This is a genomic window from uncultured Campylobacter sp. (assembly GCF_938039205.1).
GTDB lineage: Bacteria > Campylobacterota > Campylobacteria > Campylobacterales > Campylobacteraceae > Campylobacter_A.
In genome coordinates this window covers 57,672-114,652 of sequence record NZ_CALHVM010000067.1, presented here as the reverse complement: position 1 = coordinate 114,652, position 56,981 = coordinate 57,672, and the positions used below count along the sequence as shown (strand labels likewise).

Here is a 56,981-nt window from a genome sequence, read left to right as displayed (position 1 = left end):
GGTTATAATGCTTTTCAAATTTTTATAAATTTAAGGAAAATATCTTGAAATACGCTCTTGATTGCAAGGATAGTTTTGAAAACTCGTTTATATTTTGGCTGACTCGTTATGTCAAATTTAAGCTTAGCTCGCTCTCAAACAAAGAGCTTCGCGACCCAAAGGCGCTAGCAAGCGTAAATTTTGCTTTAAGCCGCGAGATAAAAAATATCGACCAGCTAGACGGCCTCGTAAAATCAGCTAGAAACGCGGGGCTAACGGGTATAAATACCTACTTTAATCCGCTTAAAAAAATTTACGAGACGCTCAAATTTTACGAGCTAGAGAGCCTAAAACAGATCGACGAAGAGCTGCTAAGCGAGGTGCTAGCTAGCGTCACGGGCGGGCTAAGCGACGCGAGCAAGAAAAACTACCGTATAAGCGCGATAAATTTTTTCGCATTTTTGGATAAACAAAACGAAGAGGACGGCAAGGCGCACGTCTTTGACATCGGGCTAAAAAACTGGGGCGGCGTGGGCGGAGCGCGCGGGCAAAAACTGCCTGAATTTATGAGCGAGGATGAGGTCAAGAGATTTTTGGAAGCGATCGAAAACGCGGAGTTTAAAAGCAACGCCAATCGCAACAAGCTCATCATCAAAATTATCATTTTCACCGGCATCCGCGTGAGCGAGGCGCTAAATCTAAAGCGCAAAGATATAGCCGAGGACGGCGAGCTCTACGTCATAAGAATCCACGGCAAAGGAAACAAATACCGCGTCGTCATGATAAAGCGCCGCCTTATCGAAGCCCATCTGGACGCGATCGCGATAAACTATATAAATAAAGAAGGCTATCTTTTTATCAATAAAAAAGGCACGCGCCTAACGCAGGCCTACGTGAGCCGCATCGTCGAGCAGATCCTCTTTAAAGCGGGCATCCGTAAGGAAAAAAACGGCGCTCACATGCTGCGTCATACCTTTGCCACGATGCTTTATAAAAAGCAAAAGGATCTCGTTTTAGTGCAGGAAGCGCTCGGGCATGCGAGCTTAAACACCTCGCGAATTTACACGCATTTTGATAGCGAAAAGCTAAAGCTCGCCGCGCAGGTAGCCGAGGAGCTAAGCGGAGAATAGGCGCTAAATTTGAGCGGTTTCAAATTTGACTCGGGCGGCTAACGGCACGCGAGCTTGCTAAATTTGCGAGTCAATATGCTGTTTTCAAATTTGAGCAGTCTATATAATATAAGATAATTGCGCGGTTAAATTTAAGAAATTTGACGAGAGATGAAAACGGCCGCGCTAAAAACGCGACCGTAAATTTGGTTTAAATTTTAGAGATCGTTATTTTTTCTTTATCGCTTCCGACTACGATCTCATCTCCGCTTTCAAGCTCGTCGCGTAGGATCATATCGGCTAGCGGATCTTCGACTAGCTCATAGAGTGCGCGGCGAAGCGGTCTAGCGCCGTAAACGATGTCAAAGCCCGCACCTGCGATAAATTTCTTTGCCTCCTCGCTTAGGCTTGCCTTTATACCGCGATTTTGCAGCGTTTTTTCAAGCTCTTTAAACATTATATCTACGATTTTTATTAGCCCGTCTTCATCAAGCGGGTTAAAGATTATCGTGTCGTCGAGGCGGTTTAAAAACTCGGGTTTAAAGTAGTTTTTAAGCTCGTTTTTAACCGCTTGCTCGCGCTCCTCGCCTTTTAGATCCATGATGAAATTTGACGCGATATTTGACGTGAGGATGATGATCGTGTTTTTAAAATCGACCGTCACGCCCTTATTATCAGTCGCCCGCCCGTCGTCTAGGATGCCTAAAAGCACGTTAAACACGTCCTTGTGAGCCTTTTCGATCTCGTCAAAAAGTATGACGCTATACGGGCGTCTGCGCACGGCTTCGGTTAGCTGTCCGCCTTCGTCGTAACCCACGTATCCAGGAGGCGCTCCGAGCAGGCGAGAGACGCTGTGCTTTTCCATGTATTCGCTCATATCAAAGCGTATGAGCGCGCGCTCGTCGTCAAATAAAAATTTAGCCAAAGCCTTCGCCGACTGCGTTTTACCCACGCCCGTAGGCCCCAAAAACAAAAACGATCCGATCGGACGCGCGCCCTCGTTTAGGCCGGCCTTGTTTCGCTTGATAGCTCTTGCTAGCGCGTGCAGCGCGGCATCCTGACCGACGACGCTTTCTCGCAAATGCTCCTCGATCATCAGGTATTTTTGTTTTTCGCTAGTTAGCATTTTGCTGACCGAAATTCCCGTCCATTTGCTTAGTATTTCGGCCACCAGCTCCTCATCAACCTGATTTTTTAGTAGCACGCCGCTTTTTTTCATCTCGTCCCATTTTTTTTCAAGTTCTTTTTGGCGATTGACTGCTTCTAAAATTTTGCCGTATTCTATCTCGGCCGCGCGCTGCAGATCGCCGTTTCTACGCGCTATCTCGGCCTCGCTTTTTAGGCTATCTATCTCTTTTTTTGCTTTTGATATGCCGCCAAAAACCGCCTTTTCGTTTTCAAATTTACCGTCAAGGGCGTGTTTTTGCTCGTTTAGATCGGCGATTTGCTTTTCTATCTCGGCTAGACGCGCCGCGTTTTTGGCCTCGTCTTCCATTTTTAGCGCCTCTTTTTCGACCTGCAGCGTCACGATCTCGCGTTTGATGCGAGCTAGCTCGTAGGGTTCGCTTTCTATCTGCATTTTTAGCTCGGCTGCGGCCTCGTCGATGAGATCGATCGCTTTATCGGGCAAAAAGCGGTTTGAGATATAGCGGTCGCTTAGCTTTGCCGCCGCAACCAGCGCGCTATCGGTGATCGTCACGCCGTGATGCACCTCGAGGCGCTCTTTTATCCCGCGTAAAATTTGAAGCGCTTCGTTTACGCTAGGTTCTTTGACGTCGATAGGCTGAAAGCGGCGTTGCAACGCGGCGTCTTTTTCGAAATACTTGCGGTACTCTTTTAGCGTCGTTGCGCCCACGGCGTGCAGCTCGCCTCTAGCAAGCGCGGGTTTTAGGATATTTGCCGCATCCATGCTGCCTTCGCTAGCTCCCGCGCCCACGATAGTATGGATCTCATCGATAAAAAGGATGATATTTCCGGCGCTTTTTACCTCGTTTATGACGGCTTTTAGCCTGTCTTCAAATTCGCCGCGGTACTTCGCGCCCGCGATCAGCGCACTCATATCAAGCGCGATCACTCGTTTGTTTGCTAGGCTAGTCGGCACGTCTTTTGCCACGATTTTTTGCGCTAGACCCTCGACGATAGCGGTTTTACCCACGCCAGGCTCGCCTAATAAAATAGGATTATTCTTGCTCTTTCTTATTAAAATTTGCATCATGCGCGTGATCTCTTCATCGCGCCCGATGACAGGATCGAGCTCCTTATTTAGCGCCTTTGCAGTTAGATCGATGCCGTATTTCTCCAAACTATCTAGCGTCTCGTCGCCGGTTTGGCTGTCTATCTTGCGCCCTGCTCTAATGCTTTCCAAATTTTTGCGGATTTCTAAAACATCTGTAAATTTGCCTAAAATTTGTTTAATTTCAGGCAGCTCAAGCGCCGAGATAATCCACGTGTCTACCGCGATATAGCTATCCCCTAGGCTCACCATCAGAGCTTTTGCGCTTTCAAGAGAGTTTATGAGCTCTCTTGAAATTTGCACGTTTTCCTTGCTGACGTTTGAGCTTGTAGGTAGCTGTGCAGCTTTGCTTTTTACTTCAAGTTCCACCGCTTCCTTGCTGACGTTCATTTTGTTAAAGACTTGGTTTAGTAGCGAGCTACTATCTGCGGCTAGCGCCCAAAGCAAATGAAGCGGAAAGGTTTGCGGATTTTTCGCGTGTATCGCTAGCGCGACTCCCTTTTCTACCAGCTCTTGCATTTGTGCGGTTAAATTTTCGCCTAAATTCGCCATTTTTTCTCCTTTAGTTTATAATGGGCGTATTATATAACTTTAGTCGATTATTGTCAAGTTATCTAAGTGATATAATATAAATACTTACGAAATAAAATTAAATTTTATTAAATCTTTTATCCTATTTTTAGGCAAATTTAACTAAAATACCCCCACTCAAAAGGCAGGAGATTAACTTTGAATAAAAAAAAGACGTTTTTGTTTTCAAGCGTTGCGGGCGCGATGATATTCGGAGCGGTTTTTAGCGCAAATTTAAATGCTAAAGCCACCGAGGACGGATCGAATTCCAAACTGCAATCGCTCTCTAAACTTACAAAAACCATTTCTACTATCGAGAAATATTATGTTGATGATTTACAGTTTAAAGAGATCGTGGATAAGGCCATAGAGGGGCTTTTAAACAACCTTGACGCGCATTCGGGATTTTTAAACGAAAAGGCGTTTAAAGATATGCAGGTGCAAACAAACGGCGAATTTGGCGGTCTTGGTATAACCGTCGGCATGAAAGACGGCGCCCTAACGGTCATCTCGCCTATCGAAAATACGCCTGCGGATAAAGCCGGTATAAAAAGCGGCGACATCATCCTGCGCATCGACGGCAACGCGACTCTAGGCACTACTATAGACGAAGCTGTTAATAAAATGCGCGGCAAACCAAAGACGCCTATCACGATAACCATCGTGAGAAAAGGCGAGCAAAAGCCGTTTGACGTCAAGCTAGTGCGCGACATCATCTCAGTCGAGTCCGTTTACGCAAAGATGATCGAAAAAGACAACATCCTATATCTTCGCGTGACAAATTTTGACAAGCACGTAACCGAAAAGGCCGAGGAATTTATCAAAAAATATCCAAAAGCAGAAGGCATCATCCTTGATCTTCGAAACAACCCGGGCGGACTTTTAAACCAAGCGGTCGGACTGACGAATTTGTTTATAGATAGCGGCGTGATCGTATCTCAAAAGGGTAGAAACGAGAGCGAAAATAGCGAATTTAAAGCCGCAAGAGCAAATAAAATCACAAATTTACCACTTGCAGTACTAGTTAACGGCGGAAGCGCGAGCGCGAGCGAGATCGTGAGCGGATCGCTACAAGATCACAAACGAGCCGTCGTTATCGGCGAAAAGACGTTCGGTAAAGGCAGCGTGCAGATCATCCTACCCGTAGACGACAAAGAGGCCATCCGCCTAACTATAGCGCGCTACTACCTACCTAGCGGCCGCACTATACAAGCAACGGGCGTGGAACCTGATATCGTCGTATTTCCGGGTAAAGTGCCTCAGCATGACGAAAATGCCTTTTCTATAAAAGAGAGCGAACTAAAAAAACACCTAACCAACGAACTGAGTAAAATAGACGCAAATAGCGACAAAAATACTACGAAAATCACAGATAATAAAACCATAATAACCGAGGCTAACGTAAACGACGATATACAACTAAAATCGGCGATTGACGCGATCAAAATTTTACAGCTAAAATAAGGAGTGCAAAAATGCAAAAAAAAGAGCTGATCTACGAAGGCAAGGGAAAAAAGATGTTCGCAACGGACGATGCGAACTTGCTAATAGCGGAATTTAAAGACGACTTAACCGCCTTTGATGCGCAAAAAAGAGGCAATGAAGCGGGCAAAGGCGCGTTAAATAATAAAATTTCGACGCAGCTTTTTCATCTTTTAAAAGAAAAAGGTATCCCGACCCACCTGGTCGAAACCCTAAGCGACACCGAACAGCTCGTGAAAAAATGTGAAATCATCCCGCTTGAAGTGGTCGTGAGAAATATCGCAACCGGTTCGCTAACAAAGCGCCTTGCGATAAAAGAAGGCACGGTTTTGTCGTTTCCATTGGTAGAGTTTTACTACAAAAACGATGACCTACACGATCCGCTCGTAAATGACGAACACTGTCTAATCATGGGCTTAGTTAAGAGCGAAAACGACCTTGATAGGCTAAAACATATGGGTCGCGAGATAAACGCTATCTTGTTTAAATTTTTCGCAGACAGAAACTTAAAATTAGTCGATTTTAAAGTCGAATTTGGCGTCGATAAAGACGGAAATATCCTGCTAGCAGACGAAATTAGCCCCGATAGCTGCCGCTTTTGGGACGCTACTACGAACGAAAAGCTCGATAAAGACAGATTCCGTCAGGATCTTGGCAGCGTAAAAGTCGCCTACGAAGAAGTTTTAAAAAGAATTTTATCTAAGGTTTAAAATGAAAGCTATCATCAACGTATCCCTAAAAAATGGCGTTTTAGACCCGCAAGGAAAGGCAGTCGAGCACGCGCTCGGCTCGCTTGGATTTAATAACGTAAGCGGCGTACGAATAGGCAAACAAATCGTGCTGGATATAAGTGCCGCAAGCAAAGACGAAGCGCGCAAGGAGCTCACCAAAATGTGCGAAGAACTGCTCGCAAACACCGTCATTGAGGACTACGAGATAAATTTGAACGATAAATGCGAGAGCGCAAAATGAAAGTCGCCATCGTTTTGTTTCCAGGCACGAACTGCGAGCAAGATACAAAGTACGCTTTTGAGCTTTTGGGTTGCCAGACGCAGATAATCTGGCACAAAGAAAGCGAGATAAATGCCGATCTTATCGTACTTCCGGGCGGATTTAGCTACGGCGACTACCTACGCACGGCGGCTATCGCTAAATTTAGCCCGGCGATGAGTGCAGTCGTAAAACATGCGCAAAAAGGCGGATACGTGCTTGGCATTTGCAACGGCTTTCAGATGCTGTGCGAGCTAAAACTACTCGCGGGCGCGATGAGACGAAACGAAAATTTAAGCTTCATCTCAAAATACCACTATCTAAAAGTGGTTTCAAACGCAAATAAATTTCTATCAAATTTGAGCGTCGGCGAGATCGTAAACATCCCGATCGCTCACGGCGAGGGAAACTTTTACGCCGACGAGGCGACGCTAAAAGGCCTCTACGACAACGATCAGGTACTGCTAAAATACTGCGACGCAAACGGCGCAGAGCTAAATCCAAACGGCTCGGTCGACGAGGTAGCCGGAATTTGCGATAAAAATAAAAAGATATTCGGCCTCATGCCTCACCCCGAGCGCGCCTGCGAGAAATTTTTAGGTACGGATGATGGACTAAAGATGCTAAAAGGGCTAGTTTGCTAAAGCCCTTTTTAGCCTTTTTTACTATATTTGTTTTAGCTTGCACGGCGACCGAGCCTAGTGTGTTTGACATGATGGGCGACGAGCAAAGTCAAAAAGTAATCAAGTCTGCTCCCCAAACGCCCGCGCAAAAGCCAAATTTACAAAACAAAGCACCAAGTGCACAAAATAGAACTCCAAGCCAGACGCAAAGTACGGCTACGCAAAATAGAGCTCCCGTAGCGCAAAGCCAAGCCTCAAGCAACCAAGGCGGTACGCATCTACGTCAACCTATCCCGCAAAATATCGCACCCACCAACGAGCCAGAGCTAAATTTAAAAGACAGCCAGCTCTACGAGCGCGTGCAGCCAAACGACATCATCATCAAGGCTTTAAACGCGCCAAAGCAAGTCTACGTCGGGCAAATTTTTAGCTTTACGCTCTCGGTCGATATCCAGGATAACATCGCCGTTGATCTGCAAACTATCTTGCCAGAAACCGAAAACCTAAAATGGCTAAGCTCAAATTTGCGCTGGGATAACGATGGCAAAGGGGTTTACAAGGCTCAAATTTACGCCGAGGCCTCCGCCGAGGCCGTGCAAAATCCCAAAATCACTGTAAATTTAAAGCGTAACGGCGAGTTTTTCCAGACGGCAAATTTGACGCTTTCGCTGCCAAAAATCGTAGCGCTAAAAAGCGGCGAGAAATACAACCACGTCGTTGCTCAAAATCTCGAAGTCAAAAAATATAAAACCAATAAATTCGACGATAAAAATCTCATCATGATCGTCGAAGTAAACGCGCAAAAAGGCAATATCGCGGACTTTTTCATCGAGGATAAGGACATCATCAAACAAGGCGTAGACTCCACGAGCGGCGAATTTGACGCGCAAAGCGGATATTATTTCGCGATATTTTCGCCTGAAAAAACCTCGATAGATTTTAACTACTTTAGCCTGGCTAAAAAAGATTTCGTGAGCTTTTCGCTCCCGGTAGTCGTCGAGGATGACGAGATCAGCACGCAAATCGGGCTAAATCCAAAGCAAAGTAAATTTGAAATTTACAAAAATATCGGAGCTTACGCGCTTTTTGGTATATTTTTGATTACGTTTTTGTTTAAGCGCGACGCAATATTTCTCGTCGTCGTGGTCGGCCTTGGAGCCTATATCCTTTATAGCTACAACCCGTTTGGCGGCGCGACGCTAAGGCAAAACATAAACGTAAAAATTTTGCCTACGCAAAACTCGAGCGTATTTTATACCTCAAAAGCGGAGGAAAAGATCGAGATCCTCGGCGAGCGCGAGGACTATGTCAAAATTTTGCTAGACGACGGCAAGATAGGTTGGGTGAAAAAAGATGATATTTTCTAGGATAAAGGCCGCGTATTTCGCGGTCGAGTTTCTCATCAGTATACTTTTGGTCGTATTTTTTATGTGGCTTTTTAAAAAGCACATTCACGGCGTGAGAAAAATTTGGGGTAGGAGCCAGCGGCTTTTTGGATTTTATTCGCTCGAAGTCGTCGGTAACTTCGACGAGTGCGCGAATATGATCATCATGAACCACCAAAGCATGCTAGATATCGTCGTTTTAGAGGAAGTCTATCCTAAAAATCTCTGCTGGATCGCCAAAAAAGAGATAGCCGATCTACCAGTGATCGGCCAGATCATCCACATACCGCAAATGATCTCGGTCGAGCGCGAAAATAAACGCTCGCTCATCAAGCTCGTAAAAGACGCGCAAGACCGCGTCGAAAAGGGGCGCGTACTGGCGATTTTCCCCGAGGGAACGCGCTCGCACTCAAGGGAGCTTTTGCCGTTTAAAGGCGGTGCGAAAATCATCGCCGACAAGCTAAATCTAAAAATCCAGCCCATCGTGATCACGGGTTCGGACATCTTGGATGTGAAAAATTTTAGCTTTAAAAACGGCAAAATCAAAATCATCTGCCTAGATCTCGTCGACACCGCCGACCCTGAGTGGCTAGAAAACGCAAGAGCTAAAATGCAAGAAACGCTAGATAACGAGAGGCAAAAAGTGGCGATTTAAACGCCTGTTTTTACCGCAAATTTGCCTCGCGCGTAAATTTAACCTGAAATTTAGTCAAATTTACCGCGAGCAAATTTAGCCCTTAAATCCGCTAGCCAAATTTGACTGCCTCGTAAAAACTGTAAATTTAGGAGGATTTATGAAAAAACTCGCAGTTATCTTTATGGTTTTAACTCAAATTTTATTCGCTTCAAATTTGCCTGAGCCAGACCTTGAGATCTTTTTTGATGAAAACGCTACGAACAAACAAATAGACGCTGGGCTCGATCAAATTTTAGATTTTTTATCGCAAAACCCGCACCGCGTAAATGATGAGTTTGGCGAATTTAACGACCGCCTTTTTTCGCCGTTTATCTACAACGTAAAAATCATAAAAACGGGCAAATTCGACTTTGAACGCATAAAAAAAGTACTCAAATTTAAGCCGGATCTAAACTACAAATTTATGATTTTCACCCCTCTTGACGCGGTTATTGCGCTTGGCATAGATCCTAATGGCGGATATAAATTTGATCAAAAAGAAACGATACGCCTCATCGACCTACTCTTAGCAAACGGTGCAGATATCGGCTCGCCCGAACTTTTGCACATGGCTTGCAATACCGAAGCGTTCGAGATTTTTAGCCACCTTCTTAGCAAAGGCGCGCGAGACGACAAAGATGTGATGCTTTGCGTGGCTGGTGGGATAGCTATCTTTATGGGGCAAAACGGCGCTTCGCCGATCGCAAACGCTCCTCTTGATCCAAAAATAAGGCAGTTTGCGAAAACCTCCAAATTTACAGAGTTTTACCGCGATAAAATGCGCTATCTCGAGGAGCTGCTAAAATTTAAGCCGCTTAGCGAATTTGAGGCTAAAGAGCTGGAAATTTTTACGAAACTAGCCGCGATCCTAGATAGCGAGGATATGGTTAAATTTCTGCTAAAAAACGGCGTTTGCAAGCAAGAAAATTTACAAATATCTTGCGAAAATCTTAAAAAGTACGCAACTCACTATGACGCAAAAGAGAGTCTAAAGCTAATAAACGAAGTCAAATAGCATAATGCGGCGAGCGAGCGACATGAAGTTAGATTTAAGGGCAAATTTAAACAAGACGACCCTAGTTAAATTTGCCGCTTCAAATTTAGACTGCTGGATTTAAACTCAAATTTTACCAAAGCGTATGTAAATTTAAGGATGGATGATGAAAATTTCTTTACTATTTTTGCCACTCGCTCTACTCTTTTTATTTGTGCCGCTTTTTGCGCTAGAGTAAGATGAAGTGGTCGAGGTTTGCGAGCAGCTAAAATCCGTGCCTGATTTTAGGGTTTTCTACGACGAAAACGCTACGAGTGAGCAGATAGATTTCGGGCTTGATCAAATTTTAGATTTTTTGCGGCAAAATCCGCACCGTGTAAACGATGAAACGGGCGAGTATTGCACCGCCTTTTTACGCCTTTTATCTTTAATGCCAAGATGCACAATGCCGGCGAAATCGACTTTGAGCGGATAAAAAAGCACTAGAATTTAAGCCCGATCTAAACTACAAAACTGCCGTTACTAGCCCTATTTTCAACTCCGCTTTGCTACTGATGCCGCTTCCCTCAGTAAAAAAGTCCAAGCTTAGCGAAGCGGACGTCATCCGCCTCGTAAAGCTCCTGGTTAGGCACGGAGCGGACGCGAACGATAAATTTGTTTTAATCTGCATTTACGGCACGGACGGCTTTGAGATTTTTAAAGAGCTACTTAGCTTAAACGCCGATATGAGCGAAATAGCGCTGCAAATCGTGGTCGATATGCGCTCTTTTGTCCATAAAAACAGCGTTACTTTAAAGCTCGGCGAGGCTGTGAATTGAAAAGCCTAAAAGAGATTAACAAAAGCGGGCTTAGATTTTTTTATAGAGACGAATTTAGCGCTTGATAACGCTATGGCGATAGAGTTTTTACTAGAAAACGGACTTTGTGAGCTGGCGGATGAGTGTGAATTTTTAAGAAAAAAGGCGAAAATTTACGAAGCGACGGAGGTTTTGAAGCTTAAATTTTAGCCGCTTTTAAAAAATCAAAATCCAAAATTTGCCGGCTGCGTTTAAAATCAAATTTTAAACTTACTGCCAAAGTTTTTTAAGCTCAAATTTAGTACCCAAATTTAAAAACCCAAAAATCCAAATCCTAAATTTGACTAATTTTAACCTTTTACCGCGAGTCAAATTTGAGAAACAAATTTTAGATTAGTTGATAGTATTCGTATCAAGTTTAAAGATATTCTTAGCACCTTGTGCTATAATCTGCTAAAAATTTTAAAAACAAAGGACGAAAAAATGAGCGAAAAATTTGAATTTCAGACCGAGGTAAACGAGCTGTTAAATTTGATGATACACTCGCTTTACTCAAACAAAGAGATATTTTTGCGCGAGCTTATCTCAAACGCAAGCGACGCGCTGGATAAACTAAACTACCTCTGCCTCACGGACGACGCATACAAAAGTCTAAGCTACTCTCCGCGAATCGATATCAAAATAGATAAAGAAAAAAAGACGCTAACAATCAGCGATAACGGCATCGGCATGGACAAAGAGGGTCTAATAAATAACCTCGGTACCATCGCTAGAAGCGGTACGAAAGGCTTTTTAGACAAACTAAGCGGCCAAGCTAAAAAAGATAGCGCGCTTATCGGGCAGTTTGGCGTCGGGTTTTATTCGGCGTTTATGGTTGCGGATAAGATCGAAGTTGTTAGCAAAAAAGCGCTTGGCGAAGAGGCCTTCATGTGGAGCTCGGATGCCAAAACCTACGAGATCTCGCCTGCGCAAAAAGATAGCCACGGCACCTCGATCACGCTTTATCTAAAAGATGATGAGTTTTCCGAGTCCTACCGCATAGAAAACATCGTCAAAAAATACTCCAACCACATCCCGTATCCGATATTTGCGGATAAAGAAGAGTACGTGCCGCCTAAAGAGGGCGAAAAAGAGGGCTCGTACGAGACCAAAAACGTGCAGATAAATAAGGCCTCGGCGCTCTGGAAAATGAGTAAAAGCGCGCTAAAAGACGCCGACTACAACGACTTTTACAAGCAAATCTCGCACGATAGCGAAGATCCGCTGCTCTACGTGCATACCAAAGCCGAGGGTAAGATTGAGTACACTACCCTATTTTTCGTGCCTGCGTCAGAGCCCTTTGATCTATTTCGCGTGGACTATCAAAGCGGCGTGAAACTTTACGTCAAAAGCGTATTTATCAGCGACGACGCCAAAGAGATGCTTCCGCCGTATCTTAGATTCGTCCGCGGCATCATCGACGTGGAGGATCTACCGCTAAACGTCAGCCGCGAGATCCTGCAAGAAAACAGCATAATGCGCAGCGTAAGGGAGCAAAGCGTCAAGAAAATCCTGGGCGAACTAGCCAAGCTAAAAGAAAAAGACAGGGAAAAGTACGTCAAATTTTATAAAATATTCGGCAAGGTTATCAAAGAGGGGCTTTACGGATTTAGCAGCGAAAAGGAGCAAATTTTAGACCTTTGCCTCTTTAAATCAAGCAAACGCGAGGGACTAGTCAGCCTAAAAGAGTACAAAGACGTGATGAAAGACGGTCAAAAATCAATCTACTACATCAGCGGAAATAACGAAACGATGCTAAGAAATTCGCCACTTTTAGAGAGCTTTAAGGCTGAAGGGATAGAAGTGCTCATCATGGACGAGGAGATAGACTCTATCGTCATGCCGATGGTGCAAGACTACGATAAAACACCGATAAAAGCGGTAAATCATACCGATATCGACGCCGAGATCAAGCCGGAAAAAAGCGAAGCCGACGAGGGCAAATTCGCCGCGCTGCTAGCCAAGATGAAAGAGATACTAAAAGACGAGGTCAAGGACGTGAAGCTAAGCTCGCGCCTAAGCGAAAGCGCCGCCGTCATCGTCTACGATAAAAACGATCCCGACTACGCTACGCAGATGATGCTAAAGCAGATGGGGCATAGTGCGGGTAAAATTTTACCAATACTAGAGATAAATCCAAAGCACGAGCTCTTTGAAAAACTATCTCAAAACGAAGCAATGATCTATGACGCGGCGGAGCTACTTTTAGATATGGCTAAGTTAAACGAAGGCGTCGCGATCGACGATCCGTCGGCGTTTAGCAAAAAGCTAACTAAAATTTTGCTAAAAGCGATCTAAATTTAAGCCTTTTTGGGCTTAAATTTTACTTCGATTCGGCGGCGGAGTTAAATTTGTCGCCGAGCTTTTTCAAAATCTCACTCAAATCTACATAGCAAAATCCGCTCGCCCTACCCTTAAATTTACGGCGTCAAATTTGATTTAATAGGCATTTGCCGCGCCCGCCGAATGCTAAATTTAAAAAGGCCAGTAAGCTATATTTGCGTAATATTTGGTTATAATTGCCGAAAAATTTAAGGTATGAAGTGAACGAGAATAAAGAATATTTCGTAAAAGAAGAAGATTTTATCGTATCAAAAACCGACGTAAAAGGCAGGATAACCTACTGCAATCAGCCGTTTTTAAAGATCGTCGGCGCAACGCAAGAGCAGCTTTTACATAAACCGCACAACATCATCAGACACCCAGATATGCCGCGCATCGTGTTTAAGCTGCTGTGGGAGCGCATAAAGGCAAAGCAGGAGATTTTTGCGTTCGTTAAAAACAAGAGCTTTGACGGCGGCTTTTACTGGGTATTTGCCAATATTACGGCCTCGCTAGATGCTAACGGCGAGATCATCGGTTACTACTCCGTCCGCCGCAAGCCAAACCCGGATGGGGTCAAATTTATCGAGGGCGTATATAGACGGTTGCTTGAGGCCGAAAAAAGCGGCGGCATGGAGGCCTCAAGCAAGTTACTGAGGCAAATTTTAGCCGGCGCCGGCGCCAGCTACGACGAGTTGGTACATAAACTTCAGCGAGGACAGATATAAGATACTCTCGTCTCTGGCGATATAAATACCAAAAAACAAGCCTAACGAACTTGAAAAATGGATATCAAGCCGCAAGAAGCGATCATAAGCGTCGTGCAGTTTAGCGCTCTGACAAGCTCAGTCAAAGAGTAAAAGATAAAGTCTATCGGATACTTTTTCGGCTGTTTTCGACAACGAGGAGTACTATGCCAACATCAGCGCCTATCTCTCGCATAATGGCAAATCGCAAACTCAAAGTCGCCGCAAAAAATATCAAAGATATAACCGAGCTCCTGCAAGTTCAAAGCGCCATCATGCAAAAATACAAAAGGCGAAGCCTTTTTAATAATGACACGACTCGTCCGCGCGCCGTAAAGACGCAACTGGCCGAGAGCACAATCGCGACTTGATAAACTACTAAAAATGCAGGCCGGTATCGTCTCAAACGTAATTTTGGGCGAGTTTAAGATGGCGTATAAGTTTTTACTCTACTCGGTTTTTTAGCAAAAAGCAGAGGCGATCAGCTCCTTTTAGCCGAGATAATCAGCGTTTGTGATAAGATTGCGGCGATGATAGAACCGGTTTTTAGCGGTCAAAGTCTGCAAACCGGCGAGCTCGTGTATCACTATCTGATTTACGAGCTGCGAGAGTTGAAAGCGAATTTTATAAACTAATTTTCAAATTTGAAAAATAAAGATATTTAAATTTAACGCTCTGCCGTAATTTTAAATATCTTTTAAAATTTCATCCACTATTTTTCGTGCACCGCCATTATCTATCTGCCTAGAAAGCTTGCTTGAAATTCGCGATATATCCATCTCATTTATCAAATTTAGCATCTCGTCTGCATCGATATCGCCGCCTTTTTGAAAGCAAAATTTGGCCAAATTTTGATCCACTAGAAATTTAGCATTAAAGACCTGATGGTTATTTGCGGCGTGAGGGTAAGGTACGAATACGCTAGGCAGCGCGTTTGCCGTGAGCTCCCATAGCGTGCCCGCCCCTGCGCGGCTTATCGCCAGATCGGCGCGGCTTATTTTGAGCTCTATTTTAGGATCAAAGTCAAAAAGATCGAGTTCCTCGCCAGCAAGGCCTAGTTTTTTGTACTCCTCTTGCAAACTCTCAAGCGAGTTTTTGCCGCATTGATGGATGATTTTTACGCCTTTTTCTTTAAAAATCGGAGCCAGCTTTAAGGCTAGCGAATTTATCGCCGCCGCGCCCTGCGAACCGCCTAAAAATATCACCGTTTTTAGCTCGCTGCGAAGCCTAGCCGAGCTAAAAAATCTCTCCGCTACGGGATAGCTAAACACAGGCTTAAAATACGAGCTAAAAAAGCCCTTTGCGAGCGGTTTTAAGAGCTTGTTTAGGTTGCCGATCACGGCGTTTTGCTCATGGATAAAAAGCGGCGTGCGCGATATAATCGCCGCAAATGCTGCAGGCGCTGCGCTGTATCCGCCCACGCTAACGACGGCTTTTACGGCATAAGTCTTAAAAATTTTTCGGCATTTAAAGGCTAACTTTAGGATATTAAAAAGCGAAAAAAGTTTGCCGAGCCCCTTTTTGTTTACGACTCCGCTGCTAGGCAGAAAAAATTTCTCGCTAAATGCGGCGCCGTTTTCAAACCACATCTTATCCTGGCCGCTACTAGAGCCCACAAATATCGTCCTGCATCCGCGCAAAACTAGCTCCTCGTTTAGAGCTTTTGCGACGGCTAGATGTCCGCCCGTGCCTCCGCCGCAGATAACGATAGTGCCGTTTTGCAGACTGCCTAAAGCTTTGTTTTGGGTTTCGTCGCTAGTCAAATTTGACGGCGAAATTTCAGCCGAAATTTGTTTGTCTCTTAAATTTTCAGACGTCAAATTTTACTCCTTGCCTTTTAAATTTGAAGTGCTTAAATTTTCCTTACCATGCCGCAAGTCAAATTTAAGCTCAATCTTTTACTTTTTTACTCACCATCAGCACCATGCCGACCCCTATGCAAAGCGCTAGGATCGAGCTGCCGCCGTAACTTAGAAACGGCACGGCGATGCCTTTGATAGGCGTGATCGAGGTGATGCCGTATGAGTTCATGATAAACGAAAACGAGATGAGAAGCCCGACGCCGAGCGTAAAGAGGTGATAGACTTTATTTTCGCTCCTTGAGGAGACGCGAAAGATACGGAAAAGCAAAATCAAAAGAAGCGACGTGATGATAAGTATCCCGAGCACCCCGACCTCCTCGGCGATACCGGCAAGTACGAAGTCCGTGTGCACTTCGCTCAAAAATCCGAGCTTAAACACGCCAGCTCCCAGCCCTTCGCCGAAAAATCCGCCGTGCTTTATGGCGTTTAGCGAGTGCGATATCTGATAGGGCTCGGGCACGCCCTCGACGCGAAACATATTTGCCATATTTTCCGGCATAAGTGAAAGGACCATGTTTTGCACCGTGCCCCACCATGATTTTATACGTAAAATTCGGTGTTCAGACGTGAAAATAGCCACAAAAGCAAGCACTGAAGCTCCCGCCATACCGATGACGAAAAGCCGCTTGCTAGTACCGGCAAAAAGCATCATAACTATAAGCGTAAGCGCTAAAACTACGACCTGGCCAAGGTCATTTTGAAGGATGGCGATAAGATAAACGGCGATCAAAAACAAAAATATATAAGGCAAAATGAGCTTAAATTCCTGCTTTAAGCTTTTTTTTCTCTCATCTATCTTGCGCGCAAAGCTCCATGCCAAAAAGTAAACGAAACCGATCTTAAAAAACTCCACCGGCGCTAGAGAAAAGCCCGGCAAGCGTATCCAGCGCTTGGCTCCGCCCGCATCGGTGACTAGCGAGCTAGGCAGCGCATGCATGGCTCCCATAGCGATAGCGCAAAAGCCGAATAGACAAAAGCCGATCCAGACCATGGATTTGTCAGGGTCAAGCCGCGAGATGCCCCACATCAAAAATATACCGATCGCCCCAACGACAAGCTGTCTGATGAAAAAATGGTAAGGCTCGTAGTTAAAGAAAAGCACGGTAAAAACGGGCAAGGAGAGCGAAAAAACTATGCCGATAGTAATGAGCGCGACGCAAGAGTAAAATATCCACTTATCCGCCTGCATTTTTCCCTTTCCCGAGTTAAATTTAAGGGGTGATTCTACTTAAATATGGCTTACAAAGATGTTAATCGGATGTTTAAAAATTTTAATTTTATCTCAAAAAACAGTCCTGAAAAAATCAAAAATATACTAATATAAATTATATAAATATAAAATTTTAATTTGGTATTAAGTAAATAATTTGTAACATACACGCATTATGCAAATTTAGCATAAAACCAATAAGGAGTCTAAATGAGAGTGAAATTTTCAGTTGCCGCATGTGCGGTTTTGGCGCTATTTGCAGCGCAAGCAAATGCCGCAGATACGGTTAAGCTAGAAGGCGTCGAGATAAACAGCGTCGGCGACAACATCAGCGAGAGCGGTATTAGCGAAGGCATCCTAACCAAAAACGTACAAAACGGTATCCTAGCCGGCAAAAAGGTGCTAGATACCCCGTATCAGATAAGCACGATCACAAAAGAAACGATGAATCACCAAGGCGTGACCGGCTTTGAGGAGGCGGTGAAATACTTCCCGTCCGCGCAGGTTCAGATGAGAGGCGGCACCACGGTCGGTCGTCCGCAAACTCGCGGCTTTGAGGGTAGCGTCGTGGGTAATGTTTTTTGGGACGGTTTTTACGCTATTTCGACTACCGCGATCCCGATGGCGATGTTTGAGAGCTTGCAGATACAAAACGGTCTTGCCGGCTCGCTCTACGGCCCGCAAAATCCTGTCGGCGTCTTTAACTACACTAGAAAACGCCCGGTAGATAACGAGCACAGCATCTGGGCGGACTACGCTTCGCGAGAGCACTTTGGCGTGGGCGTGGATAGCTCGATGAAATTTGACAAGGTGGGCTATCGCGCGGTCGTATACGGCTCAGACGGCGCAAAACAAGTAAAAGACAGCAACTACCAGCGCCGTCTAACCAGTCTCACGCTCGAGTTTTATCCGACCGAGTCGCTTACGTTTGAGACTGCGGCTAGCTACTACGAGCACAACACTCACGGATTTGCGGGACTTTTTGCGCTTTACGTAAAAGACGGCATGATCAGAAACGACCTAAAGCTACCTGATCCCGTAGATAACAAAACTCCCGGACTTGGTCAGCCATACGGCGGTATGAATCTAAAAACGACGACGGCTAGCGCTAAATTTAAATACGCTCCTAGCGAGGATTGGTATTTCGAGGGCGGATATCAGTTCCAGCGAGCCGATCGCCATATACACAGCGTCGTAAACAGAATCACCGATAAAAACGGCAACTACGATACCTATCACAGCGGCGGAGCGACCGCGGCGTATAGATTTGATCTACCTAGCGGCTATCTAAAGGCGGTCACGGACTTTGATACTTGGGGGCTAAACCATAACTTTAGCGTGCAGGCAAACGGATATAGATATGTGCAATATCGCTACTCAAATTTAAGCACGACTACAAAAGCGGGCTCGGCAAACATCAACGATCCTAAAGTTTTCCCGCATCCAAACTCTAAAAAAGGCTCAAATTTATATAAACTCAGTACGACCGATATGAAAAATATCTCCGTGCTAGATGATATCACGATAAATGATAACTTTAGCTTGCTACTAAGCCTCTCAAACAGCTGGATCAAAGAGCGCACTCGCCCGGCCATAACCGCTACGCAAAGACAGCTAAAACCTATCGTGACCAAATACGACGAATCAGGCCTTAGCTACGGCGCGAGCTTGGTTTATAAACCGGTTGAAAACGTGAGCACCTATATTACCTTTGCCGATAGCTTGCAACAAGGCGGCAGCGGCACGAACGCCGACGGCACGACCAGCGTACTAAAACCGTATCGCTCGAAACAATACGAAATAGGCGCCAAAGCTCGCATAAACGAAATCGACTTTAGCACGGCGGTGTTTAGGATACAGCGCCCTATCGCCTATGTCGGCGGTAACGGCAGATACGACGTCCAAGGCGAGCAGGTAAATACGGGCTTTGAGTTTATGAGCGGCGGCAAAATCACGTCAAATTTAAGCGTTCTAGGCGGATTTACGCTGATAAACTCTAAATTTAAAGATCCGCTACTAAAAGGCGCAAACGGCAAAGTCGTAAACGGCGTACCTAAACTAAACTCGAATTTGCTATTTGACTACGTAGTGCCAAATACCGAAAAGCTCGCGTTTAGCGCAAATTTCCACTACACGAGCAAGATGTACATCGACGATCTAAACACGCAGGCTACGCCTAGCTTTTTCGTCACGGATCTTGGCGTGAGATACGTTAGCCGCGCTATGCTGGGCAAACAAACCACTTTGCGCTTTAACGTAAATAACGTATTTAACAAAAAATACTGGGCGGGCATGTATCCTGCAAGCGCCGACGGCGCAGGCACCAGCGCTAGCGTTCTTGGCGTAGCTAACGGACTAAGCCTGGGCGAAAGCAGGATGTTTATGCTTTCGGCCGAAGTCAAATTTTAGTTTGATTTAGAGCTTGCCTCGCGAGCGTCTTTAAGGGAGCCAGAAATTTTCTCCATCGATAAACTACGCGTTCTATCTTCGGTAGAAAATTTCTTCACGCCTTAAAGCCGTCTCGCGATACTTTACTTTATTGCTTTACATTCAAATTTGCAACGCTTCTTGATATAAAATTATCTCGCAATAACGCTTTCAAATTTAGCGCCTTCGTATGTATTTATCCGCTCAATTTTGACTAAAACAAAAACTTAACCTAAGATGCCCATAAAGTAAACATAAATTTATTAAATTTAAAAAATATATTATAGATAAATTGCATATTAAGGCAATAAGATGTAATATCGGCTTATTTAAATATAAAAATAAATATTTTAATACACTTTACAAAGGGGTATAGATGAAAATTAAAATTTCAGTCGCCGCGTGCGCGGTTTTAGCACTATTTGCAGTACAAGCAAATGCGGCCGAGACGGTCAAGCTTCAGGGGGTCGAAGTAAATAGCGTCGGCGATAATATCAGCGAGAGCGGTATTAGCGAAGGCATACTAAACAAGGGCGCCGCCAGCGGTCCGCTAGCGGGCAAAAAGGTGCTTGATATGCCTTATCAAGTAAACACGATGTCGATCGAGGCGATGAATCACCAAGGTGTAGCCGGTTTTGAGGATACGGTGAAGTACTTCCCTTCAGCGCAAATCCAAACCAGGGGCGGCATCGAGGTCGGCCGTCCGCAGACTCGCGGCTTTCAGGGCTCAGTCGTCGGTAACGTACTTTGGGACGGCTTTTACTCGGTTTCTACTACGGCTATACCTATGTATATGTTTGAGGGTCTTCAGATACAAAACGGCCTTGCAGGTTCGCTTTATGGTGGACAAGACCCTGCGGGCATCTTTAACTACACTAGAAAGCGCCCGATACCGTTTTCAAATACGTTTTGGGCTGATTATACGAGTAGGTCAAATTTCGGTATAGGCTGGGATACTTCGGATAGATTTCAGTACGTCGGCTACCGAGGCGTGTTTTACAAGAGCGACGGCGCAAAGCAAGCTAAAAATAGCGACTACGAAAGAAATTTAGCTAGCCTTGGCCTTGATTTTTATCTAACCGAAAATTTTACCATCGAGACGAATTTTAGCTACTACAAACACAAAATGCTTGGAATACCCAGCGGCTTTTCAGTGCCTGGCAGAAACGGCGCTTTAAACTTCGCCGTTCCGGATGCTGCTAAAAACACGAAAGCGGGCCTAGAGCAAGAGTGGGCGGGAAGCAACCTAAAAACAACGACCGCTAGCGTTAAATTTAAATACGCGCCGACTGAGAGTTGGTATTTTGAGGGCGGCTATCAGTGGCAAAAAGCTATCCGCGATATGTACGGTACGAGCAAAACATTTACGAATCAAAACGGCGATTTTAGCGTAGCGGCTAGCGGCGGAAATGGTGCTGTCAGCAGGTTTGATGTGCAAAGCTGGTTTGCTAAAGCTACGACAGAGTTTGAAACATTTGGCGTAGAGCACAACTTCGGCGTGCAGGCAAACGGATATATATATGGACGATATACGGCGCAAAAATCGCCGGCGGAAGAGCAAATTTGAGCAACTCAAATTTGTATAATCCAAAAACATTTTCAAATCCGCACGTAACAAAAGGTAGCGGAGCTTATAAAAATAGCCAAGACTCTATGAAAAACCTAACCATCGCCGACGATATCAAGCTAAACGACTACTTTAGCGTCATTTTAAGCGCGGCTAGAAGCAACTTTGAGAACAAAAACAAGCAAACGGGCGTAAAAACGTACGACGAGAGCGGCACTAGCTATGCTGCGAGCTTTATTTATCGCCCTATCGAAAACGTAAGCTTATACTTCACTTACGCAGATAGCTTGCAAGCAGGCTCAAGCTACACCTACGAAAGAACCAATCCAAGATACGGCGAAACGGTCGTTTTAAAGCCGTTTAGAAGCAAACAATACGAAATCGGCGCAAAAGCTAGGATAGAGGATATCAACCTATCTACGGCGCTTTATGAGATAAGACGGCCTATAGCCTATCTAGGCGACAACAACGAATATAGTATCCAAGGCGAGCAGGTAAATAGAGGCATGGAATTTACCGCAGGAGGCAAGATAACGAGCGATCTTAGCGTAATGGGCGGCGTCGCGCTAATACAGCCTAAGCTAAAAAAAGCAAAACAAGCTTATGCGCAGGGCAAAATCGCAGTCGGCGAACCCAAAGTTCAGTCAAATTTACTCTTTGACTACGTCGTGCCAAATACAAACAAGCTAGCCCTAAGCGCAAATTTACACTACACGGGCAAACGCTACGCCGATCAGCGCAACGTAAACGCGGTGCCTGCATACTTTACCGCAGATCTTGGCATCCGCTACGTAACAAAAGAGTGGCTAGGCAAGCAAACTACGCTAAGATTTAACGTAAATAACGTCTTTGATAAAAAGTACTGGGTCGGAATGTTCCCATCAAATATCGACGGAACTACGACGGGCGCGGGTACAAGTATCTTTTTGGGACAGAGCAGGACGTTTATGCTCTCGGCCGAAGTTAAATTTTAGAGGCTCATTTCCCAATACTTTACTTTTAAATTTAGCGGCGGTTAGCATCTAGCCGCCGTTTAAATTTTACTTTTAAATTTAAGGTCAAATTTTGCTTTGGCTTCAAATTTAAAAACTTATTTTTTGGAGAAAAAATGCAAGGACTACTAAACTGGCAGGCGATTAGGGAGCTTAAATTTGCACCTATGACTAGAGATGGAGCCGGCGGAAGTGCGGTTGATTGGGATAAAGTAGCCCAGATGTATAACGGCATGGCCGAGCTTGAAAAGCGTAGCGCGCAAATTTTAGCTGGTGCCTTGCCTATCACGGATAAAGATAGCGTGCTAGACGTCGGCTGCGGACCGGGACGCCTCAGTATACCGATGGCTATGCGATCTAAAAGCCTAACCGCGCTTGATGCGTTTGGAGAGATGCTTAAATTTTGCAAGCAAAACGCCAAAAACGCCGGCATAAAAAATATAAATTTTATGAAAAAAAGCTGGCTAGATAGCGACGCCTTGGACGTGATCGGCAAGCACGATATCGTCGTCGCCTCGCGTTCGGTCGGTCTTGGCGATATAAAAAAACTAAACGACGCAGCAAAAAAATACGTATGCATAACTAGCTTTTTGGAGGACTATCCAAGCCTTAGAGAAATTTGGATGGATTTGCTTGCGGGCATCGACGAAAGAGCTTCAAAACGTCCGCCTTTTATAAACGAAAACCCGAGGATGTTTGGCTACAACGTTACTTTCAATATGCTTTACGATCTGGGCGCAAACGTAAACGTACGGATATTTGACACCGTTTACGAAAAGAGCTTTACGAGTAAAGACGAGGCTTACGAATTTTTAAAATTCGTCGGCGATATCCCAAAAGAAAAAGAGAAAATTTATAGAAAAAACGTAGATAAATGGCTAGTAAAAGATGGTAGCGGGGTTAAATTTTACCGAGCGACGAAAAGCTACGCCATGTGGTACGACGTAAGTGAGGTAAGATTTGAATAATAAAGCCCTTTTTGCTGTTTTAACGATCGTGCTAATAGTTTGTGTTTTTGCTTCTCTGACTCTTGGCAGATACGGTTTGGGTGCGGCTGAAATTTTTTCTAGCTTAAAATCATTGTTGTTTGGCTCGCCTCCGTCAAACGAGCAAGCTCACGCCGTAATAACGCAAATCAGACTTCCTCGCATTGCCTTTGCAGTGCTGGTGGGAGCCTCTCTTTCTGCAGCCGGCGCCGTCTATCAGGGGCTTTTTAAAAAATCCCTAGTCTCTCCCGATATCTTAGGCGTCTCTAGCGGCGCGGCGGTGGGCGCCAGTATCGCTATCATCCTTTCCCTGCCCGTGCTTTACGTTTCGCTAATGGCTTTTGGCTTTGGACTAGCCGCCGTTTTTGCGGTGGTTTTTTTAAGCCAACTTATAGCTAGAGGCAAGCTAAACGTCATCATAATGGTGCTCTCAGGCGTCGTCATATCTTCGCTTTTCGGCGCTTTTAGCTCGCTTTTAAAATTTCTAGCAGATAGCGAAAACAAACTACCCGAGATTACATTTTGGCTGATGGGTAGTCTAGCTCGCACCGGAGGATATCAAAACGTCCTTTATATGCTAGGCGTCACGGCGTTTTGCTCGGTGCCTCTGTTTTTACTTAGATTTAGGCTAAATATCTTGGCGTTTGGCGAAGAAGAAGCAAAGGCCATGGGCGTAAACGTCAAATTTTACAGCTTTATCATCATATGCGCCTCTACTTTGCTGACGGCTTCTAGCGTGGCTTTTTGCGGTATCATAGGCTGGGTCGGACTCATTATGCCTCACATCGCCCGCTCTATCGTGGGGGCAAATTTTAACGCCCTCTTGCCGGCTTCAATGCTAATCGGCGCGCTATTTTTGCTGATAGTAGATACGATCGCAAGGTGTGCTATGGCTAGCGAGATACCCCTTGGCATCATCACCTCGCTCATCGGCGCACCCGTTTTTATCTACTTGCTTTATAAAAGCAAAAAGGGCTGGCTGTGAAATTTGAGATAAAAAATTTAAGCTGCGGATACGGCAAAAAGCTAGTCGTAAAGGATTTTAGCGCAGGGCTAAAAGACGGAGAAATTTTATGCTTGTTAGGACCAAATGGAGTTGGAAAAACAACCGTTTTTAAGACGATTTTGGGATTTTTAAAGCCATTTGGTGGAGAAATTTTAGCAGACGGGCGAGATTTTTTCGCTTTAAGCGATAGAGAGCGAGCAAAGATCATTAGCTACGTGCCTCAGGCTCACACGCCGCCCTTTGCTTTTAAAGTTTTAGACGTCGTTTTGATGGGGCGCTCGCCATATATCGGAGCCTTTGAAAATCCAAGCGCAAAGGACGTAAAGATGGCCCTGCAAAAGCTTGAGATGCTAGTAATGAGCGAATTTGCGGATAAAATTTACACCGATATCAGCGGCGGCGAGAGGCAAATGGTTTTGATCGCAAGAGCTTTAGCGCAAGAAGCAAACGCCGTTATGCTCGACGAGCCCGCTTCAAATTTGGACTTTGGCAATCAGATAAAAATCCTAAAAGCAGTAAAAGATCTAGCGGCAAACGGACATAAGATCATCATGACTTCGCACTTTGCCGAGCATGCTTTTTATATTGACGCCAAGGTCGTGCTTTTAAAAAGAGAGCAAAATATCATCTACGGCAGCGCGAGCGAAGCGATAACGGATGAAAATTTAAGGCTCGCATATGGCGCCGATATAAGAGTAGTAAAAAACGAGATCGAGGGTAGGAGCGTTTATTCCTGCGTTCCGATCATTTAAGGAGAAAAAATGAGAAAGATTTTGGCGGTTTTGTTTTTGGTGGTTTGTATTTTGCAGGCACGTATCGTCGTGGACGACGGCGGCAAAGAGGTGCAAATCCCTGATAGTGTAGAGCGCGTAACGCCGATGATAGGGGCTTTTACGCAGATGAGCGCGATGCTAACGGGTGAAGATAAAATCATCTCGGGCGCAGTGCGGCTACCAAAAATGATGAGTAAAATTTTTCCTAAAATAAAAACGATGAATAACGTCAGCGGCTCGCTAACAAGCAGTGTTGAGAGCATCATCGCCTCAAATACGCAGGTAGTTTTTGGGCCCGTCGGTATGATATTTGACGAAAATCAAAGAGCCCAGCTAGAAGCCGCCGGCATCGCGGTCGTAAATATAAATAAATTTAGCAACGCTAGCGAGATAAAAGGCGCGGTTAGCAAAATAGCCCAAATTTTAGGCGGCGATGCTATAAAAAAGAGCTAGCGAATTTAACGCATATTTTGACAAAAATATAAAATTTATAAGTGAGAAAGTCCAAAATATCAAGGATAAAAAGAGGGTTTTGGCCTTAAATTTTAACTCTGGAAATTTTAGCACGATCAGCAGCAAAGATATCGGCGCGGAGTATATAAAAATCGCGGGCGGAATAAATTTAAGCTCTCAAGATAACGAAGCGGACTTTAAAATCTCAAAGACGATAAACGAGGAGCAAGTTATTATCTTTAACCCCGATATCATCATAACAAATTCGCACGAAGGCAAGGAAAAAATCCTAAATAATCCCCCGTTTGAAAAACTAAAAGCGGTCAAAGAAGGTGCCGTATTCGTCGTACCTGGCGGCGTGTATTTGTGGAGCGTGCGCAGCGCCGAGGGTGCCTTGCAGCCGCTTTGGCTAGCCAAAATCTTTTATCCAGAAATTTTTACAGAGCTAAATTTAGAAGATGAAGTTAAAAAATTTTACCTCAAATTTTACCGCTACGAACTAAGCGATGAGGAGCTAAAAGAAATACTAAATCCAAAATAAAACCACTAAATTTTCGCCTCGCTTTGTAAACGCGGGGCGAATAAATTTAGCCCTCGTTGCTTTTGCGTTTTTATAAATTTAAGCCCGTTTAGGTATAATCTGGCCTTTTAAAACGCGAGGAAAATATGCCCCTTTCAAAACTAAATCAAGAACAATACGCCGCCGCAACTGCTCCTGCCGGGCACAATCTAGTTATCGCAAGTGCGGGCACCGGCAAAACCAGCACCATCGTCGCGCGCATCGCCCATCTGCTAAATTTAGGCGTAAAGCCAGAGAAAATTTTGCTGCTAACCTTTACAAACAAGGCCGCAGCCGAGATGATCGAGCGCCTAAACCGACATTTTGATAAAAAAATTACCTCGCGCATCACGGCGGGCACGTTTCACTCGGTTTCTTATTCGCTGCTTAAATTTCTAGAAAAACCCGTCACGCTAAAGCAACCAAGCGAGCTAAAAACGCTGCTAAAATCTCTCGTCGAGAGGCGCAAATTTAACCACCTAAGCGACGTCAAGCCATACGGCGGCGCATATCTTTACGACGCGTATTCGCTATTTCAAAATTTAGCCCTAAAGCAGACTTTTGGCGAGTGGCTAAAGGATCGAAGCGACGAACAAGGCGTATATGCCGAGATTTACGAGGACATTTTGCGCGAATTTGAGGAGGAAAAGAGCAAATTCGGCTATGCGGATTTTAACGACTTGCTTATCAAAATGCGTAATGAACTGAGAAAAGGCGCGCCGCTAAAATTTGAGGAAATTTTAGTCGACGAGTATCAGGACACAAACTCGCTACAAGGCTCGCTAATCAGCGCCTTTGAGACGAAAAGCCTCTTTTGCGTCGGGGATTTTGACCAGAGCATTTACGCTTTTAACGGCGCAAACATCGAGATCATCGGCTCGTTTAAGGATCGCTTCGCAGACGCTAAAATTTACGCGCTAAACATCAACTACCGCAGCAGCTCCGCCATCCTAGCCCTTGCTAACAAAGTGATCGCAAACAATCCGCGCCTTTATGAAAAAAAGCTAGTCGTCGGCCGCGAGGGCAAATTTACCTCGCCAAAGCTGCTAGTTTATAACGAGCTTTTCGACCAGTACGCCAATATCGCGCAGATCATCGCCATTTCAAAATATAAAAAAGAAAACATCGCCATCATCTTTCGCAACAACTCGAGCGCCGACGGCCTAGAAGTCGCGCTGCGAGAGCTAGGTATCGGCTCCAAGCGAAAGGGCGGCGTGAGCTTTTTTGAAAGCCGCGAGGTGCGCGCCGCGATGGATCTGCTAGGCATCCTCATAAACCCAAAGGACATCATGGCCTTTATCCACGTATGCGAATACGCAAAAGGCGTCGGCGCAGCGCTTAGCAAGGAGATTTTTGAGGTGCTAAGCAAGGTCGGACACGGCGACGTCGTGCGCGGATTTTTGCAGCCTGATGAGAGCGTGGAGGCCTTTGCCAAAAAGACCAAAAACTACCAGCTGGGGCTTTTTGACGAGCTTGACGAGGTCGGGGAGAAGTCGCGCTTTGCTAAATTTAACTTTTGCGAGGATTTTTTCGCGCACCCGATTTTAAAAATGCAAAAACTAAGCGAGAGCGGCGGGCAGTTTTTGTATGAAATTTACAACTTTTTAAGCGCCGCCAAACGCCACTCGCGCCCGACCTCGCTGATAGACGATCTCAAAAATAGCAAAATTTACGCCCTCATCGCCGACAATCTCGCTACAAAGCGCGCCACGCAAAAAAACGGCAACATCGACGAAGCGCTAAAAAAAGAGGCCCTGGAGCGCATCGCGGGCAAGCTAGAGGTGCTGGGAGAACTAGCCAAAAACTACTCGGAGGCGGAGAAATTTTATAACTTTATCACGCTGGGCAGCAGCGAAATGAGCAGCGGCGAAGGAGTAAATCTGCTAAGCGTGCACGCCTCAAAGGGACTTGAGTTTGACCTCGTTTTCGTAGTCGATCTCGCACAAAATCGCTTCCCAAACCTCAAACTCATGAGCATGGGCGGCTCGCTCGAGGAGGAGCGGCGGCTCTTTTACGTCGCGGTCACTCGCGCGCGCGACGAGCTGATTTTAAGCTACGCCAAATACGACAAAATCAAAAAGATAAACTACCAACCCAGCCAGTTTTTGATCGAGGCTGGGATGGCTAGCGCGGGGATTTAAATTTAATTTCAAATTTGGGGTTAAATTTGAGTCGTTTAAATTTAGCCGTTCTATTTTTTAGCCCGTCGCAGTCGGTGCTTAGCATAACCCGCACCTTGAAAATGCATTTTTTTAAATCAATCTCCGCCGATGTGAGCGGATAAAATCTCAAATCAAATTTGAGCAGCTAGAAGCGGCACCGCTAAATTTGACTGCGCCGCCCAAACCAAATTTACGCCTACATAAAGCTTGGCGCGTCGTTTGAAAAAAGGATCAGATCGCCAGCTTTGGTGTTTTGCGCCAAGGCTTCTTGAAGCTTGGATTTGTCCTTAATGACGATGACTTTTGGCTTACTTAGGTGCTTTAGTAGCGCAACTGCGTTTAGAGAGCTTGTTAACATGACGATGTCAAAGGTCTTGTTGATGATCTTACTTAGCTTTTCGTTCTCTTCGTCGCTGCTCTCCATGATACCGGGCGTCACGAGCACCTTGCGCCCCTCGTAGCTGGCAACCAGTTCGTAGCTCGCGCTCATACCGTTAAAGTTACCGTTAAAGCCGTCGTCGATGATGATTTTGCCGCCCGCATCGATGCGCTCGAGTCTATGCTCGACGTTTTTTAGACGCGCTAGAGCTGCGGCGATCCTAGCTTCGTCCAGTCCCAGATATAGCGCGGTTTTGACGCAGACAGCTAGGTTTGCGGCGTTAAATTTACCAAGCAGCGGCGAAGCAAATTCCCTCTCGCCAAGCTTAAATTTGATTCCGTCTAAGCTCGCCTCCACGCCGCTTAAATTGCTATCGTAAATTTCTATCTTTTCGCTCTCGTTTGCCTGCGTACTACTGTGTACGAAAGCCTTTTCTAGACGCTTTGAGCCTAGAGCCTCGAGTTTTGTGGCGCGGATATTTTCAAGCGTTTTAAAGTACTCGATATGCTGTGCGCCGATCTCGCCGACGATAGCGATCTGCGGGTTCAAAAACTCCGTGATCTGTGCGATGTCGCCTTTTAGACGCGCACCAGCTTCGGCGATATAGATCTGCGTACCGGCGGCAAGCTCGTTGTTTACGTCTTGGATGAGACCTGCTAGCGTGTTTACGCTACGAGGTGTTTTGCGGCAGACGAAGTCGTTTTTAAGCAGCTCAAATAGGAAATTTTTGATGCTGGTTTTACCAAAACTCGCCGTTATCATGATGATTTTAAGCTCCGGCATCGAGGCTAGCTTTTTGCGCGCACTGTTTTCGTAAGCCTTAAATTTAGCCTTTTCCAGCAAAAAGCTAAGCGCAAAAGAGAGCACGAGCGGCAGGACGACGCCTAAATTTACGCGGTACTGCGTCGCTACATAAACGCCGTAGCTAGCGATAACGGCGAGCGCTAAGATAACAAAAAATCGCTTGACTCGCGGCGTAAAAACCAGCTTTTTATCGAGCTTTTTGTGCCAAAGAGCGAGGCTTGGCACCAGTGCAAAGTAAAAATAAATCCAAAAAAATCTCTCCGCCCCGTAAAAAAGCACGATCGGCACGATAAGGAAAAACACATGCCACAGCGGCCTAGTGAAGTGAAATAGTACGCGCTCGAACTTGTAGGAAAACCACTGAAGGCAGGTGATGAGATAAAATCCCAGCGCAAACGTAAATAAAATCTGCGTCGCGGCAAGGCTGGTATTTATGAGGGTTTCGTTCATTTTTTCTCCTAGGTTCGTTTAGGCGGGCTTTTGTTTGCGCCGTTTTTACTAAATTTAGCGTTTTGCAGTTTGTTTTTGCGGGCTTAGCGTAAAATTTGATAGTTTTTGTTAAATTTGAGAGCCAAATTTAGCCGCCCTGCTTTATCGGTGCCGCAAAAATGCAAATTTATCAGCCGAGATTTTACAGATTTTGGGCTTAAATTTAGCTCGTAAATTTGATGCAGGCCTGCCAAACCTGCATAAATTTAATGCTGATATCTAAAATCCTAAATTTGCACTCTAGCTTAAATCAAACGTTTGCTGCACCGGCTTTTTTGGGATTTTTTGATCACCCTGCTCATCTTTTGGTAAAATTTGATTTTGCTCGTCGCTGATTAAAACGCTATTTTTGAGTTTCGATTGATTTTGCGCGATTTCTTGCCCGTCAAACAAATTTTCTTTAAAAATTTGACCGTTTTTAGCGCTTACATCGTCAAGCTGCGGATTTTGATCCACAAGGTCGCCGCTTTGTGACCGCTCGTCAAAAAGGCTACTTTGAGAAATGGTTTTTGCGCTCGCCTCTAAATCCGCACGAGCAGGTTCCGTCAAATTTTGCTCGGTAGTATTTTTAAGATTGTCGTTTTCGTTGGCACTCTCGTCATCCTCGCTCAAATTTTCATGGTTTTTCGGGCTTATAACTTTCACGCTCTCTATGCCGCTTTCATCATCCAAGTCCATCAAATTTAGCCCCGCATTCACGACGCCGTCGATGTAGCGCGCGTGGAGTAAAAAGAAAAAATGATCGCCCTTTAGCGCGTGAAATTCGCTGTTTTTGATGAGACGACTTACGCGTTCGCCGCTTTTTAGAGGCGTGGCTTTGTCCTCCTCGCCCCAAAATATAAACGCCTTGCCGCCAAAGTCCGCAAATTTAGAGCTAAAGTCCTCGTCAACGACGTTTTTTAGGGTCTCGTACATCGTTTTGCTCATACCTTTTACGTCTTTTGTGGCAAAAAATTTGTATAAAAAACCAAGGCCGAATAGTTTTAAAAACTTAAACAAAGCGATCTTAAATCGTACCCAAAGCGGCTTTTTAGCCACGATGCCGGCCGAGCTTAAAAGTGCGAGATATTCAGGATTTAGCAGGGTTGCGACCTTACCGCCGAAGCTGTGTCCAAAGATGATTTTAGGGCTCGCGCCAAGCTCGTCTAAAAAGGATTTCATGATTTTTGCGTAGTCTTTCGTCGCTAGCGCTCCGTGCATACTGCTCGCGCCAAAGCCCGGCATATCGACGTAAACGTGCCGCAAGTCCTTAAAATACGTGCCGAAAGCCTTTTTCATGATCTCTTTGTTCGCGCCCCAGCCGTGCAAAAATAGTGCGACATCCTTGTTTGCGGGATTTACGGTCTCGTAGCTGATGCGGTAAATTTTGCCGCCGTATTTTATCTCTTTGACCGCCATTATTCGCCGCTTCCGGCTCGTTTTTTAGCCTCATAAATGCTTTGCAGTACCTCCACGGCCTCGCATAGGCGCTCGTATTCGCCCATATTTAGCAGTACGGCTTCAAATTTATTGTTTTTGACGATCACCGCGCGCTTCATCTGCGCCTTGCCGACCTTGCCTAAAACGGCGCTGAAATTTCGCACCACTTCGGTCGCCGTGTAAATTTCATCTTTGCTAAAAGTAGTCATTTCTGCTCTTTACGTAAAATTTTGTGTAAAATATAGCATATTATCTTTAAATTCAAATTAAAATATAATGGCACATTATGTTCTTTAAAATTTATTTTAGAGCTTTTTATATTTTTGGAGTGAAATTTTCGAGTATATCAAAGACGAGGTGGTAAAATTTGATGAAAATAGCCGCTTCATCAAATTTGTAAAAAGAAATAAAGCGAGTTAATTTTGACCTAAATCGGCACTTTAACGCTATAAAATGCTACAAAAATAAGCCCCGCGCCTTTACCTAGAAAGCGTAATAATCGCTAAATTTCAAAACTACTGACCAAATTTATTAGCGATACAATAAAGCGTAAAAATTTAAAAAGCCGCTAAAAACAAGCCGTTTAAAGCGGCGACTAAACGTCAAATTTAAAAAATCAGACGCAATAAAAATTTTACAACTTGCCCTTTGCCGACGTTATGGAGTTGATGAATTTATAGTCGATATTTATCTCGCGCTCTTTGGGCAAGCTTGCGGCTAGGCGACCTAGCGTTCCCTCAAAGTCGTCAAATAGATAATTGGCCATACTGCCCGGATTTGGATTGATCTCGTTTAGATAGACTTCGCCGTTTACCTCAAAAAAGTCGCAACGTATCAACGCTCCGTCAAAGCCGCAGTTGTAGATGCGCTCAAAGCTTTGTTTTAGCTTGGCGGCTAGCTCTGCGCCGATGTCAGCCTTGCGCGCCCTGCTCTCGTTTGAAAAGCTCATATATTTTTGCTCGTAGTCTAAAAATTCCTTCTTTTTCGGCTCTTCGATGATGGAAAATTTTATCTCGCCATCCACCTTACAGCCTGCCAGATTGTACTCCTTCACACCTTCGATAAATGGCTCGACCAGGATCTCTTTGTCAAACTCATACGCCACGTCTAGGCCGTATTCTAGCTCGCTAGCGTCTTTTATCACGCTCACGCCGATAGAGCTTCCTAGTCGGAGCGGCTTTAGGATCACTGGTAGCGGCAGACTAGGCGCCTTTTCTCTGCTTACAACCTCGTAGTTTATGGTTTTTACGCCGGCTTTTTGCGCTAGTAGTTTGGTTAGCTCCTTGTTGTAGCTTAGCGCGCTAGCCTCCACACGAGGGCCGATATAGCTAAGGCCGTAAAACTCTAGCAGCGCCGCGATCTTGCCGTCCTCGCCGTCCATACCGTGGACCAAATTTATAAACACGTCCGCCTCGATCTTTTTCTCGCCGAGCAACCCGCCCGCGAAAAATCCGCCCTGTTTTAGAGTGAGCTTTTTGGCGTTTTTATACTTGCCAGAGCTAAAGAAATTCGCCTTCATATCGGCGCCGTTTATCAGGTAAAATTCTCTAAATTTATCGCAAAATATAAACAAAGGCTCGTTTTTAAGCACCTTTTTTAGGGCTATGGCGCTTACGATACTAATCTCGTGTTCGTAGCTTTTAGCGCCAAATATCACAGCAAATTTCATATTTTTTCCTTTTTTATGCTAGTTTTTTTAGGGCTTGTTTGATGAGTTCGCCCGTATTTTGCGCGTCGCACTCGCTAAGCGCCTTGGTTATCTTTTCTCTTTTAAAGCCAAGACTCTCAAGCGCTAGAATCGCTTCGTGTTGATGGCTAGGCAGATTTTCATCCATCGTCATCTTTGCGTCGCTAAGTTCAGCTATGATGCGTCTAGCCGTCTTTGCACCGATGCCCGGTACCGTTTGTAGCGCCGCCGCGTCTCCGCTTTTAACCGCATTTAAAAATGCGTTGGGATTTAGGCTCGAGCACACAGCCATCGCCGTCGCCGCGCCGATTCCGCTTAGTTTTATCAGCATCTCAAACATCTTTTGCTCGCCCGCGTCTAAAAATCCGTAAAGCAAGTCCGCATCCTCGCGGATGATTTGCGTGATGTTTAGCTCCACGCTCTGGCCTCGCTCGAGTTTTGCCGAGCAAAAAAGCGAGATCGCCACGCCGTAGCTCACGCCGCCGGCTGTTTTTAAGATGAGATTTGCGGGCTCTTTTTTGGTTATGACGCCCTCGATCGCTTTTATCATCGTTTTCCTTTAAAATTTGCGATTATCTCTAAAATTTGATTAATTCTTGCAAAAATTTATCCGTAACCTCGCTAAAGGCGGCGTTTAGGGCCTTCATCGCGATTTCGCCCTCGTCCGCGCCTGTGTCTTTTTGCGAGCTTAGCACTACGCTTTTTAGCTCTTTGCCGTCTTTAAAAAAGCTAAACAACATCGAAATTTGCGCTTTTTGATCTTTGATTTGAAGCGTGAGTAAATTTGATTTTACGCTTATGTCTGCGTTTTTAAAAGAGGGCTTAAACGCGCATTGATCGCTCGCGGCTATGATCAAATTTCGCCTAGCCATCTCGCTTGGGAGCGCTAAAAATTTGATATTTTTTAGCGGACGGATTTCGCCGTTTGGGTCTATCTTTAGGACTTCGCGGCTCTCATACGCGCCAAAAACCCGCACTTCCTCGATAAAAACCGTTTTTTCGGGTTTGTTTACACACTCTTTAAATTTATCTTCCGTGCCACCTAGCATAAAATAATTCGTCCTAGGAGCAGGCTTTGCCAAAACGCTACAACCGCTAAAAAACAGCGCCGACGCGGCTAAAACCGTGCTTAAAATTTTCATTTTTCGTCCTTTTTCTGCGTGTCTTTAAAGAAAAAATCGTACGGATCGTCCTCAAGTCTAAAAAGGGTATTTCTAAAATCAGAAATCAGCTTTTGAAAGCTTAGCAGCGTCCTTTCCGTCTCGTCGCTAAGCGTATTTAGCGCACCCTTTACGTCGTATTCGCCGCTTTTTATCTTTTCTGAGATCGCGGTTTGTAGATTTTTTAGAGCTTGCGCGGCGTCTGCGGCCTTGGTCGTAAACGAATTTACGAACTCAAGCGTGCCCGAGGCGTTTTTTAGCGCTTTTTTTAGCTCGTTTAGCGTCAAATTTGCATTTGCCAAAACCTCATTGGCGTTTGCTATAGTCGCGTTTATATCGAGATTTCCGGCATTTATTTTTTTCATCGCTTCATCGGCAGAAACTAGGATAGATGAAAATTTAGCCGCGTTTTCGTCGCTTAAAAATTTATTGATATTTTTAAAAGTAGACTCTAAATTTTTCGTTAGATACTCTGCCCTATTGCCTATTTTGTCAAAAAAACTCGCTTCAAGTCCGATGTATGCTTTTTCGTTTTTATCAAAGAGCGGGCTATCCATGCTGCCGCGAGAGATATTTAGGTAGCCGATGCCAGTGATGCCTTGTATCTCCGCGGACGCCGTGCTGTCGGTTCTAATTGGTATATCTTTTCTCACGGAGAGCTCAAGCTCGATAAGGGCCTCTTTTTCGTCGGCAAAGCGGATATCCTTGACGCTGCCAGCATCTACACCGATAAATTTGACCGTGGAGTCCTTTTTGATGCCGCTTGGCAGGCTTGTGGTTTTGATGAAATACGACCTGTAGTCATCTGCCTTTTCCCCGTACCCGCCCATCCACCATGCCGCGATACCTAGCGCGCTCACGACAAACACGAAAAAGAGACCTATCAAAGTATAATTTATTTTATTTCCCACCGTTTTTCCTTGTTTTTAAAAGCTCTTCGAGTGGATTTTCGGGCATTTGCATCAGCTGCTCAAACGTCCCCTCGAAGGCTATCTTTTTATCCTGAAGTATCAAAAATCTATCTAAAATCGTGCAAATACTATCTATATCGTGCGTCACCATCACGACCGTGACGCCAAGCGTATCTCGCAGCTCGACCACCAGCTCGTCAAACGCCCGCGCGCTGCTTGGGTCAAGGCCGGAGTTTGGCTCGTCCAAAAACAAAATTTTAGGACTTAGCACTAGAGCCCTAGCCATCGCCACGCGCTTTTTCATACCTCCGCTTAGCTCGCTTGGGTACTGCAAAGCGACGTTTTCGCTAAGGCCTACTTTTTGCAGCCAAAACATCGCTATCTCGCGCATAGAGCGCTCGCTCATGCCGCTATACTCTTTTAGTAGGATGTAGATGTTTTCTAGCACGTTCATCGAGGTATAAAGCGCGCCAAACTGAAACATCACGCTGCAAGCTAGCTTCATCTCCTGTCTAGCCGCTTCGTCTAGCGACCATAGATCGCGCCCCAGCATCTCGACTTTGCCGGCGCTTGGCTCTTTTAGATATATCATCGTTTTCATCAGCGTCGATTTGCCCGTGCCGCTACCGCCCAGTAGCCCGTAAATTTCAGCCTCGTTTACGTGAAAATTTAGCCCGTCGTGGATCACTCTGTCGCCAAATTTCGTCGTTAAATCAGTCGCTTTTATTATCATTTATATGCCTAGCTGCGTAAAAATAATCGAAAACAGCGCGTCCACCATGATCACGCCAAATATCGCGTTTACAACGCTCACGGTCGTATATGTACCCACGCTTTGTGTGTTTCCGCCGATCTGAAAGCCTCTCATGCAGCCGATAAACGCGATCACGACGCCAAAAAATGGAGCCTTAAAAAGCCCGACGTAGAGATGTTTGATATCCACCTCTTGACCAAACCTCGCCAGATAGCTATCAAAGCTGATATTTAGGTAGTTTTCCATCACGACCATCTCGCCTAGTATCCCCGCCACGTCGGCCAAAAACACGATAAGAGGCATGGCTACGATGAGAGCTATCACGCGAGGCAGAACGAGAAATTTAAACGGATCAAATCCCATCGTTTTCATCGCGTCGATCTCTTCGGTGATTTTCATAACGCCGATTTGTGCAGTAAAGCTAGACGCCAGACGCCCCGCTACGATGATAGCGGCGATGAGCGGAGCTATCTCGCGCAGGGTCAAAAGCCCCATCATTTCAACGATTATTATCGTGGCGCCAAAACTCGCAAGCAGGCTTGAACCCTGATAAGCTAGCACTATACCGATAAGAAAAGAGGTAAGGCACACGATAAAAACCGACTTTATACCCGCATCCTCAAAATATGCCAAAATTTCCTTCACGCGGATATTTTTTAGCATGAATATCTTGCTAAATTTGACTAAAAACTCGCCCATAAAATTTAAAAATGCGCAAAATCCCGCAAAAAACGCGGTTAAATTTTTGCCGATTTGCGAGAGCGGATTTCCGCGCGGTTTGGAGTTTATGATCTGTTTTATTTTGGGATTTACTTCGCTATTTATAGAATCAAAAATCTTTTGCGCGTGCGGGGTTAAATTTATAAGCTCATAGCTTTTACGCGCATTTTGCAATGTATTTTTTAAAAATAGAGCCGCGGCGTAGTCAAACTCTTTTACGTCTTTAAAATTTAAAACGATTTTGTTAAATTTCTTTGAGCCGATAAGCGCGGCCGTTTGGGTCCAAATTTGAGCCGGTAGCTTATAGTTCCAGTCGTTTTTTAGATTTATAGTTAGCTTGTCGCTGCTTTGCTCGCATGTGTAAAATTCGCTTTCAAATTTTAAAAAAAGAGGCAAATTTAGGCCTTTCTGACGTTATTGTTTTTCTTAACTACGTAGTCTATATTGCCATCCTCGGTCTCGACCTTGGCTATCGTTATGACTCGAGCGATTTCGTTTTCGCGGGTGCTGTACGTGATGTCGCGAGCAGGATCCACGAGTCTAAATTTTATCTCGTTAAACTCGCGCCAGTTGCTGTGATTTATCACCTTTGAGTTAAATATTCCGTCTTGAATATTAGCTATCTCGCTTTTTAGCTCGGCTATCACGGCTTTTTTATCGCGAAATTCCTTTAAAAGCGCATTATACTCGTGCACTAGCTGCTGATATTCTTTTAGTTTTTTCATAAATGTCACCGGCGGAGTGTTGTTTGTGCTTTTTAGCTCCTCGATTTTAGCTTTTATGACGTTTATCGGACCTTTGTTTTCCTCGATGACGCATCTTTTAGACTCTAGCGTGCGCGGCATTTTTACGATCTGTTCCCTGATAGCTTTTATCTTTGCCATGCGCTCGTTAATCTGCTCGCCCGTGTTTTTTATCATGCTAAAATCGACTAAAATTTTATTATTTACGCCTTTTAACTTTTTTATTTCCAAAGTATCGGCGATTATGATATTTGAATTTGACACGAGCGTATCTATTACGACGCTTTCGGCGATTATCTCGCCGCCGATCGCTGATTTTATCACGGCTTTTTTAGCTTTTACTTTGCCGCCTTCTAGCCTATCTATTTCGACGTATCCTCCGTCAAAGCTACCGATATGCACGGCGATTTTCGCATCTTTTGCTTCGATGAGGGCTTTAGCGTGAGTTTGTCCGCCGATTACTACTTTATTTGCCTTTACTACGGCGTTTGCGGCGACGTTTCCATCGACGTTTACTTCGTTTGCTTCAACCGTCATACCAGTGCCTATGGCGTCTTTTGTTAGGTCTTTTTCTTTTACATTTAGCGTTACGTTGGTATCTAGTCCAGTATCGACCGAGCCAGTGGTTTTAAACGAAATTTCATTTACGTCAAGCTCGTCTTTGATATCAAAAACGCCTTTTTCCTCTTGGACGTAGCCAGCCTTTTTGGAGTAAAATTTTATCCCCTCCTCGCCTTCTTTCGAGTATATATTTTCGGTATGTTCAGGCATTTTCGTTATTGTTATTTTAGGCTTTTGCGTCGGCAGTAGATTTCCCCTCACGTCGCGGCCGTTTGCGCCCTCTCTTAGTTTTACGTATTCAAATATCAATTCATTTTCGGTTACGCCTAGCAAATAGCCTCTGTTTGCGTAGTCGACCTTGTCGTTTTCATCTGTGGATTTATTTTTATTTTTATAGTAAAACACTAGCGCGTCGTCTGCCGACGGATTTACGTTTACGCCTGCGGTCACGATAAAGGTGTAGTCTTTGTCGATAAATTCTTTTACTCTTAAAACCGAATAAATTTTAGCGACCTCTTCTAGCATCGTTTTGTTTCTGATGCCCACTAGGATGCCTACTTTTATCAGCTTTTTGTAGATAAAATTTATCAGCTTTTTGTCAAATTCTTTAAAATAAACCGTGTCGGCGTTTTGCGAAACCGTGGCTAAAATTTTGGTTAAATTTTTATTTGCATTTATGGCGACATTAGGCAAAGGCGTTGGTTTTACCTGCCTAGTATCGTAAAATTTAACCAGATAGTTTTGTTTTATACTTTCTACTTTTTCTACGAAAAAATTATCGTCGTCAAAGATATTTAGTTTTTCCGCAGGGATTTGGCGAGGCTGGCTCTCGCCCGCCACCTTACACTCTGTTTTGATCTCTATGATATCAAAATCTATAAATTTACTATCGACGCCGAAGTGTTTTGCTAAATTTAATATCTCGCCGTACGGATTGGCGGTCTCAGACTCTATCTCGGCTAGGAAGTTTTGTTGCGCGTTTTGGTTTTCTGGCACGTGATACTCTCGCAATTTTTTGATTTTTGGTCGATTATCTCTAAAATTTCATTAAAAACTCTTGATTTTACGTCTTTTAAAACTAAATTTGCCTATTATAGCGCTAAAAATTTACTAGGATTTTCGTGTTTATCAAAGGCTTTTTTTCAAACAGCATCGGCATCATGGTTTCGCGAGTTTTAGGGCTCGTGCGCGACCTGCTCACCGCTTCTACTTTGGGTGCGGGCATTTATAGCGATATATTTTTCATCGCGTTTAAGATACCGAATTTATTGCGCCGTATCTTTGGCGAGGGGGCCTTTGCCAACGCTTTCTTGCCAAATTTTACGAAATCAAACAAAAAATCGCTCTTTAGCGCCGAGATTTTTCTTAAATTTCTAGCCTTTATCGGCATTCTCACGCTTTTGGTAAATTTATTCGCCCCGTTTTTTACCGCCGTTATCGCTACCGGTTTGGCGCCTAGCGACATAAACGGAGCCGTCCCGCTCGTAAAGATCAACTTTTACTACCTAGCGCTCATCTTTGCTGTTACTTTTTTAGCCTCGCTTTTGCAGTATCGCGGGCACTTTGCGACGACGGCGTTTTCGACTGCTTTGCTAAATTTAGCCATGATCGGTTCTTTGATTTTAGCTCGCGGACAGGAGCCTAAAGTCGCGGCTTATTATTTGAGTTTCGGCGTCGTTTTTGGCGGCGTTTTGCAGCTCATCGCGCACCTTATCGCGCTCAAATTTAACGGCGTCTCAAAGCTATTTTTCGGCGGCCTAGTTAAATTTGCCCGCGGCAAAAGAGCCGATACGAAGGGCTTTTTTAGCAACTTTTTCCACGGTCTAGTCGGATCATCCGCGATGCAGCTAAGCTCATTTATGGATACGTGGCTGGCGTCGTTTTTGGCGGCCGGATCGATCAGCTATCTTTTCTACGCTAACCGCATTTTTCAGCTGCCTTTAGCGATATTTGCGATCGCGCTCTCAACCGCGCTTTTTCCTAAAATCACTCGCCAGATCAAGGCAGGGAGCGAAGCCGAAGCTCTAAAATGGATGCGAAAAAGCTTTGAAATTTTATATTTTTTGCTCTTTGCGGCTACCATCGGCGGCATCGTTTTAGCCCAGCCTATCATCAAGCTGCTTTTTGAGCGAGGAAGCTTCACGCAGGCCGATACGGCAGCGACCGCGAGCGTTTTGGCCGCCTATATGATCGGACTTTTGCCTTTTGGACTCGCCAAGCTTTTTTCGCTTTGGCTTTATGCGCATTTACAGCAAAAGCTAGCCTCTAAAATCGCCGTTATTACGCTCGTTTTTAACCTCGTTTTAGCAGTTGCCTTGATGCAAATTTACGGCGCGTTCGGGCTGGCTCTAGCTAGCTCGCTGGGCGGGTTTTTGACGCTAGCTTTAAACGTCAAATTTTTTGGGATAAGGAAATTTTTAGCTATAATCGAGCCTAAAAAAATAACGCTTTTAAGCACGGTTTTGGCTTTGGAGGCAGTAATTTTGATATTTTTAAGGAAATTTTTAGATGCAAATTTTTGATAGCGTAAAGAGAAAAAAAGTAGAATTTGAGCCCGTAAAAAGCGACTTTGTGCGCATTTACGTATGCGGGCCGACGGTTTATGACGATGCACACTTAGGACACGCCAAAAGCGCGATTAGCTTTGATTTGCTTAGGCGCACGCTAAGCGAGCTTGGCTACAAGGTCAAATTCGTGCGAAACTACACCGACATCGACGATAAAATTTTAAAGAAAATGGCTGAGAGCGGCGAGAGTTTAGAAGCGATCACAGATAGATACATCGCAAGCTACGAGCGCGATATGAGCGCGCTTAACGTGCTTGAGCCAGACGTCAAACCAAAGGCGACACAGACGCTAAAAGAGATGATAGGCTACATCGAAATTTTGCTAAAAAACGGCTTTGCCTACGAGATAGCGGGCGACGGCATATACTTTGATACCGCAAAAGACGCGGAGTATCTGAGCCTGAGCGGTAAATTTGACACCGAGGCAAACGTCGCTCGCGTGGCTAGTAGCGACGAAAAAAAGGACGAAAAAGACTTCGTGCTGTGGAAATTTGACGAGAAATGGTACGAAAGTCCGTTTGGTCGCGGTCGCCCGGGCTGGCACACCGAGTGCGTCGCAATGATAAAAAAGCACCTAAGTAGCGGCGAAAAATTTGAGATAGATATCCACGCGGGCGGGCTTGATTTGCTATTTCCTCACCACGAAAACGAGGCCGCGCAGTGTCGCTGCGCCGAGCGTAAGAGCCTGGCTAAATACTGGCTACACAACGGCTTCATCCAAGTAAACAACGAAAAAATGAGCAAGAGCCTCGGAAATAGCTTTTTCGTTAAAGACGCGCTGGAGCGAAATTTGGGCGAGGCAGTGAGATTTTATCTGATCTCTAGCCACTACAGAGCGAATTTTAACTTTAGCGAAGATGATCTAAACGCGGCAAAAAAGCGCCTGGATAAAATTTACCGCCTAAAAAAACGGGTTCTTGGCGCGGCGGCAAATTTGAGCGCGAACGAGAAATTTAAGAGCGAATTTATGTCCGCGATGGAGGACGATCTAAACACCTCAAAAGCCCTTGCTTGCGTAGACGAGTTCGTCCGCAGCGCAAACGACGAGCTAGACGCAAATCCTAAAGACAAAGCCAAAAAAGGAGAAATCGCGGCAAATTTAGAGCTGATAGCTCGCGTGCTCGGCATCTTGCAGGTAGATGTATTTGAGTATTTTCAGTTTGGCGTGAGCGACGAGAAGCGAGCCTACATCGAGGATCTGATAAATCAAAGAAATGAAGCCAAGGCGGCCAAAAACTACGAGTTATCCGATAAAATCCGCGATATGCTAGCCGCAAACGGCATCAGCCTCATGGATACTCCAAACGGCTGCATGTGGGAAAAGATATGAAGCAAATGAGCCTAAAAGAGGTCTTGCGGCGGTTTGCGCCCTATTTTAGGGATTATATTTCGTATTTTATCATCGCGATCGCCGGCATGCTGATGGCTAGCGGCGGCACTGCGGCGTCGGCGTGGGTGATCGAGCCCGTGCTAAATAAAATTTTTATCGAAAAAAACAAAGACCTGCTTTATCTTTTGCCTTACGCTATCATCGCTATTTACGTTTTAAAGGGGCTTGGCACGTTTTTGCAGGCCTATTTTACGGCGTATATCGGGCAGGATATCGTGAGGAGATTTCGCGAAAAGCTACTAAAAAACCTGCTAAATTTGGATATGAAGTTTTTTAACAACTACCGCACGGGCGAGCTAATCAGCCGAAATATCAACGACATCGACCGCATCAGAAGTATCGTTAGCTCCATGATCCCAGAGCTCATCCGCGAAGCCATCACGATCGTTGGACTGCTTTGTGTAGTGCTTTATCAGAGCTTGCAGCTTGCGTTTTTTGCGCTAGTTATCATGCCGGCAGCCGTCTATCCGCTCTCAAGACTCGCAAAAAAGATGAAAAAAATCTCCCGCGCCTCGCAGGAAAAGACCTCCGACATCAGCTCGAAGCTGAGCGAAATTTTTACCAACATCGAAATCATCAAAGCAAACAACGCGCAGGAGTTTGAGCACGCCAAATTTACCGACGAAAACGCTAAATTTTTCAAGCTAAATTTAAAAAGCGTAAAAGTAAACGAGATGGTAAGCCCGATGATGGAAATTTTCGGATCCGTGGGCGTCGCGGCAGTCGTCATCATCGGTGGTAAAGAGGTCATAGACGGAAATTTGACGATGGGAAGCTTCTTTTCTTTCCTAACCGCGCTTTTCATGCTTTACACGCCTATTAAACGCATTTCAGGCCTTTATAACAAGATGCAAGACGCCGTGGTCGCGGCAGAGCGAACCTTTGAGCTACTTGATAAAGAGCCTCAAATTTTAAGCGGCGACAAGCCCGTACCGGCTGAAATAAATTTGATAAATTTTAAAGACGTCAGACTAAACTACGACGATAAAGAGGTGCTAAAAGGCATAAATCTAAGCGCGAGCAAGTCCCAAACCGTAGCACTCGTGGGTAGTAGCGGCGGCGGAAAAAGCTCGGTCGTAAACCTGCTCATGAGATTTTACGACGCAAACGACGGAGCGATCGAGATAAACGGCGAAAATATCAAAAATTTCGATCTGGGCTCGCTGCGTCAAAATATCGGCCTAGTGACCCAGCGCGTCTATATCTTTAACGACACGGTCGCAAACAACGTCGCCTACGGCCGCGAATACGACGAAGCCAAGGTCGAGATCGCTCTAAAAACGGCAAACGCGTATGATTTCGTGTCAAATTTACCCGAGGGCACGCAGACTGTTTTAAATGAATTCGGCACCAATCTCTCAGGCGGCCAGCGCCAGCGTATCGCCATCGCCCGCGCGCTCTACGACGATCCGCAAATTTTGATATTTGACGAGGCTACGAGCGCCCTAGATAACGAAAGCGAGCAGCAGATAACCAAAGCCATCGCGAATTTACAAAAAGAAAAGATAATATTTATCATCGCGCACCGCCTAAGCACGGTGCAAAATGCGGATAAGATCGCCGTTATCAGCGGCGGAAAAGTGGTCGGTTTTGATACCGACGAGGCGCTTAGCAAGAGCTGCGAAATTTACGCGAAACTAAAAGGCGAAGCCCTTGTTTAAGCCTAAATTTGATAAAATCGCTCAAAATTTAAGGATAAAATTTGAATTACGAGACGCTAAAATCCATATTTTTTAAATTTGACCCCGAAACCGCTCACACGATCGTAGAAAAAACGCTAAGTATCTCAGACTGCGTATTTCCGGGCCTTTATAGTATCGTCACCAAAAACTGCGTCGTCACGGACGCGGCTCTTTCGCAAAATTTGCTCGGAACTAGCTTTTTAAACCCCGTAGGAATCGCCGGCGGCTTTGACAAAAACGCCACCATGCTACGCCCGCTAGCCGCGCTCGGGTTTGGGCACGTAGAGTTTGGTACCGTGACGCCAAAAGCGCAAGAGGGCAACGCAAAACCGCGCCTTTTTCGCCTCATCGAAGAAGAGAGTATCCAAAACGCGATGGGCTTTAACAACGATGGCGCAGACGCCCTTGGCGCGCGCGTCGGCAAACTATATCCGTTTGCGATACCGCTTTTTGCCAACATCGGTAAAAACAAAATCACTCCTAACGAAGAAGCGATCAAGGACTATGAAGTTTTAGTCGCTAAATTTAACGAAATTTGCGACTGCTTCGTTATCAATGTCTCCTCGCCAAATACTCCGAATTTACGCGAACTACAAGAAGAAAGCTTTATAAAAGATCTATTTGCGCGCCTATCGCCGATCGCAAAAAAGCCGATAATGTTTAAAATCGCGCCCGATATGGACGACGACAAGGCTGTGCAGATCTGCAAAACGGCCGTAGAAAGCGGCGCGAAAGGCGTAATCGTAAATAATACGAGCATTGATTATTCGCTATCAAAATCTGCGAATTTGCAAAATTTCGGCGGACTAAGCGGCAAGGTCATCGCCAAACGCTCGCGCGAGCTTTTTAGCGCAGTGGCTAGCGAGCTTTACGGCAAGACGGTTTTGATCGCAAGCGGCGGCATAGACAGCGCCGAGGAGGCATACGCACGCATAAAATCTGGCGCAAATTTGGTTCAAATTTACACCTCCTTTATATTTAAAGGCCCAAACGTCGCAAAACAGATAAACGAAGGTATTTTAAAGCTTTTAAAAGAGGATAATTTCGCCTCGATTAGCGAAGCGGTGGGCTGCGATATAAAAAACAAAATTTAAGGAAATTTATGCTTATAAAATACTCCAAAACCAAGCTCAAAAACGGCTTTGAGATCTATCATATCCCCGCTAGCAAGGGCTCTAGCGTCATCAGCGTGGACGTGTTTTACCGCGTGGGCTCGCGAAACGAAACCATGGGCAAAAGCGGCATCGCGCACATGCTAGAGCACTTAAATTTTAAATCCACGAAAAATATGAAAGCGGGCGAATTTGACGAGATCGTAAAGGGTTTTGGCGGCGTAAATAACGCTAGCACGGGATTTGATTATACGCATTATTTCGTCAAATGCTCAAAAGGCAACCTAGACGAGGCTCTTAGGCTTTACGCCGATATAATGGAAAATTTGAGCCTAAAAGATAAAGAATTCCAACCCGAGCGCGACGTGGTGACCGAGGAGCGCAGATGGCGCACAGACAACTCTCCGATCGGCTTTTTGTACTTTACGCTATTTAACGTCGCTTTTAGCTATCACCCGTACCACTGGACTCCGATCGGCTTTATCGGCGATATCAGAAACTGGAGCATAGAGGATATAAAAGAATTTCACGAGACGTACTACCAGCCGCAAAACGCGATCCTGCTAATCAGCGGCGACATAGATAAAAAAAGCGCGTTTGAGCTAGGTAAAAAGCACTTTGAAAATATAAAAAACAAAAAACTGCTACCTAAGTTGCACTGTATCGAGCCCGAGCAAAACGGCGCAAAAAGGGCTGAAATTTACAAGGATAGCGAGGTAGAGATGCTAGCGCTCGCCTTTAAAATCCCGCCGTTTAATCACGAGGATCAGCCGCGTCTGGGCGCGCTAGCCGAGTATCTAGGCAGCGGGCAGAGCTCGGTTTTACAGCGCGTTTTGATAGACGAAAAGTGCCTCGTAAACAGCGTAGACGTCTATAATATGAGCAACATCGACGAGAGCTTGCTCATCGTACTAGCCGTTTGTAATCCCGGCGTCAAGGCCGAGGCAGTAGAGGAAGAGATCTGGCGAGTGCTCGAAAACGCAAAAACGCAAAAAATAGACGAAGACGAGATAACCAAGATAAAAAATAGCCTAAAAAGCGATCTCATTTACTCGTTAGATAGCGCGTCAAAGGTAGCAAATTTGTACGGCAGTTATCTCGTTAGAGGCGATATAAAGCCGCTTTTTGAGCTACCTGAAAAAACAGCCGCGCTAAAACCAGCCGATCTAAACGAAATTTGCAAAAAATACGCAAGAAAAGAAAAATCCACGACGATCATCCTAAGAAAGGAAAAAAGTGAATAAAAAAGCAATAACGGGCGCTATGACGGCGCTGATTACGCCTTTTAAAGACGGCAAACTAGACGAAATCGGTTATGAAAAGTTAATCAAAAGACAAATCGCAAACGGCATCGACGCGGTCGTACCCGTAGGCACGACGGGCGAGAGCGCGACGCTAACGCACGACGAGCATAGAATTTGCATAGAAATCGCCGTAAATACCTGCAAAAATACCGGCGTAAAAGTACTTGCCGGTGCGGGTAGCAACGCCACTCACGAAGCGGTAGGCCTTGCAAAATTCGCGCAAGATCACGGCGCAGACGGCATCCTCTCGGTAGCCCCATACTACAACAAACCGACGCAAGAAGGCCTATACCGCCACTACAAAGCGATCGCCTCAAGCGTCGAAATCCCGGTGCTGCTCTATAACGTCCCGGGCCGCGTGGGCGTAGATATCCAGCCGTGCACGGTTTTTAGATTATTTAAAGAGTGCGACAACGTCTACGGCGTAAAAGAAGCCACCGGCAGCATCGAGCGCTGCGTCGACCTGCTCGCGCACGAACCAGACCTATCCGTCATCAGCGGCGAGGACGCGATAAACTACCCTATCCTCTCAAACGGCGGCAAGGGCGTGATCTCGGTCACGGCAAATTTACTCCCGGACGAAATCTCAAATTTGACCCACTTTGCGATAAAAGGCGAATTTGCGCGCGCAAAAGCCATAAATGACGACCTTTATGCGGTAAATAAAATAATGTTTTGCGAGAGCAACCCGATCCCGGTCAAAGCCGCGATGTATATCGCCGGACTAATATCAAGCCTCGAGTACCGCCTGCCGCTTTGCGAGCCGAGCGCCGAAAATCTCAAAAAAATCGAACAAACCATAAAACAATATAGCATAAAAGGATTTTAATGAATTGCGAAAACGAATTTAAAGGCAAAACTCTAGTAATCAGCGGCGGAACGCGCGGCATCGGACGCGCCATCGTAGAGGAATTCGCCGCAAAGGGCGTAAATATCGCCTTTACCTATAACTCAAACGAAGAGCTAGCCAAAACCCAAGCCGCCGAGCTTGAAGCGACGTACGGCATAAAAGCCAGAGCCTACGCGCTAAATATACTAGAACCCGAGACCTACAAAGATCTATTTTTAGAGATCGACGCAGACTTTGATAGGGTCGATTTTTTCGTCTCAAACGCTATCATCTCGGGTCGCCCGGTAGCAGGCGGATATACGAAATTTATGAAACTTCGCCCTCGCGGTATCAATAATATTTTCACCGCAACCGTAAACGCATTCGTCGTAGGCGCGCAAGAGGCGGCAAAACGCATGGAAAAAACGGGTGGCGGCAGTATCATCTCGCTTTCATCGACGGGTAATCTCGTCTATATCGAAAACTACGCAGGCCACGGCACTGCAAAAGCTGCGGTAGAAGTTATGGCGCGCTACGCGGCGACCGAGCTTGGCGAAAAAAATATCCGCGTAAACGTCGTTAGCGGCGGCCCGATCGAGACGGACGCGCTTAGGGCTTTTACTAACTATGAGGAAGTTCGCGACAAAACAGCCGAGCTAAGCCCGCTAAATCGCATGGGACAGCCTACGGATATCGCCGGCGCATGTTTGTTTCTCTGTAGCTCAAAAGCTAGCTGGGTGACGGGCCACACCTTCATCATCGACGGCGGTACAACATTTAAATGAAAAAAGCGAATTTAGCCTGTGCGCCTTTGCCGGTTGCTTGCGTTTTTTGCAAATTCGGCGGTATAAATTTAACGCGCTTGCGGGCTAAATTTGATGAAAATTTAAAATTTGAAAGCAAATTTTGCGGCGCGGACGGTTTTCTTAAACCTAATCTAAATTTGCTCAAATTTGACAAAGCTACAAGCAAATTTAACCAAAGCGCAAATAAGAAACGGGCAAAGTCAAGCCAAAACAAGGCCAGCGCTTTTTCCGCCGCCTCAAGTATCGCGACGTCAAATTTTAAACTCCAAAATCCAAAAGAAAGAAAAAATAAATGAGCCTAAATTTACCAAACGCCCTAGCTTTCCTGCGTGTATTTCTCGCACCCCTGATGTTTTGGTTGCTACTTAGCGTAAATTCCTTCTCAGGCGTGCATATTAGCTGGATGAACTACTTTGCCGCGCTTGTGTTCGTGATCGCCAGCGTCACGGACTTTTTTGACGGGTTTATCGCGCGCGCATGGGATCAAAAGACTAAGCTTGGAGCCGTCATCGACCCGCTTGCGGATAAAATGCTAACGCTGGGCGCGTTTTTAGGACTCATGATGATAGACCGCGCGAGCCCTTGGGCCGTGTATCTCATCCTGGTTCGCGAGTTTTTTATCACGGGATTTCGCGTCGTGATGGCGGGCGAAGGCGTAGAGGTCGCCGCATCGATGGCGGGCAAAGTCAAAACCGTCTGCCAGATGGTTGCGATCGGCTTTTTAACCATGCAGTGGCCTTTTGGCGAGTTTTTGCTCTGGCTTAGCGTCGCGCTGACGCTGTATTCTGGCTTTGAGTACGTAAACGCCTATGTAAGGCACGTTAAAAATCAAGCCAAAAAGGCGTAAATTTGAGAGCCGGAAACGCCATAATCTATCTAGCTAGCTTCGTCGTGGTAGCAGCCGGACTAGAGGCCGCTAGCGTCGTAGTTCTGCCATTTTTAATGGCGGTTTTTATCGCTATCGTGGCGACGCCTGCGATAAATGCGCTAGAAAAGCTCAAATTTCCGCGCGTTTTAGCCTTTGCGCTCGTTACCGCAGTCGTGTTTTTATCGCTTGGATTTATCGCAAACACCGTGCTAAAAACGATCAACGGGCTAGTTAGCTACATGCCCGAGCTTCAGAGCAAATTTAAAGTCCTAGCCGACCACTATCACCATATACTCGCTAGCCGCGGCCTCATCGACCCAAACAGCGTCGCGGCGCCCGCAGACTTTGATATCAATAAACTTTTTGCCGTGCTGGGCGGATCTTTAAGAAGCGGCACAGAGCTTGCCTCAAAGAGCTTTTTTGTCTTTTTGCTTGTTACTTTTATGCTTTTTGAGGTACAGGTATTTTCTCAAAAAGTCGAGTATTTTGCGAGTAAAAATCCGCAAACAAATCAGATCGTAGATACGTTCATATCAAATCTCAAACGCTATCTCGCGATCAAGTCCGCAGCATCGTTTGCGACGGGCGTTTTTATATTTATCGGGCTAAATTTCATCGGCGTGCCTTACGCGCCGCTTTGGGGGATTTTGGCTTTTGTGCTAAACTTTGTCCCGACGATCGGCTCCATCATCGCGGCCGTTCCAGCACTTTTGGTGGCGCTTTTGTTAAACGACGCGGCGGCTTGCGCTTGGACTGCGGCGCTGTATGCGGTCGTAAATGTCGTCATCGGCAACTTTATCGAGCCTAAATTTCTTGGCAAAGGCCTTGGTATCAGCACGCTTGTCGTGCTTTTGAGCCTACTTTTTTGGGGATTTTTGTTCGGCATCGGCGGTATGTTTTTAGCCGTACCGCTTACGATGAGCCTAAAGATCGCGCTTGACGCAAACCCGAGCACGAAATTTATCGCAGTTTTGCTCAGCGATAAACTCGAGCGATAAAATCAAATTTAAAGGTAAATTTTGAAAAGCATTATCTTTGTGGCGGCGCTACTGGCTGTCGGCATTTATGCGTATTCGTGGCACTTTTTGATCACGGTTTTGGTGATTTCGTTTCTTATATTTTTCCATGAGCTGGGCCACTTTCTCGCCGCTCGCATGCTAAAAGTGGGCGTGCTAAAATTTAGCGTGGGCTTTGGCCAGAGCGTCTACTCAAAAACCATCGGCGACACCGAGTACGCCATCAGCGCGATACCGCTTGGCGGCTACGTTAGCCTAAAAGGACAAGAGGACGCAAAGCCGGGACTAAAAAACGAGGACGCCGACAGCTATACGAGGCTTAGCCCGCTAGGACGCATTTTTATCCTTTTTGCCGGACCGTTTTTTAACTTTGCCTTGGCGTTTTTTATCTTTATCGCGCTCGGACATATCGGAGTTGAGAGGCTAGCTCCGACCGTGGGTAAGGTACTGGAAAACTCGGCTGCGGCGAGTGCCGGACTACAAAAAGGCGATAAAATTTTAAACATAAACGGTATCAAAATCAGCGAATGGGACGAGATAAGCAAAAACGTAAATTTAACCTCCACCGCGATCACGCTCGAGCGCGCCGGCGAAATAAAAACGATAAATTTGACGCCTAAAATCGGGCAAAGCATGACGATATTTGGCGAAAAGATAGAAAAACCGCTCATCGGCATTTTGCCCTCAGACGAGGCCGTCACGATACGAAACACCGGCTTTAGCTCGCTTAAATTTGCGCTCGTTGAGACCGTAAACGCCTCAAAGCTCATATTCACGGGACTTGAAAAGCTCATTGTTGGCGTCGTGCCGCTAAAAGAGATGGGTGGCATCATCCAGATCACCGACATCACCTCAAAAGCCGCTGGCATTGGCCTCTCGACCCTGCTCATCATCGCTGCGCTCATATCCGTAAATTTAGGCGTGCTAAACCTGCTGCCTATCCCCGCGCTTGACGGCGGTCATATATTTTTCAACCTTTACGAGCTCATTTTCCGCCGCGAGATGAACGAAAAAGTCTATATCGGCCTCACCTACTGCGGCTGGGCTTTTTTGCTTTGCCTGATGGCGTTTGCTGCCTTTAACGACGTGATGCGCCTAAGCGGAGCGGGACAATGAAGCTCGCGAAAATTTTAGAACGCATCGAAAATGCACGCACGGGCGAAGCGGTGAAGCTAATTGCCGTGAGCAAAAACGTAACGACTAAAGAGGTTTTGGAGCTTTTTAAACAGGGACAAACGAGCTTTGGCGAAAACCGCGTGCAAGAGCTCAAAAACAAGAGCAAAATTTTGTCAAATTTGCCGATCGAGTGGCACTTTATCGGGCGACTTCAAAGCAATAAAATAAACCACCTGCTAGCGCTCAAACCCGCACTTTGGCAAAGCTGCGAGAGCGTAGAGGCCGCACTTGCGGTGGATAAGAGGCTTGTTTGCGAGCTACCATGCCTGCTGCAAATAAACTCGGCGCGCGAAGACACGAAACAAGGTATCTCGCCCGAAGCCGCCGAGGCTGCGTTTTTGCAAATCGCGCAGGAGTGTAAATTTTTAAAACCCGTCGGCGTGATGAGTATCGGCGCGCACGTAGAGGACGAGAAAATCGTGCAAAAAAGCTTTGAGACGACGCGTAAAATTTATGAAAATCTGCAACCTCGCGGTGCGCAAATTTGCTCGATGGGTATGAGCGGCGACTTTGAGCTGGCGATAAAATGCGGCTCGAATATGATTCGTTTGGGGTCGATTTTATACGCGTAAATCGGCCGAATCCTTTGTAAATTTAGAAAAAACCTACCAAAAAAGGAGCCAAAATGGGCTACGACGTAAGCTATCATCCGATCAATGAAAGCGAGATAAGGCAGTGGTATTTTGATGCATTAAAAAGCGCGCGCGAGGGCGACTGGTCGGTCGCACAAAGGCTCACAAAAGAGTACGGTATAGAGGATTTTTACGCGCAAAAATACATCGATACCCTAAAAATCGCGCTTGAAACCAAAGATGACGAGAGCTTTTCGACGAGTCACGGCTACATACTCGCCGCCGTGCAGGGATTTTTTAGAAAATACTTCTACACGCGCGGTACGGCGTTTGGCTTTTTGGCGGAGGAACACGGCGAATTTAAGCAGTATCTAAGCGATATAAGCGGCGTTATACCGCCTGAAATAAAGGCTAAATTTACGGGCGAATTTGACGGAAACTACTCGTCTGGCGCATTTATAAGCGCGACAAATTTGGCCAAATTTTGGCAGGACTACAACGCCGATGAAAATATAAAGCAAAAAGTAGATAACTTTTACGCGCAAAATTTGCCTGCGTTTTTGAGCGCGGTTAAATTTAGCGTAGAAAACGGCTACGGGCTGCTTGAGGCGACAGACGTGATTATACCCAACCCGATTGATTTAAATGATTCCGAGTGCTACTCAAATCTTTTTAATTGCGACCCCGAAGGCGCATTTATCTACGCCGATACGGCGGTGCAGCAGATAAGCGAAGCGATGAAGCTAGACAAAAACAAAAAAGAGAGCGATAAAAACGAGGGCTCAGGCGGATTTTTCGGCGCTATAAAGAAACTTTTTGGGAAGTGAAGCCGCGAGCTTTACTTCCGCGTTCTTTTTCAAAACTCCGCTTTAACACAAATTTCATCTATCTATTTTGATAATTCAAAAACTCAAAATTTATTACTTAATACGCATAAAAATACAAAAGCCACACGCCTAAAGTTCCATATTTTGTAGCTGATATTTCATAAAATATTAAGTTTTATTTTTATACTTATGCTATATAATAATAAAATTTTAAATATTCCACACGTATATTTAAAAAATACAACTTAAAGATGTGAAAATTTCTTTAACCAAGTCACAAATTTCAGGACTTTATGTTACCTTATTTGGCAGATCTAGCGAAGGTGTAGGTAATGAAGCCTGGCTAAAATCGGCAAACGCTAAAAATTTAAATTTATCCAACGTTGCAAATTTGATGTTGGATACGACGGCGTCGAAGGAGTTTTTCGGCAAAAGCCTAGAAAGCAACGAAAATTTCATCAAGCATATTTATGCAACATTGTTAAACAAGGATGAAAATACCGACGTCGGCGGAAAAGCAGGCTGGATAAACATGCTAAATAATACAAATGACAGAGGTCAAGTCGTAAGCGAGATCTTAAAAGCGGCGCTAAACCCAGTCCATGCGCAAAGCTCGGATGCCGGCACCAGAGACGCACATAAAACACTGATAAACAAAATAATCGCATCAAACGTCGTTGCCGATAGCGTGCAAGACGTACCGGACGGCGATATAAAAACGACTTTAAATTCTTTTTTAAAAATAAACGACGCCGTAACGGCTACATCCTCCGCTCAGGATATAAAAAACATCATCATAAACAACAAATCAAATTTGACGCTAGATAACTCAAAACTAGACGAATCGCTAAGTAAAAACGATAAAATATCCGTAATATCGTAAGTAACTGGAAAAAGCGAAAGCGAGATAAAAAGTCAATTTCCAAACTACGATAAAGATTACGTCCTTACTCCGGAGCCAAAACCAGATCCCAAACCGGAGCCAAAACCCGACCCTGATCCCATCATCGAAAAAACCGACGTTAAGACGTTTTTGGAAAAAGCTGCAAGTATTACCGACGAAAACACATCGTTTATCATAGAAGACGAAGCCGGAAATATACAAAATAATATAGATAAAATCGCCTCAAATTTAAAATACGTCCTATCTATCAAATTTAGCGGCAGCTTTACGCTAGACGCCAGCAAGGCTACTACGGCGCTACTAAATAAAATTTCCGAAGGCAAAATTTGGCTACATAACGCAACGAGCGATCATCTAAATTTGATAAAAAATAGTTCGGTAGAGAAATTTTTCATAGACGATAGTAAGGATTTTACGTTAGATATCGCTACCTTTATAGCGCTAAAAGACAAAAAAAGCAAATGGCGATAAATTTGTAATAAAAGATACTTCGGCAAATATCGTTAAGCATTTTGAGCATATAAAATCTCACGTAGACGCTATCAAAACTCTAGATAGCACGGATAATGCAAAGATAAATTTCATAAAAGCAAAATACGACATCATAAAAGACGTAGTATCACAAGACGACAAAGATAACGGAGTGTATGAGGTCAATGAGCAAACCGGCAAAGCAGCCATGAAACCAATCGACGTAAAAGACGGCAAGGCTCACACCTGGGAATACACAAACGACACGACGGGCGTAACGTATAGGATAGAATTTGGCAAAAGAGACGCTCAGCCCGAAAACTCCGATATAAAAGTCGATATGCCTGACGGTAAATTTTATAACGGCGAAAATATAATCAAGGACTACAAAATCAAAGCCTATAAAATTTACGAAAAAGACGGCTACAAAGTAACCGAAGAATACACGCCTAGCGTCTCAAAAACAGGCGACGCCACTAGAGATAAATTTGACGACAAAGGCGTACTGGAAGAAAAAATATTAGAAAGAAGCGACGGACAAAAACTCGCTCTAACCTACGAGGACGGCAAGCTAAGCTATGCTAGCAAAACAGATCCAAAATACGCAAAAACCGACATAAACTTTGAGATCAGCAAAGATAGCGAAAATCTGGACTACAAAGGCAAGTTGTATCTAAACGCAAGCTCACCAGAACACTTAAACCCTCTTGCGCCAAATTTCAACTACAAAGGTAAAGTCACGGTAACAGATAGCGCGCTAGATACGAAATGGACCGCCGATATCGGAAAAGACGAGGTAGTCTACCGAGCATACGACGGATGATTCTCGGATGACGTGACGCTAGTGTCAAAGGCTGCATATACGGTCAATAGTAGCTACTGAGTCGATACTTTCGATATAGCCCAGACCCTACAAGAAAATGCAAATTTGAAAAAAATAAGCATCAACGCCGACACGAACAATCTATCAAACGGCGCAAAAATGGCGGTACTAGACAATGCTCAAGATAAAATCACGCTTCCATCAAATATCACCGAGCTAACAAGAGCGCAAGAGGGCGTAAATCTGCAAAATATCGAGGAAAAACTATCTACGCTCGGAGTCGGTAAGGCGCAGTACTTCTTGCAAAACGTAGGAGAAGATAAATTTAATGCCTATATGGCGCTAAATACCGACGGCGTAGAGGGCTATCAAAAGGATAGTGATACCTTGATAGAGGTAAAAGATGTCGAATCCAGAAGCTACTTTACAGAGATAAAAGAAGGCGCAACTTCGATTTATAAGAAATTAACGCCTGATTTTACCGTTCCTAATCCGTCTAGCTTCGAAAATGCCGCAGCTAAAGACGTAATAGACGGAAAATCTAAAATCTGGGAATATGAAGATACGGTGGCTAACAAGACATACCAAATAGTCTTTGAAAGGGCGCAAGACGAAAATAGCGGGTTTAAATTTGCACAAGGAGTATTTTTTGATAAAAACGAAAAGGTGCTAAATACGACCGGTTGGCAAACTAGAGCAAAGGTCTACGAGATAGACAAATCTACTCCAAACGTCGAGATCGTAAAAGCCCTAAGCAATAATGAAGGCGGAAGAGTCATCCAAACCGTCACAAAAACCTACGACGATTCTAATAAGCTAATAAAGCAGGTATTGCAAGACACTTCGTACAGTCAAAACGACAAAACCGTAGACGTAGCCTACGAAAACGAACAGATAAAATCGGCTACAATAACAAGCGCAGAATATGCCAATAAAACGGTAAAATTTGACGTTAGCTCAGATAACGACGCTTCGATGCTAACGACAAAATCGCCACTTACGATGGATTTATCTAAGCCCTGGGATCTAAGCCCGTTAAGCGAGGTAACAAAAGGACTTAAAGGTACTGCGACTATAACCGACAAAGCGCTAGATAAAAAAGCCGTAGCCCAGATCGGAGATACGCAAACGACGTTTAAAATCTATGAAAATATAAACTCGGATAAAATAACTCTCATCTCAAAAGCCCAGGGAAATAACGGATCGTTTTTGAGCAAAGAGGAATTTGATCTCAAAGAAACTATCGCCCAAAATCCGGATCAAAAAGGGATATCGATAGAATCGGGCACGGGTATGATGAAAATATCCAAGAAAGAAAAAATCAAACTGCCTGAAAATATCAATAAAATTTCAAAAGCGGCAGACGGCACGGATTCGTCAAATTTGACGGAAAAGCTAGCAAATTTGAAAAACGGCGAAGGCGCTTATTTCTCAGAAAACGTAGGAGCGGATAAATTTAATGTATATCTGGCGCTAAATACAGACGGCGTGGAAGGCTATCAAGAAGGCAGCGACACTCTAGTCAAAATCTCCGGCGTAGCTTACGGTGCAGGATTTAGCGACGTAGACGGCGGGTACACAACGTTAAGCTAAACTTAAAACTAAAAGGGGCTAAATTTGGCCCAGTTTTTATTACTCTTTAAATTTATAAGCTTTTAATTTTGAATTAACCGTTATAAATGCGAAAAATATACCGAGCTTTTACCGCCTAAATTTAGCTGGATTTTAGGATGCGGCAACACGGTTAAAGGTTAAATTTACTTGCTTACATAAAATCTAAATTTAAAAATATCGAGCAAATTTAACGCATACGAGTTTTTTGTTTTTTTTGCAAAATAGCCCGTTTGCACCGTTTGAGCTTATTTGGGATTTTACCGTACCAGGCGTTATTTTGCCGTTACTGCAAGTTAAATTTATACGCAAACTGAAATCAGACAAAAAAGAGGGGGAGTGCAAACTATGCCGCCGTTGCTGCATCAAGTATAAAAAATCCGCCTTGTCCGTTTTAGGCAAGGCGGCAAGAAAATCAGAATAAATTTAAGATAGTAGGCTTATTTTCCTCGACCCATTTGTCGATGCGTTTTGCGTAGTTTTCATCGCCCTTGACGTCTAGAGCTAGGCCTGCGAATTTACCGTTAATGAAAAACGCAGAGTGGTTAAATTTATATCCGTCCACGTCGCTAGCGCCAAAGATTTGCGCATCTTTTAGATACGGCAGGAAATCCACCGCGCCGCTAAAAAGAGTTTGCGGATGGTTGGCTTGATTACCCACGGCTACGATGGCGGCTTTTTTGCCTTTGCTTCCCGCTTTTAAAAGCGGCAGTTTCTCCGCCCAATCAAACTGCAACTCGCCGTCGCCGTAGCTAGGTGCCGCCACGATGATAACGTCAAATTTAGCAAAATCCTCCGCCCCAGCGCTCTTTACATCAACTAGCTGTGCTCCTATTTTGCCCGCTAGATACTCGCACGCGCTCTTTGTGTGCCCCTTTGTCGTCGTGTAAAAAATCCCAATGCTCATTGTGTTCTCCTTAAAATTAGATAAATTAATGTCTGAATTATAACGAAATGATACTTAATTTATCTTATTTCAAATCACGCTTTTATTTGCCGTTTTCTATGCAAATTTTAGCGTATTTGAGCCCCAGCTCGTAGGCTTTTTCGTTCTCGGCGTAGACTTTTTTAGGCACTTTTGAGAGCATTACGCGTTTAACTAGCTCGGTATCCAGACAGCCGCTCATCTGCACGGCGACTGCGAGCGCGACGACGCTTTGGGTTATTACGTTGCCCACTTCGTCTTTAGCGATGGAGATAATGGGTATTTCGTAGATCTTCCACCGTTTTTTATCCTCGTCGCTAGCGTGTACCAAATTTGGCTCCACGACGATGATGCCGCCCTCTCTCACGCCGTCTTTAAACTGCTCGAAGCTAACCTGCGCGGTAGCGAGCATGAACTCGATCTCGCCCTCGTTTGCGTACGGGTAAAATATCTCGCGCTCGCTCAAAATAATATCGACCTTCGTCGGCCCGCCGCGTACCTGCGAGGTGTAGGTCGAGGCCTTGACGCC

The 56,981-nt window shown here is 45.0% G+C and carries 55 protein-coding genes (1 of these 55 only partly in view); 39 read left to right on the top strand and 16 right to left on the bottom strand.

Features of this window, described 5'->3' with window-relative positions; translation table 11 throughout:
* Positions 1-44 precede the first annotated feature (44 nt).
* On the top strand, positions 45-1,109 hold the full coding sequence (locus Q0394_RS11770) for a tyrosine-type recombinase/integrase (protein WP_298947878.1): 1,065 nt from the start codon (positions 45-47) through the stop codon (positions 1,107-1,109).
* A gap of 190 nt (positions 1,110-1,299) precedes the next feature.
* On the opposite strand, the gene Q0394_RS11765 is transcribed toward Q0394_RS11770, so the two are convergent.
* Positions 1,300-3,873, bottom strand: a complete 2,574-nt coding sequence (locus tag Q0394_RS11765; protein WP_298947875.1) for an AAA family ATPase — start codon at positions 3,871-3,873, stop codon at positions 1,300-1,302.
* Between the two features lie 177 nt (positions 3,874-4,050).
* Here Q0394_RS11765 and Q0394_RS11760 point away from each other — a divergent pair, with 177 nt between their 5' ends.
* The 12 genes from Q0394_RS11760 (at position 4,051) to Q0394_RS11705 (ending at position 14,316) form a co-directional block, all read left to right on the top strand.
* Positions 4,051-5,355 carry a S41 family peptidase gene (locus Q0394_RS11760; protein WP_298947873.1) on the top strand — a complete coding sequence of 435 codons (1,305 nt, stop codon included), beginning with the start codon at positions 4,051-4,053 and terminating at the stop codon, positions 5,353-5,355.
* An 11-nt stretch (positions 5,356-5,366) separates the two neighbouring features.
* Positions 5,367-6,083: a phosphoribosylaminoimidazolesuccinocarboxamide synthase gene (purC, locus tag Q0394_RS11755; protein ID WP_002947778.1), complete on the top strand. Its 717-nt coding sequence runs from the start codon at positions 5,367-5,369 to the stop codon at positions 6,081-6,083.
* A gap of 1 nt (position 6,084) precedes the next feature.
* The gene (purS, locus tag Q0394_RS11750; RefSeq protein ID WP_298056812.1) at positions 6,085-6,345 is read left to right on the top strand and encodes a phosphoribosylformylglycinamidine synthase subunit PurS; all 261 of its coding nucleotides are present in this window, start codon (positions 6,085-6,087) and stop codon (positions 6,343-6,345) included.
* Positions 6,342-7,007 (top strand): phosphoribosylformylglycinamidine synthase subunit PurQ, encoded by a 666-nt coding sequence (gene purQ / locus Q0394_RS11745; protein ID WP_298056810.1) that lies wholly within the window; start codon positions 6,342-6,344, stop codon positions 7,005-7,007. The genes purS and purQ overlap by 4 nt, the downstream gene beginning before the upstream one ends.
* Positions 7,001-8,353: an SH3 domain-containing protein gene (locus Q0394_RS11740; protein WP_298947871.1), complete on the top strand. Its 1,353-nt coding sequence runs from the start codon at positions 7,001-7,003 to the stop codon at positions 8,351-8,353. Before purQ ends, Q0394_RS11740 begins: the two co-directional genes overlap by 7 nt.
* Positions 8,340-9,026 carry a lysophospholipid acyltransferase family protein gene (locus tag Q0394_RS11735; protein ID WP_298947870.1) on the top strand — a complete coding sequence of 229 codons (687 nt, stop codon included), beginning with the start codon at positions 8,340-8,342 and terminating at the stop codon, positions 9,024-9,026. The genes Q0394_RS11740 and Q0394_RS11735 overlap by 14 nt, the downstream gene beginning before the upstream one ends.
* Positions 9,027-9,165: 139 nt before the next feature.
* Positions 9,166-10,062, top strand: a complete 897-nt coding sequence (locus Q0394_RS11730; RefSeq protein ID WP_298947868.1) for a hypothetical protein — start codon at positions 9,166-9,168, stop codon at positions 10,060-10,062.
* Positions 10,063-10,285: 223 nt separating this feature from the next.
* Entirely contained in the window at positions 10,286-10,516 is a 231-nt protein-coding gene (locus Q0394_RS11725; RefSeq protein WP_298947867.1) for a hypothetical protein, read from the top strand.
* A 79-nt stretch (positions 10,517-10,595) separates the two neighbouring features.
* Positions 10,596-10,859, top strand: coding sequence for a hypothetical protein (locus tag Q0394_RS11720; RefSeq protein ID WP_298947865.1), 264 nt, complete (start codon positions 10,596-10,598; stop codon positions 10,857-10,859).
* A 462-nt stretch (positions 10,860-11,321) separates the two neighbouring features.
* Entirely contained in the window at positions 11,322-13,175 is a 1,854-nt protein-coding gene (htpG, locus tag Q0394_RS11715; protein WP_298947864.1) for a molecular chaperone HtpG, read from the top strand.
* A gap of 245 nt (positions 13,176-13,420) precedes the next feature.
* Positions 13,421-13,927 carry a PAS domain-containing protein gene (locus Q0394_RS11710; RefSeq protein ID WP_298947863.1) on the top strand — a complete coding sequence of 169 codons (507 nt, stop codon included), beginning with the start codon at positions 13,421-13,423 and terminating at the stop codon, positions 13,925-13,927.
* Positions 13,928-14,112: 185 nt separating this feature from the next.
* On the top strand, positions 14,113-14,316 hold the full coding sequence (locus tag Q0394_RS11705; protein ID WP_298947862.1) for a hypothetical protein: 204 nt from the start codon (positions 14,113-14,115) through the stop codon (positions 14,314-14,316).
* A 315-nt stretch (positions 14,317-14,631) separates the two neighbouring features.
* Here Q0394_RS11705 and Q0394_RS11700 read toward each other — a convergent pair whose 3' ends face one another.
* Positions 14,632-15,654: a UDP-N-acetylglucosamine--N-acetylmuramyl-(pentapeptide) pyrophosphoryl-undecaprenol N-acetylglucosamine transferase gene (locus Q0394_RS11700; protein WP_298947885.1), complete on the bottom strand. Its 1,023-nt coding sequence runs from the start codon at positions 15,652-15,654 to the stop codon at positions 14,632-14,634.
* Between the two features lie 181 nt (positions 15,655-15,835).
* Entirely contained in the window at positions 15,836-16,996 is a 1,161-nt protein-coding gene (locus Q0394_RS11695) for an FtsW/RodA/SpoVE family cell cycle protein (RefSeq protein ID WP_298947860.1), read from the bottom strand.
* A gap of 231 nt (positions 16,997-17,227) precedes the next feature.
* Between Q0394_RS11695 and Q0394_RS11690 the strand changes: the two genes are divergently transcribed.
* The 9 genes from Q0394_RS11690 (at position 17,228) to Q0394_RS11650 (ending at position 27,921) form a co-directional block, all read left to right on the top strand.
* Entirely contained in the window at positions 17,228-19,426 is a 2,199-nt protein-coding gene (locus tag Q0394_RS11690; RefSeq protein ID WP_298947858.1) for a TonB-dependent receptor, read from the top strand.
* A 394-nt stretch (positions 19,427-19,820) separates the two neighbouring features.
* Complete coding sequence (locus tag Q0394_RS11685; RefSeq protein ID WP_298947856.1) at positions 19,821-21,011, top strand: TonB-dependent receptor plug domain-containing protein; 1,191 nt, start codon at positions 19,821-19,823, stop codon at positions 21,009-21,011.
* Positions 21,008-21,985: a TonB-dependent receptor gene (locus tag Q0394_RS11680; RefSeq protein ID WP_298947854.1), complete on the top strand. Its 978-nt coding sequence runs from the start codon at positions 21,008-21,010 to the stop codon at positions 21,983-21,985. The genes Q0394_RS11685 and Q0394_RS11680 overlap by 4 nt, the downstream gene beginning before the upstream one ends.
* A 134-nt stretch (positions 21,986-22,119) precedes the next feature.
* Positions 22,120-22,971 carry a class I SAM-dependent methyltransferase gene (locus Q0394_RS11675; protein ID WP_298947852.1) on the top strand — a complete coding sequence of 284 codons (852 nt, stop codon included), beginning with the start codon at positions 22,120-22,122 and terminating at the stop codon, positions 22,969-22,971.
* Positions 22,964-23,974, top strand: coding sequence for an iron ABC transporter permease (locus Q0394_RS11670; RefSeq protein ID WP_298947850.1), 1,011 nt, complete (start codon positions 22,964-22,966; stop codon positions 23,972-23,974). The genes Q0394_RS11675 and Q0394_RS11670 overlap by 8 nt, the downstream gene beginning before the upstream one ends.
* Positions 23,971-24,747: an ABC transporter ATP-binding protein gene (locus Q0394_RS11665; protein WP_298947847.1), complete on the top strand. Its 777-nt coding sequence runs from the start codon at positions 23,971-23,973 to the stop codon at positions 24,745-24,747. Before Q0394_RS11670 ends, Q0394_RS11665 begins: the two co-directional genes overlap by 4 nt.
* A gap of 9 nt (positions 24,748-24,756) precedes the next feature.
* A complete protein-coding gene (locus tag Q0394_RS11660) occupies positions 24,757-25,221 on the top strand; it encodes a hypothetical protein (protein ID WP_298947845.1) in 465 nt (154 codons plus the stop codon).
* A 28-nt stretch (positions 25,222-25,249) separates the two neighbouring features.
* Positions 25,250-25,762 carry an ABC transporter substrate-binding protein gene (locus Q0394_RS11655; protein WP_366116040.1) on the top strand — a complete coding sequence of 171 codons (513 nt, stop codon included), beginning with the start codon at positions 25,250-25,252 and terminating at the stop codon, positions 25,760-25,762.
* A 125-nt stretch (positions 25,763-25,887) separates the two neighbouring features.
* Positions 25,888-27,921: an ATP-dependent helicase gene (locus Q0394_RS11650; protein ID WP_298947843.1), complete on the top strand. Its 2,034-nt coding sequence runs from the start codon at positions 25,888-25,890 to the stop codon at positions 27,919-27,921.
* 217 nt (positions 27,922-28,138) lie between these two features.
* On the opposite strand, the gene murF is transcribed toward Q0394_RS11650, so the two are convergent.
* From murF to Q0394_RS11595, 11 genes are all read right to left on the bottom strand, one after another.
* Positions 28,139-29,575, bottom strand: coding sequence for a UDP-N-acetylmuramoyl-tripeptide--D-alanyl-D-alanine ligase (murF, locus tag Q0394_RS11645; RefSeq protein WP_298947841.1), 1,437 nt, complete (start codon positions 29,573-29,575; stop codon positions 28,139-28,141).
* Between the two features lie 83 nt (positions 29,576-29,658).
* The gene (locus tag Q0394_RS11640; protein ID WP_298947839.1) at positions 29,659-29,808 is read right to left on the bottom strand and encodes a hypothetical protein; all 150 of its coding nucleotides are present in this window, start codon (positions 29,806-29,808) and stop codon (positions 29,659-29,661) included.
* Between the two features lie 46 nt (positions 29,809-29,854).
* Positions 29,855-31,012: an alpha/beta hydrolase gene (locus Q0394_RS11635; RefSeq protein ID WP_298947837.1), complete on the bottom strand. Its 1,158-nt coding sequence runs from the start codon at positions 31,010-31,012 to the stop codon at positions 29,855-29,857.
* The gene (locus Q0394_RS11630) at positions 31,012-31,242 is read right to left on the bottom strand and encodes a type II toxin-antitoxin system Phd/YefM family antitoxin (protein WP_002947827.1); all 231 of its coding nucleotides are present in this window, start codon (positions 31,240-31,242) and stop codon (positions 31,012-31,014) included. Before Q0394_RS11630 ends, Q0394_RS11635 begins: the two co-directional genes overlap by 1 nt.
* A gap of 425 nt (positions 31,243-31,667) precedes the next feature.
* A complete protein-coding gene (locus tag Q0394_RS11625; protein ID WP_298947835.1) occupies positions 31,668-32,702 on the bottom strand; it encodes a D-alanine--D-alanine ligase in 1,035 nt (344 codons plus the stop codon).
* A gap of 13 nt (positions 32,703-32,715) precedes the next feature.
* On the bottom strand, positions 32,716-33,270 hold the full coding sequence (gene ruvA, locus Q0394_RS11620) for a Holliday junction branch migration protein RuvA (protein WP_298792906.1): 555 nt from the start codon (positions 33,268-33,270) through the stop codon (positions 32,716-32,718).
* Between the two features lie 28 nt (positions 33,271-33,298).
* A complete protein-coding gene (locus tag Q0394_RS11615) occupies positions 33,299-33,862 on the bottom strand; it encodes a hypothetical protein (RefSeq protein WP_298947833.1) in 564 nt (187 codons plus the stop codon).
* Positions 33,859-34,791, bottom strand: a complete 933-nt coding sequence (locus tag Q0394_RS11610) for an MlaD family protein (protein ID WP_298947832.1) — start codon at positions 34,789-34,791, stop codon at positions 33,859-33,861. The genes Q0394_RS11615 and Q0394_RS11610 overlap by 4 nt, the downstream gene beginning before the upstream one ends.
* Positions 34,781-35,524, bottom strand: a complete 744-nt coding sequence (locus Q0394_RS11605; RefSeq protein ID WP_185898851.1) for an ATP-binding cassette domain-containing protein — start codon at positions 35,522-35,524, stop codon at positions 34,781-34,783. Before Q0394_RS11605 ends, Q0394_RS11610 begins: the two co-directional genes overlap by 11 nt.
* Entirely contained in the window at positions 35,525-36,661 is a 1,137-nt protein-coding gene (locus tag Q0394_RS11600) for an ABC transporter permease (protein ID WP_298947830.1), read from the bottom strand.
* A gap of 2 nt (positions 36,662-36,663) precedes the next feature.
* Positions 36,664-38,580, bottom strand: a complete 1,917-nt coding sequence (locus tag Q0394_RS11595) for a flagellar assembly protein A (RefSeq protein WP_298947828.1) — start codon at positions 38,578-38,580, stop codon at positions 36,664-36,666.
* 110 nt (positions 38,581-38,690) lie between these two features.
* Here Q0394_RS11595 and murJ point away from each other — a divergent pair, with 110 nt between their 5' ends.
* The 17 genes from murJ (at position 38,691) to Q0394_RS11510 (ending at position 55,509) form a co-directional block, all read left to right on the top strand.
* Complete coding sequence (gene murJ, locus Q0394_RS11590; RefSeq protein ID WP_298947826.1) at positions 38,691-40,091, top strand: murein biosynthesis integral membrane protein MurJ; 1,401 nt, start codon at positions 38,691-38,693, stop codon at positions 40,089-40,091.
* On the top strand, positions 40,078-41,466 hold the full coding sequence (cysS, locus tag Q0394_RS11585) for a cysteine--tRNA ligase (protein ID WP_298947824.1): 1,389 nt from the start codon (positions 40,078-40,080) through the stop codon (positions 41,464-41,466). The genes murJ and cysS overlap by 14 nt, the downstream gene beginning before the upstream one ends.
* Positions 41,463-43,187: an ABC transporter ATP-binding protein gene (locus Q0394_RS11580; RefSeq protein ID WP_298947882.1), complete on the top strand. Its 1,725-nt coding sequence runs from the start codon at positions 41,463-41,465 to the stop codon at positions 43,185-43,187. The genes cysS and Q0394_RS11580 overlap by 4 nt, the downstream gene beginning before the upstream one ends.
* Positions 43,188-43,228: 41 nt before the next feature.
* Entirely contained in the window at positions 43,229-44,302 is a 1,074-nt protein-coding gene (locus tag Q0394_RS11575; RefSeq protein ID WP_298947822.1) for a quinone-dependent dihydroorotate dehydrogenase, read from the top strand.
* 8 nt (positions 44,303-44,310) lie between these two features.
* Positions 44,311-45,564 carry a pitrilysin family protein gene (locus Q0394_RS11570; RefSeq protein WP_298947820.1) on the top strand — a complete coding sequence of 418 codons (1,254 nt, stop codon included), beginning with the start codon at positions 44,311-44,313 and terminating at the stop codon, positions 45,562-45,564.
* On the top strand, positions 45,557-46,453 hold the full coding sequence (gene dapA, locus Q0394_RS11565; RefSeq protein WP_298947818.1) for a 4-hydroxy-tetrahydrodipicolinate synthase: 897 nt from the start codon (positions 45,557-45,559) through the stop codon (positions 46,451-46,453). Before Q0394_RS11570 ends, dapA begins: the two co-directional genes overlap by 8 nt.
* A complete protein-coding gene (locus Q0394_RS11560; RefSeq protein ID WP_298947816.1) occupies positions 46,453-47,238 on the top strand; it encodes an enoyl-ACP reductase in 786 nt (261 codons plus the stop codon). Before dapA ends, Q0394_RS11560 begins: the two co-directional genes overlap by 1 nt.
* Positions 47,235-47,555 (top strand): hypothetical protein, encoded by a 321-nt coding sequence (locus Q0394_RS11555; protein ID WP_298947814.1) that lies wholly within the window; start codon positions 47,235-47,237, stop codon positions 47,553-47,555. The genes Q0394_RS11560 and Q0394_RS11555 overlap by 4 nt, the downstream gene beginning before the upstream one ends.
* On the top strand, positions 47,552-48,106 hold the full coding sequence (gene pgsA, locus Q0394_RS11550) for a CDP-diacylglycerol--glycerol-3-phosphate 3-phosphatidyltransferase (RefSeq protein WP_298947812.1): 555 nt from the start codon (positions 47,552-47,554) through the stop codon (positions 48,104-48,106). The genes Q0394_RS11555 and pgsA overlap by 4 nt, the downstream gene beginning before the upstream one ends.
* Before the next feature lie 2 nt (positions 48,107-48,108).
* Positions 48,109-49,125 (top strand): AI-2E family transporter, encoded by a 1,017-nt coding sequence (locus Q0394_RS11545; protein WP_298947811.1) that lies wholly within the window; start codon positions 48,109-48,111, stop codon positions 49,123-49,125.
* A 21-nt stretch (positions 49,126-49,146) separates the two neighbouring features.
* The gene (gene rseP, locus Q0394_RS11540; RefSeq protein ID WP_298947810.1) at positions 49,147-50,259 is read left to right on the top strand and encodes an RIP metalloprotease RseP; all 1,113 of its coding nucleotides are present in this window, start codon (positions 49,147-49,149) and stop codon (positions 50,257-50,259) included.
* Positions 50,256-50,891, top strand: a complete 636-nt coding sequence (locus Q0394_RS11535; RefSeq protein WP_298790509.1) for a YggS family pyridoxal phosphate-dependent enzyme — start codon at positions 50,256-50,258, stop codon at positions 50,889-50,891. The genes rseP and Q0394_RS11535 overlap by 4 nt, the downstream gene beginning before the upstream one ends.
* A 53-nt stretch (positions 50,892-50,944) precedes the next feature.
* Entirely contained in the window at positions 50,945-51,718 is a 774-nt protein-coding gene (locus tag Q0394_RS11530; protein WP_298947809.1) for a hypothetical protein, read from the top strand.
* A 253-nt stretch (positions 51,719-51,971) separates the two neighbouring features.
* Positions 51,972-52,601, top strand: a complete 630-nt coding sequence (locus Q0394_RS11525) for a DUF4214 domain-containing protein (RefSeq protein ID WP_298947807.1) — start codon at positions 51,972-51,974, stop codon at positions 52,599-52,601.
* A 150-nt stretch (positions 52,602-52,751) separates the two neighbouring features.
* The gene (locus Q0394_RS11520) at positions 52,752-53,093 is read left to right on the top strand and encodes a hypothetical protein (RefSeq protein WP_298947805.1); all 342 of its coding nucleotides are present in this window, start codon (positions 52,752-52,754) and stop codon (positions 53,091-53,093) included.
* 172 nt (positions 53,094-53,265) lie between these two features.
* On the top strand, positions 53,266-53,916 hold the full coding sequence (locus Q0394_RS11515; RefSeq protein WP_298947803.1) for a hypothetical protein: 651 nt from the start codon (positions 53,266-53,268) through the stop codon (positions 53,914-53,916).
* Positions 53,917-54,075: 159 nt separating this feature from the next.
* Complete coding sequence (locus tag Q0394_RS11510; protein WP_298947801.1) at positions 54,076-55,509, top strand: hypothetical protein; 1,434 nt, start codon at positions 54,076-54,078, stop codon at positions 55,507-55,509.
* Positions 55,510-55,942: 433 nt separating this feature from the next.
* Here Q0394_RS11510 and Q0394_RS11505 read toward each other — a convergent pair whose 3' ends face one another.
* On the bottom strand, positions 55,943-56,434 hold the full coding sequence (locus tag Q0394_RS11505; RefSeq protein ID WP_298947799.1) for a flavodoxin domain-containing protein: 492 nt from the start codon (positions 56,432-56,434) through the stop codon (positions 55,943-55,945).
* Positions 56,435-56,516: 82 nt separating this feature from the next.
* Positions 56,517-56,981, bottom strand: the 3' portion of a protein-coding gene (locus Q0394_RS11500; protein ID WP_298947797.1) for a 2-oxoacid:acceptor oxidoreductase family protein. 96 nt of this gene lie beyond the right edge of the window; the window shows 465 of its 561 coding nt (coding positions 97-561); its start codon lies off the right edge, out of view; the stop codon is at positions 56,517-56,519.

What these genes read in the sequence shown, in the direction of transcription:
- Q0394_RS11690 (WP_298947858.1), top strand. Translation starts at nt 17,228, where the DNA reads ATGAGAGTGAAATTTTCAGTTGCCGCATGTGCGGTTTTGGCGCTATTT.
- Q0394_RS11660 (WP_298947845.1), top strand. Translation starts at nt 24,757, where the DNA reads ATGAGAAAGATTTTGGCGGTTTTGTTTTTGGTGGTTTGTATTTTGCAG.
- Q0394_RS11560 (WP_298947816.1), top strand. Translation starts at nt 46,453, where the DNA reads ATGAATTGCGAAAACGAATTTAAAGGCAAAACTCTAGTAATCAGCGGC.
- Q0394_RS11735 (WP_298947870.1), top strand. Translation starts at nt 8,340, where the DNA reads ATGATATTTTCTAGGATAAAGGCCGCGTATTTCGCGGTCGAGTTTCTC.
- murF (WP_298947841.1), bottom strand. Translation starts at nt 29,575, where the DNA reads ATGAACGAAACCCTCATAAATACCAGCCTTGCCGCGACGCAGATTTTA.
- Q0394_RS11730 (WP_298947868.1), top strand. Translation starts at nt 9,166, where the DNA reads ATGAAAAAACTCGCAGTTATCTTTATGGTTTTAACTCAAATTTTATTC.
- Q0394_RS11675 (WP_298947852.1), top strand. Translation starts at nt 22,120, where the DNA reads ATGCAAGGACTACTAAACTGGCAGGCGATTAGGGAGCTTAAATTTGCA.
- Q0394_RS11535 (WP_298790509.1), top strand. Translation starts at nt 50,256, where the DNA reads ATGAAGCTCGCGAAAATTTTAGAACGCATCGAAAATGCACGCACGGGC.
- purS (WP_298056812.1), top strand. Translation starts at nt 6,085, where the DNA reads ATGAAAGCTATCATCAACGTATCCCTAAAAAATGGCGTTTTAGACCCG.
- Q0394_RS11605 (WP_185898851.1), bottom strand. Translation starts at nt 35,524, where the DNA reads ATGATAATAAAAGCGACTGATTTAACGACGAAATTTGGCGACAGAGTG.
- Q0394_RS11695 (WP_298947860.1), bottom strand. Translation starts at nt 16,996, where the DNA reads ATGCAGGCGGATAAGTGGATATTTTACTCTTGCGTCGCGCTCATTACT.
- Q0394_RS11625 (WP_298947835.1), bottom strand. Translation starts at nt 32,702, where the DNA reads ATGAAATTTGCTGTGATATTTGGCGCTAAAAGCTACGAACACGAGATT.
- pgsA (WP_298947812.1), top strand. Translation starts at nt 47,552, where the DNA reads ATGAGCCTAAATTTACCAAACGCCCTAGCTTTCCTGCGTGTATTTCTC.
- Q0394_RS11570 (WP_298947820.1), top strand. Translation starts at nt 44,311, where the DNA reads ATGCTTATAAAATACTCCAAAACCAAGCTCAAAAACGGCTTTGAGATC.
- Q0394_RS11685 (WP_298947856.1), top strand. Translation starts at nt 19,821, where the DNA reads ATGAAAATTAAAATTTCAGTCGCCGCGTGCGCGGTTTTAGCACTATTT.
- Q0394_RS11765 (WP_298947875.1), bottom strand. Translation starts at nt 3,873, where the DNA reads ATGGCGAATTTAGGCGAAAATTTAACCGCACAAATGCAAGAGCTGGTA.
- htpG (WP_298947864.1), top strand. Translation starts at nt 11,322, where the DNA reads ATGAGCGAAAAATTTGAATTTCAGACCGAGGTAAACGAGCTGTTAAAT.
- Q0394_RS11705 (WP_298947862.1), top strand. Translation starts at nt 14,113, where the DNA reads ATGCCAACATCAGCGCCTATCTCTCGCATAATGGCAAATCGCAAACTC.
- ruvA (WP_298792906.1), bottom strand. Translation starts at nt 33,270, where the DNA reads ATGATAAAAGCGATCGAGGGCGTCATAACCAAAAAAGAGCCCGCAAAT.
- Q0394_RS11505 (WP_298947799.1), bottom strand. Translation starts at nt 56,434, where the DNA reads ATGAGCATTGGGATTTTTTACACGACGACAAAGGGGCACACAAAGAGC.
- Q0394_RS11650 (WP_298947843.1), top strand. Translation starts at nt 25,888, where the DNA reads ATGCCCCTTTCAAAACTAAATCAAGAACAATACGCCGCCGCAACTGCT.
- Q0394_RS11630 (WP_002947827.1), bottom strand. Translation starts at nt 31,242, where the DNA reads ATGACTACTTTTAGCAAAGATGAAATTTACACGGCGACCGAAGTGGTG.
- purC (WP_002947778.1), top strand. Translation starts at nt 5,367, where the DNA reads ATGCAAAAAAAAGAGCTGATCTACGAAGGCAAGGGAAAAAAGATGTTC.
- Q0394_RS11510 (WP_298947801.1), top strand. Translation starts at nt 54,076, where the DNA reads ATGGCGGTACTAGACAATGCTCAAGATAAAATCACGCTTCCATCAAAT.
- Q0394_RS11530 (WP_298947809.1), top strand. Translation starts at nt 50,945, where the DNA reads ATGGGCTACGACGTAAGCTATCATCCGATCAATGAAAGCGAGATAAGG.
- Q0394_RS11555 (WP_298947814.1), top strand. Translation starts at nt 47,235, where the DNA reads ATGAAAAAAGCGAATTTAGCCTGTGCGCCTTTGCCGGTTGCTTGCGTT.
- Q0394_RS11720 (WP_298947865.1), top strand. Translation starts at nt 10,596, where the DNA reads ATGCCGCTTCCCTCAGTAAAAAAGTCCAAGCTTAGCGAAGCGGACGTC.
- purQ (WP_298056810.1), top strand. Translation starts at nt 6,342, where the DNA reads ATGAAAGTCGCCATCGTTTTGTTTCCAGGCACGAACTGCGAGCAAGAT.
- cysS (WP_298947824.1), top strand. Translation starts at nt 40,078, where the DNA reads ATGCAAATTTTTGATAGCGTAAAGAGAAAAAAAGTAGAATTTGAGCCC.
- Q0394_RS11615 (WP_298947833.1), bottom strand. Translation starts at nt 33,862, where the DNA reads ATGAAAATTTTAAGCACGGTTTTAGCCGCGTCGGCGCTGTTTTTTAGC.
- Q0394_RS11635 (WP_298947837.1), bottom strand. Translation starts at nt 31,012, where the DNA reads ATGGCGGTCAAAGAGATAAAATACGGCGGCAAAATTTACCGCATCAGC.
- Q0394_RS11580 (WP_298947882.1), top strand. Translation starts at nt 41,463, where the DNA reads ATGAAGCAAATGAGCCTAAAAGAGGTCTTGCGGCGGTTTGCGCCCTAT.